44 protein-coding genes are annotated in these 42,583 nt (G+C 73.7%); 11 read left to right on the top strand and 33 right to left on the bottom strand.

The genetic code is table 11. The features are described 5' to 3' along the window. From DLJ47_RS10270 to DLJ47_RS10235, 8 genes are all read right to left on the bottom strand, one after another. Positions 1 to 1,077, bottom strand: a 1,077-nt coding sequence (locus DLJ47_RS10270) for an acyltransferase family protein (protein WP_109899811.1), incomplete at its 3' end; no start/stop codon positions are given. Positions 1,078 to 1,283: 206 nt separating this feature from the next. After that, positions 1,284 to 2,180, bottom strand: coding sequence for a GTPase Era (gene era / locus DLJ47_RS10265; protein ID WP_109899810.1), 897 nt, complete (start codon positions 2,178 to 2,180; stop codon positions 1,284 to 1,286). A 127-nt stretch (positions 2,181 to 2,307) separates the two neighbouring features. Beyond that, positions 2,308 to 2,694, bottom strand: coding sequence for a cytidine deaminase (locus DLJ47_RS10260; protein ID WP_109899809.1), 387 nt, complete (start codon positions 2,692 to 2,694; stop codon positions 2,308 to 2,310). Beyond that, positions 2,687 to 4,102, bottom strand: coding sequence for a hemolysin family protein (locus DLJ47_RS10255; RefSeq protein WP_109899808.1), 1,416 nt, complete (start codon positions 4,100 to 4,102; stop codon positions 2,687 to 2,689). The genes DLJ47_RS10260 and DLJ47_RS10255 overlap by 8 nt, the downstream gene beginning before the upstream one ends. Next, entirely contained in the window at positions 4,078 to 4,551 is a 474-nt protein-coding gene (ybeY, locus tag DLJ47_RS10250) for an rRNA maturation RNase YbeY (protein ID WP_088992429.1), read from the bottom strand. The genes DLJ47_RS10255 and ybeY overlap by 25 nt, the downstream gene beginning before the upstream one ends. A gap of 14 nt (positions 4,552 to 4,565) precedes the next feature. After that, on the bottom strand, positions 4,566 to 5,624 hold the full coding sequence (locus DLJ47_RS10245) for a PhoH family protein (RefSeq protein WP_109899807.1): 1,059 nt from the start codon (positions 5,622 to 5,624) through the stop codon (positions 4,566 to 4,568). 130 nt (positions 5,625 to 5,754) lie between these two features. Then, positions 5,755 to 7,131 carry a serine hydrolase domain-containing protein gene (locus tag DLJ47_RS10240; RefSeq protein WP_109899806.1) on the bottom strand — a complete coding sequence of 459 codons (1,377 nt, stop codon included), beginning with the start codon at positions 7,129 to 7,131 and terminating at the stop codon, positions 5,755 to 5,757. A gap of 45 nt (positions 7,132 to 7,176) precedes the next feature. Continuing rightward, positions 7,177 to 7,527 carry a histidine triad nucleotide-binding protein gene (locus tag DLJ47_RS10235; protein ID WP_088992426.1) on the bottom strand — a complete coding sequence of 117 codons (351 nt, stop codon included), beginning with the start codon at positions 7,525 to 7,527 and terminating at the stop codon, positions 7,177 to 7,179. A 68-nt stretch (positions 7,528 to 7,595) separates the two neighbouring features. Between DLJ47_RS10235 and DLJ47_RS10230 the strand changes: the two genes are divergently transcribed. Then, positions 7,596 to 8,357: an SDR family NAD(P)-dependent oxidoreductase gene (locus DLJ47_RS10230; RefSeq protein ID WP_109899814.1), complete on the top strand. Its 762-nt coding sequence runs from the start codon at positions 7,596 to 7,598 to the stop codon at positions 8,355 to 8,357. A gap of 21 nt (positions 8,358 to 8,378) precedes the next feature. On the opposite strand, the gene DLJ47_RS10225 is transcribed toward DLJ47_RS10230, so the two are convergent. The 3 genes from DLJ47_RS10225 to hrcA form a co-directional block, all read right to left on the bottom strand. Further along, a complete protein-coding gene (locus tag DLJ47_RS10225; protein ID WP_109899805.1) occupies positions 8,379 to 9,113 on the bottom strand; it encodes a 16S rRNA (uracil(1498)-N(3))-methyltransferase in 735 nt (244 codons plus the stop codon). Positions 9,114 to 9,253: 140 nt separating this feature from the next. After that, a complete protein-coding gene (gene dnaJ / locus DLJ47_RS10220) occupies positions 9,254 to 10,396 on the bottom strand; it encodes a molecular chaperone DnaJ (protein WP_172899279.1) in 1,143 nt (380 codons plus the stop codon). Positions 10,397 to 10,469: 73 nt separating this feature from the next. Next, positions 10,470 to 11,492: a heat-inducible transcriptional repressor HrcA gene (gene hrcA, locus DLJ47_RS10215; RefSeq protein ID WP_088992423.1), complete on the bottom strand. Its 1,023-nt coding sequence runs from the start codon at positions 11,490 to 11,492 to the stop codon at positions 10,470 to 10,472. Between the two features lie 216 nt (positions 11,493 to 11,708). Here hrcA and DLJ47_RS37625 point away from each other — a divergent pair, with 216 nt between their 5' ends. Next, entirely contained in the window at positions 11,709 to 12,368 is a 660-nt protein-coding gene (locus DLJ47_RS37625) for a DUF4870 domain-containing protein (RefSeq protein ID WP_109899804.1), read from the top strand. A gap of 43 nt (positions 12,369 to 12,411) precedes the next feature. Here DLJ47_RS37625 and hemW read toward each other — a convergent pair whose 3' ends face one another. Further along, complete coding sequence (gene hemW / locus DLJ47_RS10205; RefSeq protein WP_109899803.1) at positions 12,412 to 13,635, bottom strand: radical SAM family heme chaperone HemW; 1,224 nt, start codon at positions 13,633 to 13,635, stop codon at positions 12,412 to 12,414. Positions 13,636 to 13,653: 18 nt separating this feature from the next. Between hemW and DLJ47_RS10200 the strand changes: the two genes are divergently transcribed. From DLJ47_RS10200 to DLJ47_RS10190, 3 genes are all read left to right on the top strand, one after another. Then, the gene (locus DLJ47_RS10200; protein ID WP_109899802.1) at positions 13,654 to 14,460 is read left to right on the top strand and encodes an enoyl-CoA hydratase family protein; all 807 of its coding nucleotides are present in this window, start codon (positions 13,654 to 13,656) and stop codon (positions 14,458 to 14,460) included. 168 nt (positions 14,461 to 14,628) lie between these two features. After that, positions 14,629 to 15,492, top strand: coding sequence for a hypothetical protein (locus DLJ47_RS10195; protein ID WP_109899801.1), 864 nt, complete (start codon positions 14,629 to 14,631; stop codon positions 15,490 to 15,492). 218 nt (positions 15,493 to 15,710) lie between these two features. Then, a complete protein-coding gene (locus tag DLJ47_RS10190; RefSeq protein WP_233257757.1) occupies positions 15,711 to 16,616 on the top strand; it encodes a phytanoyl-CoA dioxygenase family protein in 906 nt (301 codons plus the stop codon). Between the two features lie 83 nt (positions 16,617 to 16,699). Here DLJ47_RS10190 and DLJ47_RS10185 read toward each other — a convergent pair whose 3' ends face one another. The 9 genes from DLJ47_RS10185 to DLJ47_RS10145 all read right to left on the bottom strand — a co-directional run bounded on the left by DLJ47_RS10185 (position 16,700) and on the right by DLJ47_RS10145 (position 25,414). Further along, positions 16,700 to 17,347 carry an MOSC domain-containing protein gene (locus tag DLJ47_RS10185; protein WP_109899799.1) on the bottom strand — a complete coding sequence of 216 codons (648 nt, stop codon included), beginning with the start codon at positions 17,345 to 17,347 and terminating at the stop codon, positions 16,700 to 16,702. Between the two features lie 28 nt (positions 17,348 to 17,375). After that, positions 17,376 to 18,206, bottom strand: a complete 831-nt coding sequence (locus DLJ47_RS10180; RefSeq protein ID WP_088992417.1) for a carbohydrate ABC transporter permease — start codon at positions 18,204 to 18,206, stop codon at positions 17,376 to 17,378. A gap of 23 nt (positions 18,207 to 18,229) precedes the next feature. Next, on the bottom strand, positions 18,230 to 19,216 hold the full coding sequence (locus tag DLJ47_RS10175) for a carbohydrate ABC transporter permease (RefSeq protein WP_109899798.1): 987 nt from the start codon (positions 19,214 to 19,216) through the stop codon (positions 18,230 to 18,232). Next, positions 19,213 to 20,502, bottom strand: a complete 1,290-nt coding sequence (locus DLJ47_RS10170; protein ID WP_109899797.1) for a sugar ABC transporter substrate-binding protein — start codon at positions 20,500 to 20,502, stop codon at positions 19,213 to 19,215. The genes DLJ47_RS10175 and DLJ47_RS10170 overlap by 4 nt, the downstream gene beginning before the upstream one ends. Positions 20,503 to 20,719: 217 nt before the next feature. Beyond that, positions 20,720 to 21,004: a GlsB/YeaQ/YmgE family stress response membrane protein gene (locus DLJ47_RS10165; protein ID WP_109899796.1), complete on the bottom strand. Its 285-nt coding sequence runs from the start codon at positions 21,002 to 21,004 to the stop codon at positions 20,720 to 20,722. A 539-nt stretch (positions 21,005 to 21,543) separates the two neighbouring features. Further along, entirely contained in the window at positions 21,544 to 21,831 is a 288-nt protein-coding gene (locus DLJ47_RS10160) for a GlsB/YeaQ/YmgE family stress response membrane protein (RefSeq protein WP_088992413.1), read from the bottom strand. A 402-nt stretch (positions 21,832 to 22,233) separates the two neighbouring features. Next, positions 22,234 to 24,111 (bottom strand): translation elongation factor 4, encoded by a 1,878-nt coding sequence (gene lepA / locus DLJ47_RS10155; protein ID WP_109899795.1) that lies wholly within the window; start codon positions 24,109 to 24,111, stop codon positions 22,234 to 22,236. Between the two features lie 155 nt (positions 24,112 to 24,266). Continuing rightward, positions 24,267 to 24,803 (bottom strand): DUF4240 domain-containing protein, encoded by a 537-nt coding sequence (locus DLJ47_RS10150; RefSeq protein ID WP_088992411.1) that lies wholly within the window; start codon positions 24,801 to 24,803, stop codon positions 24,267 to 24,269. Further along, the gene (locus tag DLJ47_RS10145; protein ID WP_158289804.1) at positions 24,800 to 25,414 is read right to left on the bottom strand and encodes a DUF4240 domain-containing protein; all 615 of its coding nucleotides are present in this window, start codon (positions 25,412 to 25,414) and stop codon (positions 24,800 to 24,802) included. Before DLJ47_RS10145 ends, DLJ47_RS10150 begins: the two co-directional genes overlap by 4 nt. Positions 25,415 to 25,459: 45 nt before the next feature. On the opposite strand from DLJ47_RS10145, the gene DLJ47_RS10140 reads away from it, so the two are divergent. Together DLJ47_RS10140 and rpsT are read left to right on the top strand one after the other, a co-directional pair. Then, complete coding sequence (locus DLJ47_RS10140; protein WP_109899793.1) at positions 25,460 to 26,446, top strand: phosphotransferase family protein; 987 nt, start codon at positions 25,460 to 25,462, stop codon at positions 26,444 to 26,446. Between the two features lie 259 nt (positions 26,447 to 26,705). After that, complete coding sequence (rpsT, locus tag DLJ47_RS10135; protein ID WP_088992408.1) at positions 26,706 to 26,972, top strand: 30S ribosomal protein S20; 267 nt, start codon at positions 26,706 to 26,708, stop codon at positions 26,970 to 26,972. A 163-nt stretch (positions 26,973 to 27,135) separates the two neighbouring features. Here the strand turns inward: rpsT and DLJ47_RS10130 are convergent, their stop codons facing one another. The 5 genes from DLJ47_RS10130 to DLJ47_RS10110 all read right to left on the bottom strand — a co-directional run bounded on the left by DLJ47_RS10130 (position 27,136) and on the right by DLJ47_RS10110 (position 32,581). Then, positions 27,136 to 27,711, bottom strand: a complete 576-nt coding sequence (locus tag DLJ47_RS10130) for a hypothetical protein (RefSeq protein WP_233257756.1) — start codon at positions 27,709 to 27,711, stop codon at positions 27,136 to 27,138. After that, positions 27,708 to 28,685, bottom strand: coding sequence for a DNA polymerase III subunit delta (gene holA, locus DLJ47_RS10125; RefSeq protein WP_109899792.1), 978 nt, complete (start codon positions 28,683 to 28,685; stop codon positions 27,708 to 27,710). The genes DLJ47_RS10130 and holA overlap by 4 nt, the downstream gene beginning before the upstream one ends. Before the next feature lie 124 nt (positions 28,686 to 28,809). Next, on the bottom strand, positions 28,810 to 31,281 hold the full coding sequence (locus DLJ47_RS10120; protein WP_446723548.1) for a ComEC/Rec2 family competence protein: 2,472 nt from the start codon (positions 31,279 to 31,281) through the stop codon (positions 28,810 to 28,812). Then, positions 31,278 to 32,264, bottom strand: a complete 987-nt coding sequence (locus DLJ47_RS10115) for a ComEA family DNA-binding protein (protein WP_109899791.1) — start codon at positions 32,262 to 32,264, stop codon at positions 31,278 to 31,280. Before DLJ47_RS10115 ends, DLJ47_RS10120 begins: the two co-directional genes overlap by 4 nt. 131 nt (positions 32,265 to 32,395) lie before the next feature. Beyond that, on the bottom strand, positions 32,396 to 32,581 hold the full coding sequence (locus tag DLJ47_RS10110; protein WP_109899790.1) for a hypothetical protein: 186 nt from the start codon (positions 32,579 to 32,581) through the stop codon (positions 32,396 to 32,398). A 448-nt stretch (positions 32,582 to 33,029) separates the two neighbouring features. Here DLJ47_RS10110 and DLJ47_RS10105 point away from each other — a divergent pair, with 448 nt between their 5' ends. Continuing rightward, positions 33,030 to 33,254 (top strand): GntR family transcriptional regulator, encoded by a 225-nt coding sequence (locus DLJ47_RS10105; protein ID WP_109899789.1) that lies wholly within the window; start codon positions 33,030 to 33,032, stop codon positions 33,252 to 33,254. A 7-nt stretch (positions 33,255 to 33,261) separates the two neighbouring features. On the opposite strand, the gene DLJ47_RS10100 is transcribed toward DLJ47_RS10105, so the two are convergent. The 5 genes from DLJ47_RS10100 to nadD all read right to left on the bottom strand — a co-directional run bounded on the left by DLJ47_RS10100 (position 33,262) and on the right by nadD (position 36,923). Further along, positions 33,262 to 34,029 carry an SDR family NAD(P)-dependent oxidoreductase gene (locus tag DLJ47_RS10100; RefSeq protein ID WP_109899788.1) on the bottom strand — a complete coding sequence of 256 codons (768 nt, stop codon included), beginning with the start codon at positions 34,027 to 34,029 and terminating at the stop codon, positions 33,262 to 33,264. Between the two features lie 243 nt (positions 34,030 to 34,272). Then, the gene (locus tag DLJ47_RS10095; protein WP_109899787.1) at positions 34,273 to 35,136 is read right to left on the bottom strand and encodes a DegV family protein; all 864 of its coding nucleotides are present in this window, start codon (positions 35,134 to 35,136) and stop codon (positions 34,273 to 34,275) included. 49 nt (positions 35,137 to 35,185) lie between these two features. After that, entirely contained in the window at positions 35,186 to 35,815 is a 630-nt protein-coding gene (locus DLJ47_RS10090; RefSeq protein ID WP_109899786.1) for a histidine phosphatase family protein, read from the bottom strand. Next, a complete protein-coding gene (gene rsfS, locus DLJ47_RS10085) occupies positions 35,812 to 36,216 on the bottom strand; it encodes a ribosome silencing factor (protein WP_109899785.1) in 405 nt (134 codons plus the stop codon). The genes DLJ47_RS10090 and rsfS overlap by 4 nt, the downstream gene beginning before the upstream one ends. A gap of 110 nt (positions 36,217 to 36,326) precedes the next feature. Next, complete coding sequence (nadD, locus tag DLJ47_RS10080) at positions 36,327 to 36,923, bottom strand: nicotinate-nucleotide adenylyltransferase (protein ID WP_109899784.1); 597 nt, start codon at positions 36,921 to 36,923, stop codon at positions 36,327 to 36,329. A 99-nt stretch (positions 36,924 to 37,022) separates the two neighbouring features. Between nadD and DLJ47_RS10075 the strand changes: the two genes are divergently transcribed. Together DLJ47_RS10075 and DLJ47_RS10070 are read left to right on the top strand one after the other, a co-directional pair. Next, positions 37,023 to 37,670, top strand: a complete 648-nt coding sequence (locus DLJ47_RS10075; protein ID WP_109899812.1) for a PadR family transcriptional regulator — start codon at positions 37,023 to 37,025, stop codon at positions 37,668 to 37,670. Between the two features lie 151 nt (positions 37,671 to 37,821). Then, complete coding sequence (locus DLJ47_RS10070) at positions 37,822 to 39,027, top strand: FAD-dependent monooxygenase (RefSeq protein ID WP_109899783.1); 1,206 nt, start codon at positions 37,822 to 37,824, stop codon at positions 39,025 to 39,027. A gap of 87 nt (positions 39,028 to 39,114) precedes the next feature. Here the strand turns inward: DLJ47_RS10070 and pepN are convergent, their stop codons facing one another. Then, positions 39,115 to 41,631, bottom strand: coding sequence for an aminopeptidase N (pepN, locus tag DLJ47_RS10065; RefSeq protein ID WP_109899782.1), 2,517 nt, complete (start codon positions 41,629 to 41,631; stop codon positions 39,115 to 39,117). 69 nt (positions 41,632 to 41,700) lie between these two features. Between pepN and DLJ47_RS10060 the strand changes: the two genes are divergently transcribed. After that, complete coding sequence (locus DLJ47_RS10060) at positions 41,701 to 41,919, top strand: DUF397 domain-containing protein (RefSeq protein ID WP_109899781.1); 219 nt, start codon at positions 41,701 to 41,703, stop codon at positions 41,917 to 41,919. 13 nt (positions 41,920 to 41,932) lie between these two features. On the opposite strand, the gene DLJ47_RS10055 is transcribed toward DLJ47_RS10060, so the two are convergent. After that, on the bottom strand, positions 41,933 to 42,322 hold the full coding sequence (locus DLJ47_RS10055; RefSeq protein ID WP_109899780.1) for a hypothetical protein: 390 nt from the start codon (positions 42,320 to 42,322) through the stop codon (positions 41,933 to 41,935). Positions 42,323 to 42,583 lie beyond the last annotated feature (261 nt).

The following is a 42,583-nucleotide window of genomic DNA, read 5'->3' as shown; positions in this document are numbered from 1 at the left end:
GCCCCGGTCCGCTCCGATGGCCGCCAGCCCGCGGCGGCCATCGGAGCGGACCGGGGCGGGCCGGGCCGGGATCGGCCGCCGGCCGCCGGGGACCAGTTCCGGCGGGCGGTTGGCCGCCACGTCCTCGACCCAGCCGACCAGCGCGGTCACCACCGCGACCAGCGCGAAGACCAGGGTGACCCGGATGGCCAGGCCGACCGGGTCCTGGTGCGACCAGCCGACCACGTCGACCAGCGGGGTGAGCGCGACCACGAACGGCATGTGCCAGAGGTACACGGTCAGCGCCCGCCGGTTGAACACGGTCACCAGCCGGTCGAACCGGGGGAACCGGCCCAGCCAAGCCGCGCCGGACGGCCCCCGGCCCAGCAGGACGAGCACGAAGGCGGCCGACCAGAGGGCGTTGCCGAGGTGGTTGTCGTTGAGGTCGAAGCCGCGCGGGCCCGGGTGGGTGACGATCCACGCGCCGCCAGCCGTGGCGAGGACCAGGGCGACCGGCAGCAGCACCCGGTTGGCCAGCCGGCGCAACATCCCGGCCTGGTGGGCGAAGCCGAGCAGCCAGGCGCCGAAGTAGAGGCCGAACTCGCGCAGCACCACCGGCGCCGCCGGGTAGAGGCCGAACTCCACCGCGGCGAGCAGGGCGTACGGGGCGAGCAGGGTGGGCACCGGGGCGCGCCGGAACAGCCAGAGCGCGACCGGCGAGGCGAGCACGAACCAGAGGTAGTCGCGCAGGTACCAGATCACGCTCAGCGCCAGGGCGCCCCAGTCGTTGGCCGGCGGGTCGGCGATCGGGAAGAGCCAGAGCAGCACCTTGGGGCTCAGCGGCATCCCGGTGAGCAGCATCGCCGGTACGAAGACGGCGGCGACCACCCAGAGCGACGGCAGCAGGCGACGCAGCCGCCGGACGACGGCGGTCGGACCCCAGCGGTGCAGCGAGGCGGCCATCAGCGAGCCGGCGAGCGCGAACATCACCGACATCGCCGGGAAGACCAGGGTCAGGGTGGCCCACCCGGTGACGTGGTAGACGACGACTCGAACGATGGCCAGGAAGCGGAGCAGGTCCAGGTATCGGTTTCGCATCAGCCTGCAGGGGTCCGGGGGCACGGGGATCTTCCTCCCCTACCCTGCGCCGCCGGCCCGCCAAACGACAGAGGCCCCGATCGAACGTGAACATCCCCATATGCCCGACCGATACCGATCATTCCGCCGCGGGGCATCCGGGGGGTCGCCACCGTGCCCGCCCCGGCGGAGGTCCGCGGTGACCGCCGCCGTCCGGGGCGGGCCGGTCAGAAGCCGAGCTTGCGCAGCTGCTTCGGGTCCCGCTGCCAGTCCTTGGCCACCCGTACGTGCAGGTCGAGGTAGACCCGGGTGCCGAGCAGCTCCTCGATCTGGCGGCGGGCGGTGGTGCCGACCTCCTTGAGCCGGCTGGCCCGGTGGCCGATCACAATCGCCTTCTGGCTGGGCCGCTCCACGTAGACGTCGGCGTAGATCCTGGTCAGCTGCCCCTCGGGGATCATCTCCTCGACCACCACCGCGATGGAGTGCGGCAGCTCGTCGCGGACGCCCTCCAGGGCGGCCTCCCGGATCAGCTCGGCGACCATCACCTGCTCCGGGTCGTCGGTGAGCATGTCGTCCGGGTAGAGCTGGGGCGACTCGGGCAGGTAGCGGGTCATCACGTCGACCAGCGTGTCCAGCTGGTGCCCGGAGACCGCGCTGACCGGCACCACCTCGGCGAACTCGCCCAGCTCGCTGACCGCGAGCAGTTGCTCGGCGAGCCGCTTGCGGTCCACCAGGTCGGTCTTGGTCACCACGGCCAGCACTGTCGCCTTCAGCCCGGCCAGCTCGCCGGTGATGAACCGGTCGCCCCGGCCGATCGGCTCGTCGGCCGGGATGCACAGCCCGATCACGTCGACCTCGCTCCAGGTCTGCCGGACCAGGTCGTTGAGGCGCTCGCCGAGCAGCGTACGGGGGCGGTGCAGGCCGGGGGTGTCGACCAGGACGAGCTGCGAGTCGGGTCGGTGCAGCACGGCTCGGATCACGTGCCGGGTGGTCTGCGGCTTGTTCGAGGTGATCGCGATCTTCTGCCCGACGATCGCGTTGGTCAGCGTCGACTTGCCGGCATTCGGCCGGCCGACGAAGCAGGCGAACCCGGCCCGGTACGGCCGCTGTGCCAGGTCGCTCACGCCGCCGCCCCACTCGACGTGGCAGCGGCCCGCGGCGCCCCGCTCGACGTGGCAGCGGCCCGCGGCGTCCCGCTCGACGGGGCAGCGGCCCGCGGCGTCCCGCCGTCGGGCTGGACGATCCGCCGGGTCACGCGGTCACCGTGCCGAGGACGGTGCCGTCCGGGGCGGCCACGTGGACCGGCGCGTCGGCGGAGAGGTCCCGCACCGCTGCGTGCCCGGCGCCGTCCAGCGTCGACGCCTCGGTGACCACCACGGCCGCCTCCAGTCGGGTGGCGCCGGCCGCGGCCGCCGAGGCGACCGCCAGCTGGAGCGCGGTGATCGTCAGCGAGGGCAGCGAGACGCTGGCCGCCGCGTACGTCCGGCCGTCCTGGTCGCGGACCGCCGCGCCCTCCACGGCGCCCACCCGGCCCCGCGCGCCCCGGGCCAGCACGACCAGCTTGGCGTCCTCGGCGCTCAGCTCGACCGGCTCGGACGGGGTGGGCCGGGCGGCCGGCGCGGCGGATGACTCAGGCATCGGCGGGTTGCCTCTCCTCGGATCGGTTGTGGTTGCCCCGGGACTCGGGGTGTTCGCCCCGGCCGGAGCCGTCCGGTTCGCCGGTCGACTCCATGCGGCGCACCAGCACCGTGTCGATCCGGTTGCGCCGGCCGGTGGTGCCCTCGGCGACCAGCCGGAGGCCGGCCACCTCGGCCTGCGCCCCGGGGATCGGGACCCGGCCGAGTGACTGGGCGAGCAGGCCGCCGACCGTCTCCACCTCGTCGGTGGGCAGTTCGGTGTCGAACAGCTCGCCCAGGTCCTCCACCGGGAGCCGGGCGGTGACCCGCACCGCCCCGTCCTCCAGGCGTTCGACCGGCGGGCGCTCGACATCGTACTCGTCGGTGATCTCGCCGACGATCTCCTCCAGGATGTCCTCGATGGTGACCAGCCCGCCGGTGCCGCCGTACTCGTCGACGACGATCACCAGGTGGTTACGGGCGGCCTGCATCTCGGAGAGCAGGTCGTCGACCGGCTTGGACTCGGGCACGAAGGTGGCCGGGCGCATCAGCTCGGCCACCGGCAGCCGCCGGTCCTCCGGCGCGCCGCCCTGGGTGCGCCGGATCAGGTCCTTGAGGTAGAGCAGGCCGAGCACGTCGTCGACGCTCTCGCCGATGACCGGGATCCGGGAGAACCCGGAGCGCAGGAAGAGCGCCAGCGCCTGGGAGAGGGTCTTGGTCCCCTCGATCCAAACCATCTCCGTACGCGGCACCATCACCTCGCGGGCGATGGTGTCACCGAGCGCGAAGACCGAGTGGATCATCTGGCGTTCGCCGTGCTCCACCACGCCGCGCTGCTCGGCCAGGTCGACCAGCTCGCGCAGCTCCACCTGGGTGGCGAACGGCCCCTCCCGGAAGCCGCGCCCCGGAGTCACCGCGTTGCCGATCAGGATCAGCAGCGAGGCGAGCGGGTTGAGCGCCCGGCCGAGCCAGCGCACCAGCGGCGCGACCGCCCGGCCCACCGCGTACGCGTGCTGCCGGCCGAGGGTGCGCGGACCGACGCCGACCACCACGAAGCTGACCACGGTCATCGCCCCGGCGGTGATCAGCGCGGCCCGCCAGCCTGCCCCGAAGGTGTCCACCGCGACCAGGGCCACCAGGGTGGTGGCGGTCAGCTCGGCGAGCAGCCGCAGCAGCAGGAGCAGGTTGAGGTGGCGGACCACGTCGCCGGCGACGGCCTGGAGGGTACGCGCGCCGCGCGCGCCGTCCCGGGCCAGTTCGGCGGCCCGGGCCGGGGAGACCGCGGCCAGCGCGGCCTCGGTCATCGCGATCAGGCCGGCGAGCACCACCAGCCCGGCAGCGAAGACGAGCAGTTGCGCGTCGGGCAGGCCGGCGGTCGCGCCCGCCGCCAGTAGCGGTGTGGACATCACCGGGACCGGGTCGACCGCCAGCTCGCCAGCAGACGGGCCTGGAGCGCGAACATCTCCCGCTCCTCCTCCGGCTCGGCGTGGTCGTAGCCGAGCAGGTGCAGCACGCCGTGCACGGTGAGCAGGTGCAGCTCGTCGGCGGCGGAGTGCCCGGCGGTGGCCGCCTGCTTGGCCGCCACCTCGGGGCAGAGCACGATGTCACCGAGCAGGGCCGGCTCGCCGCCCGCGGCGGTGGCCTCCCCCGGCCCGTGGTCGACGCTGCCCTCGTCCATGGGGAAGGCGAGCACGTCGGTCGGCCCGTCGCCACCCATCCAGCGGTGGTTGAGCTCGGTCATGTAGTCGACGTCGACCAGCAGCACGGAGAGCTCGGCGAGGGGGTTGACCCCCATCTCGTCGAGGGCGTGCCGGGCGACGGCGAGCACGGCGTCGGTGTCGACGTCGACACCGGACTCGTTGGCGATCTCGATGGACAACTGTCTTCCTCTGTCTAGCGGCGCCGGCCGGCGCGGCCGCCCTGGGCGGCCCGCCCCGGCACGGCGCGCACGCTCTGCGCCTGCTGGTTCTCCCGCTCGGCGTCCCAGCGGGCGTACGCGTCGACGATCTCCCCGACCAGCCGGTGCCGGACCACGTCCGAGCTGGAGAGCTGGGCGAAGTGCACGTCCTCGACGTTCGCCAGGATCTCCCGGACCACCCGCAGGCCGCTGGTCGTGCCGCCGGGGAGGTCCACCTGGGTCACGTCGCCGGTGACGACGATCTTGGAATTGAAGCCCAGCCGGGTGAGGAACATCTTCATCTGCTCGGGCGTGGTGTTCTGCGCCTCGTCGAGGATGATGAACGCGTCGTTGAGCGTCCGGCCGCGCATGTACGCCAGCGGCGCGACCTCGATCGTGCCCGCCGCCATCAGCTTCGGGATCGAGTCCGGGTCGAGCATGTCGTGCAGCGCGTCGTAGAGCGGGCGCAGGTAGGGGTCGATCTTCTCGTTCAGCGTGCCGGGCAGGAAGCCGAGCCGCTCCCCCGCCTCGACCGCCGGCCGGGTGAGGATGATCCGGTTGACCTGCTTGGCCTGGAGCGCCTGGACGGCCTTCGCCATGGCCAGGTAGGTCTTGCCGGTACCGGCCGGGCCGATGCCGAACACGATGGTGTGCGCGTCGATCGCGTCGACGTAGCGCTTCTGCCCCAGCGTCTTGGGACGGATGGTGCGGCCGCGCCGGGAGAGGATGTTGAGCGTCAGGACCTCGGCGGGCCGCTCGACGCTGCCCTGCTCGAGCATGCCGACGGTACGCCGGACGGCGTCTGTGGTCAGGGTCTCGCCTTTCTCGATGAGTTCGAGCAGCTCGCTGAAGAGCCGCTCGGCGAGGGCATTGTCCGCCGGGGCGCCACTGATCGTGATCTCGTTACCTCGGACGTGCACGTCGCTGTTCACCGAGCGCTCGACCAGTCGCAGGATCTCGTCACCCGCGCCGAGCAGGTTGACCATGATCTTGGAATCGGGGACCGTGATCCTGGTCTGCACCCGAGGCGGGCCGGGAGGTGGGGTGCCGGTCATAGGTCGGGCCGAGGGGCCCTGCGCACCTGCTCTCGAATCAGCGCCGGCCCTGCTGGCGCGGCGTGCGGACGTTACACCCATCGTATCGGTTCAACACGGGTGGCACCTCGCCCATTTCCGCCGCCCCGGGTCAGCTTCCCGCGCGGAAGTCGTACCGCTCGAAGGTCTCCTGGGTACGGGTGAACCGGTACGTCGCCCAGTGCATCCGGACCACCGTGCCGCGCTCGTCCCGGGTCAGCCGGAGCAACTCGCCGACCTCCCGGCCGGACACCGTGCGGTAGACGTCCGGCTGGTCCGGCAGCGGCGCGAAGACCGCCGGCGGCTTCCCGGCCGGGTCGTCCGCGCCCCGCGCCCGCAGCGCCCCGTCGTGCCAGGAGAAGACGTACTCGAAGCCCTCGCCCCACCAGCGGCCGAGCAGCCCGCGGACCGCCTCCGGGGCCGGCGGGCCCGGCCGCCACGGCTCGATCTCGGCGGGGTCGTGCTCCACCGCCGCGTTGAGCAGCCGGTGGGTCAGCTCGAACAGCTCCGCCGCGGTGCCGGAGGAACCGAGCACCGCCGCGCCCATCGCACCGGCGGTGCCCTCGCCGCCCCGCCGGCCGTAGACGGCGGCCAGGAAGCCGGGCATCGCGCCGTCATGCCCGACGTGCATGATCCGCCGGCCCTGCGGGACCAGGATCAGCCCGAGCCCGAAGCCGCCGGTCCAGAGCGTCTCGTCGGTCACCGTCACCGGCCAGCGCATCTCGTCCAGGGTCGCCGGGGCGAGCACCCGGCCGGCGGCGTCGAGCGCCGCGGGGTCGGCCAGGAAGGCCGCCCAGCGCGCCATGTCACCGGCGGTGCTCCAGAGTTGCGCGGCCGGACCGACCGCACCGAAATCGGTCGGCGGCTCCGGGTGCGCCTCGTCGGAGTACGCGTCGACCAGGAAGCCGGTCGCGGCCCGCCGGCCCGGCGTCACCGTGGTGTGGGTCAGCCCCAGCGGGGTCAGCACCCGCTCGGTCAGCAACTCGGCCCAGGTGCCGCCGCGCAGCTCGCCGACCATCCGGCCGAGCAGCGCCATGCCGAGGTTGGAGTAGTGGTAGCGACGGCCCGGCGGCAGCACCCGCTCGGCGCGGGCCAGGTCGGCGAGGAGCGCGTCGGCGTCCGGGGCGCGCAGGGTGTCCCAGACGTCGCCGTACGGCTCCCGTTGCAGGCCGGCGGTGTGCGACAGCAGCCGGCGCACGGTCAGCTCGCCGTGCGCCGGCAGGTCCAGGTGCCGGCCGATCGGGTCGTCGAGGTCGAGCAGGCCGTCGTCGCGGCACTGCAGGGTCAGCACGGCGGTGAAGGTCTTGGTGACCGAGCCGATCCGGAACCGGGTCTCCGGGTCGAGCGCGGTGTCGTTGCCGGTCCAGCCGACCGTGCACTGCCACAGCGGCCGGTCGGCCCGGTGCAGCGCCGCCGACACCGCCGGCACCCGCGCCTGCGCCTGCACCCGCCGCACCATCCGCCCGAGGCGGTCCCCCACATCCGTCACCCGGGCAGTGTAAGGAGGAGCGGCGGGTCGGCGGGCGACGACGGGTCAGCGGCAGAGCATCGGGCCGAGCGGCGCGCCGCCGAGCAGGTGCGCGTGCGCGTGGAAGACCTCCTGGCCGCCGTACGTGCCGGTGTTGAACATCAGCCGGAACCCGTCGCCGAGCAGCCCCTCGTCCTCGGCCACCGCGGCGGCCGTGGCGAGCACCGCACCGGCCAGCGCGGGGTCGCCCTGGCCGAGGGTGGCCACGTCGGCGTAGTGCTCCTTGGGGATCACCAGCACGTGCACCGGCGCCTTCGGGTCGATGTCGCGGAAGGCGAGGGTGGTGTCCGTTTCCCGGACGATGGTGGCCGGGATCTCCCCGGCGACGATGCGGCAGAACAGGCAGTCGGCTCCCATCCGGGCATGTTATGCGCTGCGCCGGGGGCCGGTGAGCAGGGCCGGACCGCTCCGGCATGATGGCCGGCGTGACTTCACGGGCGGTACTGGTGACGGGGGGCTCGCGCGGCATCGGGCGGGCGGTGGTCAGGGCCTTCGCGGCCGGCGGCGACCGGGTGGCGATCCACCATCGGGACTCGGCGGAACTGGCCGAGGAGCTGCGCGCGCAACTGCCCGGCGACGGGCACGTCGTGGTCCGCGCCGACCTCGCCGACCCGGACGCGGTCCGGGCGATGGTGGACGAGGCCGCCGAGCGGCTCGGCGGGCTGGACGTGCTGGTGAACAACGCTGGCGTGTTCGGGCCCGCCGACCCGCCGCACCCGGTCTTCGAGAGCAGCTACGAGCAGTGGCGGCAGCGCTGGCGCGAGGTGCTGGACACCAACCTGTTCGGCGCGGCCAACGCCACCTGGTGCGCCGCCCAGCACATGCGCGGGCGCGGCGGGCGGATCGTCAACGTCTCCTCGCGCGGCGCGTTCCGCGGCGAGCCGGGCAACCCGGCGTACGGGGCGAGCAAGGCGGGGTTGAACGCGATGGGGCAGTCGCTCGCGGTGGCGCTGGCCCCGTACGGGATCGCGGTGGCCACGATCGCGCCCGGTTTCGTGGCCACCGACATGACCAACGAGCACCTGAAGGCCGAGCGCGGCGCGGCGGTCCGGGCGCAGAGCCCGTTCAACCGGGTCGCCCGCCCGGAGGAGATCGCCGCCGCGGTGCACTGGCTCGCCTCCCCCGAGGCCGAGTGGGCCTCCGGCACAATCGTCGACCTCAACGGCGCCTCCTACCTGCGCAGCTGACCGCGGTCCCGGGCCGGGCCGCTACCAGCGGTGCAGGCGGGCCGACAGCACGGCGAGCGCGGCCACTCCCGCCGTCGAGGTGCGCAGCACGGCGGAGCCGAGGCGGACCGGGCGGGCACCGGCCGCGGTGAACGCGTCCAGCTCGGCCGGGGCGATGCCGCCCTCCGGGCCGACCACCAGCACGATCTCGCCGGAATCGGGCAGCTCGGCGGTGGTCAGCCGGTCGTCGGCCTCCTCGTGCAGCACGAAGGCGGCGGCCGCGCCGGCGATCCGGCGGGCCACCCGGCCGGTGGACTCGTCCGGCGCCCCGGCGACCACCGGCAGCCAGGCCCGGCGGGCCTGCTTGGCGGCCTCCCGGGCGGTCGCCGCCCACTTCTCCCGGGCCCGTACGCCCCGGTCGCCGCGCCACTGGGTGACCGAGCGGGCCGCCGCCCAGGGCACGATCTCGTCCACCCCGACCTCGGTCATCGCCTGCACGGCCAGTTCGCCCCGGTCGCCCTTGGCGATGCCCTGCACCACCACCAGCCGCGGCACGGACGCGTCGACGTACCCCCGGGAGCGGATGTCCAGTTCCAGGCTGCCCCGGCCGACGGCGGTGACCACGGCGGTGGCCGTGCCCCCGTGCCCGTCGGCGAGCAGCAGTTCCTCGCCGACCCGCAGGCGCTGCACCGTGGCGGCGTGGTGGCCCTCCGGGCCGTCGAGGGTCAGCGAGTCGGCGGTCGGCAACGATTCGACCAGGAACAGCGGCGCGGACACCGGCTCAGGCTATCGGCCGCGCCGGTGGCCGGGGCGGTGAGGCGGGTGACCGGGCGACGGCCGGTCACCCGCGCCGCGCCGCCGCCCGCTGGCGGCCGCGGCCGCGCCGTACCCGGGGTGCGGCGCGGCGTGCGGGCGGGTCAGGCGTGGCCGTTGAAGGCGTCGCGCATCCGGGAGAAGAAGCCGCCCTGCTTGGTCAGCTCGGCCACCTCCTCGCCCCGGGTCTTGGCGAACTCGCGCAGCATCCGCTCCTGCTCGGCGTCGAGCTTGGTGGGGGTGCGCACGTCGAGGTGGACGTAGAGGTCGCCGCGGCCGGTGCCGCGCAGGTGCGGCACGCCCCGGGCGCGCAGCCGCAGCGTGCTGCCCGGCTGGGTGCCCGGCTTGACGTCGACGGTCTCCTCGCTGTCCAGCGTCTTGATGGTCAGCCGGGTGCCGAGCGCGGCGGCGGTCATCGGCACGGTGACCCGGCAGTGCAGGTCGTCGCCCTTGCGGGAGTAGACGTCGTGCGGACGCTCGTGGATCTCCACGTAGAGGTCGCCGGCGGTGCCGCCGCCGGGGCCGACCTCGCCCTGCTGGGCCAGCCGGATCCGCATGCCGTCCTCGACGCCGGCCGGGATCTTCACGGTCAGCGACCGCCGGGTGCGGACCCGGCCGTCACCGGCGCAGGTCGGGCAGGGGTGCGGGATGGTGGTGCCGTAGCCCTGGCAGACCGTGCACGGGCGGGCCGAGACCACCTGGCCGAGGAAGGTGCGCTGCACCGACTGCACCTCGCCCCGGCCGCCGCACGCCTCGCAGGTGGCCAGGTGGGTGCCGGCGGCCGTGCCGGCGCCGGAGCAGGTGGTGCAGAGCACGGCGGTGTCGACGGTGATCGGGGCCTCCACGCCGAACGCGGTCTCGTGCAGGTCCAGCTCCAGCCGCAGGATCGCGTCCGCGCCCGGACGGGTACGCGGCCGCGGTCCGCGGGAGCCACCCGCGCCGCCGAAGAACGCGTCCATGATGTCCTGGAAGCCGACGAACGGGCCGGCGCCGCCGGGGCCCCCGGGGCCGCCCGCGCCCCCGCCGCCCGGGGCGAGCGGGTCGCCGCCCAGGTCGACGATCTGCCGTTTCCGGTCGTCCGAGAGGACCTCGTACGCGGCGTTGATGTCCTTGAACTTCTCCTGTGCCTCCGGATCCGGATTGACATCCGGGTGGTACTGCCGCGCCAGCTTGCGGTAGGCGCGCTTGATCTCGTCGTCGGAGGCGTCCCGGCTCACGCCGAGAATGCCGTAGTAGTCCCTGGCCACTGCGTTCCGTGTCCTCATGTTCGTCTCGCGTTGCGCCGGTCGCCGGCCGGAACCGGCCGTCGGTACTGCCTGGTCAGTTCTGGGCCAGCAGGTCGCCCACGTAGCGTGCCACGGCCCTCACCGTGGCGATGGTGCCGGGGTAGTCCATCCGGGTCGGCCCCAGCACGCCGAGACCACCCACGATGGTCGAACCGGGGCCGTAGCCGGTGCTGACCACCGAGGCGGCACGCAGGTTGTCGATCTCGTTCTCGTCGCCGATCCGGACCCGCAGCGTGCTCGGCTCGACCTCGCCGATCAGCTTGAGCAGCACGACCTCCTCCTCGAGCGCCTCGAGGATGGGTCGCAGCGAGCCCTGGAAGTCGAGCAGCCCGCCGCGGGTCAGGTTGGCCGTGCCGGCCAGCGCGATCCGCTCCTCGTGCCGCTCGACCAGCGTCTCCAGCAGCACGGTGGAGAGAGTGGCCATCGCCGGCCGCAGGTCGGGCGTGGCCTCGTCGACCAGCGCCTGCACCAGCGGCGGGGTCTCCGACAGCCGGGTGCCGACCAGCTTCTCGTTGACCAGCCGGCGCAGGTCGAGGACGTCGTCGGCCGGGATCGGCCCGGGCATCTCGACCAGTCGCTGCTCGACCCGGCCGGTGTCGGCGATCATCACGAGCATCAGCCGGGTGGTGGAGATCGGCACCAGCTCCAGGTGGCGCACCGAGGAGCGGGCCAGGCTCGGGTACTGCACGACGGCGACCTGCCGGGTCAGCTGCGCCAGCAGCCGCACCGTGCGGTGCACCACGTCGTCGAGGTCGACCGCGCCGACCAGGAAACGCTCGATCGCCCGGCGCTCGGCCGGGCTGAGCGGCTTGACCCGGGACAGCCGGTCCACGAAGAGCCGGTAGCCGCGGTCGGTGGGCACCCGGCCGGCACTGGTGTGCGGCTGCCGGATGTAGCCCTCCTCCTCCAGCACGGCCATGTCGTTGCGCACCGTGGCCGGGGAGACCCCGAGCTGGTGCCGCTCGACCAGCGCCTTGCTGCCGACCGGCTCCTGCGTGGCGACGTAGTCCTCGACGATCGCGCGCAGCACCGCGAGCTTGCGGTCGTCGAGACCCATCTCCCCCACCTCCTGTCGCACGTCGGCCGGCGGCGCACTGCCGGCCGCGCGGCGCATCCTGGCACTCGACTGTAGCGAGTGCCAGTCTACGTCGGCGGGCCCGCCGACGCGATGATCAAGACGGACCACCGGTGCGCCCGCGCCGGCCGATCATCCGGACAAGCCGGTCGATGTCGCTCTGGTGCGTCCTTGCCGGCTGCCCCTACCGTGACGTGCATGACTGAACCGCCTCGCCCCCCGGGAGCCGACGGCCCCGGCGCACCGCCGCCGGACCCGACCGCTCCGTCGGCCGTCCCCGGCCAGCCGGCCGGTGACGAACCCACCGCACCACTGTCCGGGGCGTCGGCCCCGGGCGGCTATCCCCCGCCCGGTGGCTATCCGCCGCCCACCGGTGACCAACCGCCGTCGGGTGGCTACCCTCCGCCAGCCGGCGCTCCCCCGTCCGGCGGCTACCCGCCGCCCGGTGGCTACCCCCCGGGGGCCGGCTACCCGACCGGTGGCGGCTACGGCCCACCCGCCGGCTTCGCCAATAACGAGGACAAGACCTGGGCCCTGATCGCCCACTTCGGCGGCGCGGCCGGCGTGATCATCGGTGGTGGCCTGCTCGGCTGGCTGGCGCCGCTCATCGCGATGATGGTGCGCGGGCAGCAGTCGCCGACCGTCCGGGCGCACGCCGTCGCGGCGCTGAACTTCCAACTCACCTGGACGATCGTCGGCGTGCTGGGCTGGGTGGTCACGCTGGTCACCTGCGGGATCCTGTTCTTCGTCCCGATGCTCGTCTGGCTGGTGCCGCTGATCTTCGGGATCATCGGCGGGTTCAAGGCCAACGAGGGCGTGCTCTACCGCTACCCGATGACCTACAGCTTCACCAGGTGACCCGGGGCCGGCCGCTCCCCCGGCCGGCTCCGGGCGGCCCCGGTCAGGGCAGCAGGTCGCGCACCACGGCGTCGGCGAGCAGCCGCCCGCGCAGGGTGAGCACCGCCCGGCCGGCCGCGTACTCGGGCGCCGCGAGCAGCCCGTCGGCCAACGCCCGCTCGGCGCCGGCCCGGCCGGCCGCGTCCAGGCCGGCCAGCGGCAGCCCGTCGGCGAGCCGCAGCCGGAGCATGACGTCCTCGGTGTGCGCCTCGTCGGGGGTGAGCACCTCCCGGGCCAGGCCGGGCGATCGTCCGGCGGCGAGCCGCTGGGCGTACGCCGTGGGGTGCTTGACGTTCCACCAGCGCACCCCGCCGACGTGGCTGTGCGCCCCCGGGCCGAGGCCCCACCAGTCGGCGCCGGTCCAGTAGAGCAGGTTGTGCCGGCACCGGCCGGCCGGTGTGCGGGCCCAGTTGGAGACCTCGTACCAGGAGAAGCCGGCGGCGGAGAGCGCGGCCTCCGCGGCCAGGTAGCGGTCCGCCGCGACGTCGTCACTGGGGTACGGCAGCTCGCCCCGGCGCATCCGGGCGGCCAGCCGGGTGCCGTCCTCCACGATCAGGGCGTACGCGCTGACGTGGTCGACCCCGGCCGCCACCACCTGCGCCAGCGAGGCGGCGAAGTCCTCGGCGCTCTCCCCCGGCGTGCCGTAGATGAGGTCCAGGTTGACGTGGTCGAACCCGGCGTCGCGCGCCTCGGCGGCGGCTGCGGTGGCCCGGCCGGCGCTGTGCGTCCGGTCCAGGATCGCCAGTACCCCCGGCGACGCGGACTGCATGCCCAGCGAGATCCGGGTGTAGCCGGCCGCGCGCAGCGTCTTGAGCGACTCCGGGGTGACCGACTCGGGGTTGGCCTCGGTGGTCACCTCGGCGTCGGCGGCCAGCCCCCAGGTGCGGTCGATGCCGTCCAGGATCCGGGCCAGGTCGTCGGCGGGGAGCAGGGTCGGGGTGCCGCCGCCGACGAAGACGGTGTCCACCCGCGGCGGCGGGGCGTCGCCGAGCACCCGGGCGGCGAGGGCCAGCTCGGCCAGCACGGTGTCGGCGTAGCTCTCCCGGCTCGCCCCGCCCCCCAGCTCCGCCGCCGTGTACGTGTTGAAGTCGCAGTAGCCGCAGCGGCTGGCGCAGAACGGCACGTGCACGTACACGCCGAAGCCGCGCGCGCCGACCGCGCGGGTGGCGGTGGCGGGCAGCGAACCGTCGGCCGGGACGGGTTCGCCTTCTGGAAGGACGCCGGGCATGGCCACTAGTGTGCCCGCATGACCTCTCCCGACGCGCTGGTGCGGGTCGCCACGGCCCGCGGGGTGACCACCCTCACCCTGGACAGCCCGCACAACCGCAACGCGCTCTCCACCCCGCTGATGACCGAGCTGCTCGCCGGCCTGGCCGCCGCGGTCGCCGACGACACGGTCCGGGTGATCGTGCTCGACCACACCGGCCCGGTCTTCTGCTCCGGCGCCGACCTGAAGGAGACCGCCGCCGCGTACGCCAGCGGAACGGTGCCCGCGGGCATGCTCGGCGACGTGCTGACCGCCGTCTGGGAGTGCCCGAAGCCGGTGCTGGCCCGGGTCGCCGGGCCGGCCCGGGCGGGCGGCCTCGGCCTGATCGCGGCGGCCGACCTGGCCGTCTGCGCCGAGGAGGCCACCTTCGCCTTCACCGAGGTGCGGATCGGGGTGATCCCGGCGGTGATCTCGGCGACCGTGCTGCCCCGGCTGCACCCGCGGGCGGCGGCGGAGCTGTACCTGACCGGGGACACCTTCGACGGCCGCCGGGCCGCCGAGATCGGCCTGGTCACCGCCGCGGTGCCGGCCGACGGGCTGGACGCGGCGGTGACCCGGTACTGCGACTCGCTGGTCCGTGGCGCGCCGGCCGCGCTCGCCGGGGCGAAGCGGCTGCTGCGCCGGCCGCCCGCCACCGACCTGCGCACCGAGATCGCCGACCTGGCCGAACTCTCCACCGGCTTCTTCCTCTCCGACGACGGTCGGGAGGGCGTGCTGGCGTTCCGGGAGAAGCGCCCGCCGCGCTGGGTGGCCGAGCTGGACGAGGCGGCGGAGGTCTCGGGCTGACGCCGCCCGGGCGGGCGGGCCGGGTGTCCAGGTGAGGAACCTGCCGGAACGGGAACCTTCCGGTCACTCAGCGGCCGGTGCACGCAACCCCGGGGCCAGGCCCGATCCGGTCGGACGACCCGGACGGGCCGTCCGGGGACGTACGCTTGTCGGGCTGTCGAACAGGGGGTGTGGGTGCGAACTCGGGCAGTCGTGGCGGGTGGAGTCGTCCTCGTGCTCGTCGCCGTGATCGGGGTCCTGTACGTCGTCCGCCAGTTCGGCGAGGGGCTGCGGCTGCCGCTGGCCAGCCGCACCTGCACCGTGCAGGCCGACGGCGAGGTGGCGCTGGACGGCGACCAGATGGCCAACGCGGCGACGATCGCGGCGATCGGGATCCAGCGGAAGATGCCGGAGCGGGCGGTGGTGGTGGCGCTGGCCACCGCGTACCAGGAGTCCGGCCTGCGCAACCTCGACGGCGGCGACCGCGACTCGATCGGGCTGTTCCAGCAGCGGCCGAGCCAGGGCTGGGGCACTCCGGCGCAGATCCGCGACCCCCGGTACGCGGCCAACCGGTTCTACGCGGCCCTGAAGAAGGTGCGCGGCTGGGAGCGGATGCGGGTCACCGACGCGGCGCAGAAGGTGCAGCGGTCGGCCTTCCCGGAGGCGTACCAGAAGTGGGCGGACGAGTCCCAGGTGCTCACCCGGGCGCTGCTCGGGCACGCCACCGGCGCGGTCGCCTGCACGGTGGGCCGGGATCCGGTGCTGCGCGGCACCGCCGCGACGGCAGCGTTGACCCGCGGGCTGGCCCTCGACTGGGGGCTGGCCGCGTCGGTCGCCGCCACCGACCTGACCGGCCTCAGCGTGCCCGCCGCGGACCAGCGCGGCGGCTGGCGGTACGCGCACTGGCTGGTCTCCCACGCCAGCGACCACGGATTGAAGCGGGTGCGCTTCGGCGACCTGGAGTGGACCGCCCGGGGTGGCACCTGGAACCGGGTGACCGACGGCTCCGCGGAGGATTCCCGGGTGGTGGCGGAGGTCTTCGCCGACGGGTGACGGACCCCGATCTCCTTACCCGCAGTCACCGCACAAACCGGCATTTCCGGCGATAGCCCCGCCGTGGCCGTTCGAGGTATACCCAACGCATTCGTACCACTGCCCATGGTCCGACCGCCGCCTCCGCGGCGGGTCGGGCATTCCCGCCCGCCCTTGCAGCGCGTTACGATCGGCGGCCTGTGCCAGCAATGGTTTCGCCTCATGGGGAGGGGTACGACGTGGCGTTCGACTACGGCGACCGGACCGGTTACGAGCCGATCAGCGACACTGACCGTAAGGAGTTCCACGAGCAGGGCTTCCTGCTGCTGCGGAACGTCCTGACGGAGGACCACCGGGCGGCGCTGGAGGCGGCGGTCGACCGCGTCTACGCCGAGGAGAAGGCCAAGGGCAACACCACCAAGGACGGCACCCTGCACCTGCTGGGCTTCCTGAACCGGGACGAGCTCTTCGGCGACCTGCTCACCCACCCGATCGCCTTCCCGTACATGTGGGGGCTGGCCGGGTGGAACATCTACAGCCACCACAACCACCTGGACGTGACCCCGCCGGCGCTGGAGCCGGAGAAGCCGTACTGGGGCTGGCACCAGGACGGGTACCGGCAGAACTCCGACCCGGAGACGATGGACCCGAACCTCCCCCGGCCGATGTTCTCGCTGAAGGTCGCCTACGTGCTCTCCGACCTGTCGGAGACCGGGCGCGGCGCCACCAAGGTCATCCCGGGCAGCCACCTGTGGAACTCGCTGCCCCGCCCGGCGGATACCACTGTGCACAACCCGGACCCGGAGGGCACGGTGGAGATCACCGCCAACCCGGGTGACGCGTTCATCTTCGACCGCCGCCAGTGGCACTCCCGGTCGACCAACCTGTCGACCATCACCCGCAAGATGCTCTTCGTCGGCTACACCTACCGGTGGATCCGTCCGCTGGACGAGCTGCACATCGACAAGGACGGCGAGTGGTGGGCCAACCGCACCCCGGTGCAGCGCCAGCTCTGCGGTGAGGGCACGCACACCGCGAACTACTGGGGCATCAACTGGGACGGCTACATCGACGACGAGATCCCGCTGCGCAAGGAGCTCAAGGAGCGCGGTCTGCTCGACCGCAGCATCCCCTGGCTGCGCTGACCCGACGCCGGACGGGCCCCTCCCCTCGCGGGACGGGGCCCGTTCCGCTTTTCCGGACTTCCTTCACACCGACGTGAGGCCGGTCAGCGGGGCGCGCGGCCGGCGAGCCGGCGGCGCGCCTTCTCCCGGATCGACTCGGGCAGGTCCGGGGCGTCCAGCAGCCGGGGCAGCAGCTCCGGCTCCAGGTTCAGCGCCCGGAACACCTCGCCGATGGTCACCCCGTGCGCCGGACGCTCGACCACCTCGACCGGGTCGCCCGCGCCGACCTCGCCGTCCCGCAGCACCCGCAGGTACGCCCCGGGCAGCGCGCGCACGGTGAACCGCTTGATCAGATCGGGTACGCCCCAGAAGCCGGCGAAGGTGGTGCACGGGGTGCGCGGTTTGGTCACCTGGAGCAGCACCGACCCGATCGCCCACTGCTCGCCGATCACCGCCCCGGTCACGTCGACAGCGGCGGTGGTCAGGTTCTCGCCGAAGCCGCCCGGGCGGATCGCCCGGCCCAGTTCGCCGGCCCACCAGGCGGCGTCCTCCTCGGCGTAGGCGTAGACGGCCTGGTCCGGCCCGCCGTGGTGGGCCCGCTCGCCGATGAAGTCGCCGGCCACGCCCTCGGTACGGATCTGCACCGGGCCGTCCACCGGCCGCTTGTCGATGCCGCTGCGGCCGCTCGGATCGCCCGCCCACTCCGCCTCGGTGACGATCCCGAGGTTCACCGCCGCCAGCCTGCCCGTCATGGTGATCAGCCTAGTCAGGCCCCGGCGCTCAGCCCTTCACCGCACCGGCGACCAGGCCGGAGACCATCCGGCGCTGCACCAGCAGGAAGAAGATGATCACGGGCAGGGTGAACAGCGTGGAGGCGGCCATCACCGGACCCCAGGCGGTGTCGTCGCGGCCGAAGAAGAAGGTCATCGCCACCGGCAGGGTGTAGCGGTCCTGGTCGTTGATGAAGGTCAACGCGAAGATCAGCTCGTTCCAGGCGGTGATGAAGGAGAAGATGCTGGTCGCCACCAGGCCGGGCGCCACCAGCGGGAAGAGGATCCGGCGGAAGATCTGGGCCCGGCTGGCCCCGTCGATCGCGGCCGCCTCCTCCAGTTCCTTGGGCACCGCGGCGACGAACCCGCGCAGCATCCAGACCGCGAACGGCAGCGAGAAGCCGAGGTAGGTGAGGATCAGGCTGGGCAGGGTGTTGTAGAGCCCGAGCCGCTGGATCATCAGGAACAGCGGGATGACCAGCGCCTCCAGCGGGATCATCTGCACCACCAGCAGCATGATCAGGAAGCTGGTCCGCAGCTTGAACCGGAACCGGGCCACCGCGGTGGCGGCGAGCAGCGCGACCAGGCCGCTGAGCAGCACGGTGGAGACCGCGACCAGCGCGCTGTTGAGGAAGAAGTCGGCGAAGGTCACGCCGGGGATCAGGTTGCCGGTGAGGATCTCCCGGTAGTGCGCCAGGGTCGGTTCGCTCGGCACCGGCCGGGGCGTGCTGGCGAAGATCTCCGAACTCGGCTTCAGCGAGGTGGCGATCATCCAGTAGACCGGGAAGGCCGCGAAGAGCGCCACCAGCAGACCCGCGCCGTTGAGGGCGATCCGCTTCACGCCTACGCTGCCCGCGCGTCGCGTCACGCGTCCTCCTCCTGCTTGAGCACCATGCGGACGTAGAAGCCGGTCACCACGAGCAGGATCAGGGTGAGGATCACCGCGATCGCCGCGCCCAGGCCGTACTTCGGCGGCGGCGAGAACGCCTCGGCGTACGAGTAGATGGCGAGCATGAACGTCGGCCGGTCCTGGGTGCCGCCGGCGAGCACGAACTGCTGGGTGAAGACCTTGAAGTCCCAGATCGTCGAGAGCACGATCAGGATCCCGAAGACCGGCCGCAGCAGCGGGAAGGTGATCCGCCAGAACACCTTCCACGGGCCGGCCCCGTCCACCCGGGCCGCCTCGTGCAGCTCACTCGGTACGCTCTTCAGCCCGGCCAGCACGCTCACCGCGATGAACGGGAACGAGTGCCAGACCACCACCAGGGTCAGGATCGAGAAGAACAGCAGGGGCGAGTTGAACCAGCCGTAGCCGGTCCAGTCGCTGCGGCCGAACAGGCTGCTGGAGAGGCCGTCGGGCAGGGCGTTGAAGAGCCAGGTGACCAGGCCGCTGGTGTCGTCGAAGATCCACTTCCAGACGATGGTGCCGGTCAGTGCCGGGGTGGCCCAGGCCAGCATCACGCAGCTGGCCACGAAGGCGGCCATCTTCCGGCCCAGCCGGTTGAGCAGCAGCCCGACCAGGGTGCCGAGGATCATCGTCAGCACCACATTGGCCACCGCGAAGAGCACCGTGTTGCGCAGCACGGTGAGGAAGAACGGATCGCCGAGGATCTCGGCGTAGTTCTCGAAGCCCACCCACGGCCACTCCCGGTCGCCGCGCAGCTGGCGGACGTTGTTGAGCCGGAAGAAGGACATCGCGATGACCTGGCCGAGCGGCCAGAGCAGCAGCACGGCGATGATCACCAGGCAGGGCAGGAGCAGCAGGTACGGGAGGCGGTCCAGCCGGCGACGCCGCCGCGCGGGGGTCTCCCGCGCGGCGGACGTCTCCGGCGCCTCGGTCAGCGTGGTCACTTGGCGTTGAGGATGCTTTCCATCTCCGCGGCCGCGTCGGCGGTGGCCTTCTCGACCGTCTTCTGACCCTTGATGACCGAGCTGTTCATCGCCTGGGTCACCGTCTTGGTCCGGCTGACCTCCACCCACTTCGGGGTGAGCGGCGTGAGCTTGGTGTTCTGCATGGCGGTGGCGAACGGCGCCATGATCTTGTCGCTGGCGTACTTGTCCCCACCGACCAGGTCCTTGTAGACCGGGAAGAAGCCCAGGCTCTCGGCGAACGCCGCGTCGTTCTTCTTGCTCAGCAGCACGGTCAGGTAGTCCCAGGCCAGATCCTGCCGCTCGCTGTCCTGCCAGACGGCGATGTCCGAGCCACCGGCGAAGGCGGGCGCGGGCTGGCCGTCGGGGCCGGGAATCGGGAACGTGCCCCAGACCTTCTCGATCTCCGGGTTGTCCTTCTTGATGGCGCCCTGCTGCCAGCTGCCGCCGAACGCCATGGCGGCCTTGCCGGTGGCGAACTGGGTCCGCGCGTCGATCTCGTTCCAGCCGGCGGCGGCCGGCGGGGCGACCTTGTGCACGGTCACCAGGTCGGTCCAGAACTTGACCGCCTTCTGCGCCTCCGGCGTGTTGTAGCCGGACTTCCAGGAGTCACCCTGCTTGGTGGCGATCTCCGCGCCGGCGCCCCACAGGAACGAGTAGAACGGCAGCTCGGAGTTGCCGGGCAGGGCGATGCCGTAGGTGCCCGGCTTCTTCGCCTGCACGGCCTTGGCCGCGGCGACCAGGTCGTCCCAGGTCTTCGGCACCTGCACGCCGGCCTCGGCGAACCAGTCGGTGCGGTAGTAGATGCCGCGCACGCCCGCGTACCACGGCACGCCGTACTGCTTGCCGTCGAGCTGCGCGTTCTGCACCAGGTCGGGGAGGATGTCCTTGCCCTCGGCCCAGCCGCCGAACTTGCCCGTCAGGTCGGCCAGCGCCTCCTGCGCGGCCCAGCCCTGGGTCTCGGTGTTGCCCAGCTCGGTGACGTCCGGGCCCTCACCGCCGGCGAGCGCCGCCTGGAACTTCTTCGGCGCTTCCAGCCAGGGGATGTACTGGACCACCACGTCGGTGTCCGGGTGCTTCTGCCGGAACTCGGTCTCGACGCCGTCGAGGAACTTGGTCTGCGCCTCGCTGCCCTCGCCCATCATCCAGACCGTCAGCTTGCTGTTGTCGGCCGCCGCGTCGTCGTCCGAGCCGCCGCAGCCGGACAGCACCATCGCGGCCGAGGCCACGACGGCGGTGACCGGAGCCAGCCGCTTCCACCTGTTCACGCCATATCTCCCTCGCGCCGTCTGGCATTAACCTTCTCCGCCGCACCTTAGTAGGAAAAAATCCTTTACGACAGTGGGCGCTCCGGCGGAAGCGAGGCGACCGTATCGCAGCCCTGCCCCGAGGGACAGCCGGGCAACGGGGCGAATCAGGTCGTACGCAGACGAACGGGCGCCCGACCTGCCGGTCGGGCGCCCGTGGTGTTCAGGTTGTGCGGATTTACCGGTGGGTGACGCCCCGGCGACGGCCCGCCCCGGCCACCAGGGCCACGGCGACCGCGGCCAGCAGGACCTGCAGCAGCAGCTCACGCCAGTCGATCCCGGCGGTGTTGGCGAAGCCCGAGGCGCGGGCGATCACCGTACCGAGCAGTGCGGCGCCGACGCCGATCAGCATGTGCAGCCAGATCGGCATGTTCTGCCGGCCCGGCACGACCAGCCGGCCCAGAGCGCCGACGATCAGACCAACGATGAGCGCAGTGATGATGCCCCAGACGGTCAGCTCCACGGTCGCCCTCCTTCAATGAATGTCTGTGACGATGGGTGGTGTTCGTGTGCGCCCCCTGATTGCCCGATGCCTCGGAAACCCAAACCGACTTTCGGGGGCAGGCCGCCGCGAGCAGCACCAGAACGGGACGTACCACCGAACCGGTGGCGGCCGACGGCGCCGACGCGCCGGCTGGTCGTCCGCGCTCGGCGTCGGTCTGCGCCAGGCCCGGCGCCGCGCTGCGGGGGCACCTCGCGCCACCGGTCAGGAATGGGCTGCCACGTCGGGTGGGCGTGTCCCGACGGGCGTCCGCCTTGCTCCAACAGCGTGATACCGGAGAGTCATCTTGATGACTCTCCGGTATCACGACCTGTGGGGGTGCATGCCCGCCTCATGCGTGCCCGCGCTGCCGCGGATGTCCGGTCGATGGCCAGCCGGACGTCCGGGTCGATGGTGCCGGACGTCCGGGTTGATGGCGCGCGGTCCGGACGGGCGGCGGGGACGCGGACGGGCGCCCGACCGTGGTGGTCGGGCGCCCGTCGCGTTCAGGCTGTGCGGGGTTACCGGTGGGTGACGCTGCGGCGTCGGCCCACCCCGGCCACCAGGGCCACGGCGATGGCGGCCAGTACGACCTGGACGAGCAGCTCGCCCCAGTCGATGCCGGCGGTCTCGGTGGCGATGCCCATGGCCCGGGCGAGCACCGTGCCGAGCAGCGCGGCGCCCACGCCGATCAGCATGTGCAGCCACATCGGCATGTTCTGGCGGCCCGGCACGGCCAGGCGGCCCAGAGCGCCGACGATGAGACCGACAACGAGCGCGGTGATGATGCCCCAAACGGTGAGCTCCACGGTCGCCCTCCTTCAGCAGAATGTCTGTCACACGGTGTGTGCTTCCTGTCGTGACCGCTAAGTTCCCGACCGGCCGGAAAGCCAAACCGGTCCGGCCGCCGGCGATCTCGTCCACGGTCGATGCCCGGGCCGGCGCCGATTCCGCGCCGGATGGCGTTTGCGCAGGTCGAGGCGACCCTCCGGACGGTGATCGCGGCCGATGCCGGGCACCGGAAAATTCCTTCGCCGGCCGTCGCCGGACCGGCAAGGGCCCTCGTCGGCCGCCCGCTGAGGCACCCACGGCGGCGGCGACCCGCCGACACGACGACGGCCGGCGCCCCGGATGGCGCCGGACCGTGGGGTCCGGGCCCGACCGGGGCGCCGGCCGTCGTACGTCTGCCGCCGGTCGGACCGGCGGCGGCCTCACTTCTTGCCGGGAGCCTTGCCGTCCCCGGAGTCGGAGGAGAGCGCGGCGATGAAGGCCTCCTGGGGGACCTCCACCCGGCCCACCATCTTCATCCGCTTCTTGCCCTCCTTCTGCTTCTCCAGCAGCTTGCGCTTACGGCTGATGTCACCGCCGTAGCACTTGGCGAGCACGTCCTTGCGGATCGCCCGGATGGTCTCCCGGGCGATGACCCGGCTGCCGATCGCCGCCTGGATCGGCACCTCGAACTGCTGGCGTGGGATCAGGTTGCGCAGCTTCGCCGCGATCGAGGTGCCGTAGTTGTACGCCTTGTCCTTGTGCACGATCGCGCTGAACGCGTCGACCGGCTCGCCGTGCAGCAGGATGTCCACCTTCACCAGGTCGGAGGACTGCTCGCCGGAGGGCTCGTAGTCCAGCGAGGCGTACCCCTTGGTGCGGCTCTTCAGCTGGTCGAAGAAGTCGAAGATGATCTCGGCCAGCGGCAGCGTGTAGCGCAGCTCCACCCGGTCGGCGGAGAGGTAGTCCATGCCGAGCAGGCTGCCCCGGCGGCCCTGGCAGAGCTCCATCACGGCGCCGACGTAGTCGTTCGGGGTGAGCACGGTGGCCCGCACCGTGGGCTCGTACACCTCGGCGATCTTGCCGGTCGGGTACTCGCTCGGGTTGGTGACCACGACCTCCTCGCCGTCCTCCTGGACGGCCCGGTAGACCACGTTCGGCGCGGTGGAGATCAGGTCGAGGTTGAACTCGCGCTCCAGCCGCTCCCGGATGATCTCCAGGTGCAGCAGGCCGAGGAAGCCGCAGCGGAAGCCGAAGCCGAGCGCCCCGGAGGTCTCCGGCTCGTAGGTGAGCGCGGCGTCGTTCAGCTTGAGCTTGTCGAGCGCGTCCCGCAGGTTGGGGTAGTCGGAGCCGTCGATCGGGTAGAGGCCGGAGTAGACCATCGGCTTCGGGTCCTTGTAGCCGCCGAGCGCCTCGGTGGCCGGCCGGGAGTTGATGGTGACGGTGTCACCGACCCGGGACTGGCGGACGTCCTTCACCCCGGTGATCAGGTAGCCCACCTCGCCGACGCCGAGCGCGTCGGCCTTCTGCATCTCTGGTGAGATGACCCCGATCTCCAGCAGCTCGTGCGCCGCGCCGGTGGACATCATCTTGATCCGGTCCCGGGCGTTGATGTGCCCGTCGATCACCCGGACGTAGGTGACCACGCCCCGGTACACGTCGTACACCGAGTCGAAGATCATCGCGCGGGCCGGGGCGTCGGCGTCGCCGACCGGCGGCTGGAACTGCCGGACGATCTCGTCGAGCAGGTGCGGCACGCCCTCGCCGGTCTTGCCGGAGACCTTGATGCAGTCGGCCGGGTCGCCACCGATCAGGTGGGCCAGCTCCTCGGCGTACTTCTCCGGCTGGGCGGCCGGCAGGTCGATCTTGTTGAGCACCGGGATGATGTGCAGGTCGTTCTCGAGCGCCAGGTAGAGGTTGGCCAGCGTCTGCGCCTCGATGCCCTGCGCGGCGTCGACCAGCAGGATGGCGCCCTCGCAGGCGGCCAGCGAGCGGGACACCTCGTAGGTGAAGTCGACGTGGCCCGGGGTGTCGATCATGTTGAGCACAGCCTGCTCGCCGGCCCGCTCGCCGTCCCGGATGGTCCACGGCATCCGGACGGCCTGGCTCTTGATGGTGATGCCGCGCTCGCGCTCGATGTCCATCCGGTCGAGGTACTGGGCACGCATCTGCCGGGGGTCGACCACGCCGGTGAGCTGCAACATCCGGTCGGCCAGGGTCGACTTCCCGTGGTCGATGTGGGCGATGATGCAGAAGTTCCTGATGCGCGCCGGGTCGGTGGCACCAGGAGCGTTCGCGCCGGAATCGAGCGTCGGAGGCACAGCTGTCCGTTCTGGTCGGCTGACGTTGAGCAGGCCGGCGCGACGCCGGCCCCCTCTATGCTCCCACGTCGCCGACGCGCTCCCGCTGCGCGGGCGATCCCCGGCTCCGACCCCGTGCCGTCAGCCGACGAGCGGGAGGCGTCGGCGTACCCGCCTCACTCCGCGGGCGGCTCGACGAAGAGCGCGGCGAGCTTCGGCAGCCGGCGGCGGGCCTCCTCCTCGTCGTCGAAGTCCCAGAAGTCGTTGAGGTCCGGCACCGGGACCGGGTCGCGGTCGGCCGGCAGGTCGGTCGCGGTCGCCTTGCGGTACGCGTCCCAGGGCACCGAGAGCATCTCCTCGCACTCGAACTCCTCGCCGCTGAGCGAGGCGGCCCGCACCTGCGGCAGCTCGGCCAGCGAATCCGGCTCGGCCACCGCCCGGGCGAAGACCTCCCGGCCCTGGGTCATCAGCCAGCCCCGGAAGTACTCGAAGCCGTCGTCCGAGGCGCCCCCGTTGATCAGGTAGGCCGCACCCCAGAGGTCCACCCGGTAGGACGCGGCGAGCACCCGCTGCTGGTGCCGGGCGTAGCCGACGATGTCGGCCGGCTCGCGCTCGGCGAGCAGCGCCACCGCCCGCGCGGCCACCGCGCCCGGCTCGCCGCCGCCGCCGGCCCGGGCCCGGTCGATCAACTGCCAGAAGTCGTCGGTCCTCATGGCCTGGCAGTCTCCCAGACCGACCACGGCTGCCGGTCGGGCAGCGGAAAGAGCTCGGCGAGCCGGGGAAAGCGCCGGGCGAACTCCGCCCGATCCTCCAGCGCCCATTCCTCGTCCTGCGGGTCGGGCGACATGCTCACGTCCCGCCCGTGTGCCGCCAACGCCCGCTCCAGGCCGTCCTCGTCACCGGTGATCCGCTCGTACGCCCGCTCGGCGACGTAGTCGAGCGCCTCCCAGTCGGGCCACTCGTCCTCGGCCCAGTCCCGGTTCGACCGGCCGGCCAGCCGGCGGACCTGCGGCACGTCGGCGAGCGCGTCCGGATCGGCCGCCACCCGCTCGAACGTCTCCCGGCCCAGCCCCACCAGCCAGGCCTGGAAGTAGTGGAAGCCGTCGTCGGAGCAGAGCCCGCCGCAGACGCGCAGCGCGGCACCCCACAGCGACCAGGTGTCGACCCGGGCCCGGGCCTCGTCGAGCCGGAGCGCGAAGTCGACCACGTCGTCGGTGGGTCGCTCGGCCAGCCGGTCGGTGAGCCAGGCCAGCCGGGCGTCGGGGCCGTCGGTGGCGGCGGCGGACGCCTCGATCAGCGCCCAGAAGTCGTCGGTGGCGATCACCGGCGCAGTATCGCGGGGCGGTACGACAACCGGCAGCATGGAGGCGTGCCCCCGCCGTCGCTGCCCCCGGTGCCGTACGACGCGACGGCCCGGCGGCCGGAGTGGGCCGACCTGCCGGCCGGGCTGCGGGCGGCGCTGGCCGACCGGCTCGGTGCCCCGGTGGTCGCGGTCCGGGTCGCCGGCGCCGGCTTCACCAGCGGCTTCGCCGGGGTGCTCCGCACCGCCGACGGCGGCCGGGCGTTCGTCAAGGCCGCGCCCGCCGCCGGGCAACCGCACCTGGTCGACTGGTACGCCCGGGAGGCGGCGATCCTCGACCGGCTGCCCGCCGGCCTGCCGGCGCCCCGCCCGCGCTGGACGGTGCGCGCGGACGGCTGGTTCGCGGTCGGCCAGGAGGCGATCGACGGCCGTACGCCCGGGCTGCCCTGGCGACCGGCCGAGCTGGCCGCCACCCTGGCCGGGTACGCCCAGCTCGCCGCCGCGCTGGCCGACCCGCCGGCCGAGCTGGTCGCCCTCGGGCTGCCCCAACTCGCCGACCTGGCCCGGGAGGACATCCTCTGGTGGGGCGAGGTGGCCGCCGGCCGCGAGCCATCGCCGTCGCTGCCCGGCCCGGTCCGGGACCGGCTGCCCGAGCTGGTGACCCTGGAGTCCCGCCTGCCCGGCTACGCCGCCGGCGCGCCCGGGTTGATCCACGGCGATGTGCGGCTGGACAACGTGCTCGTCGACCCCGCCGGCCGGGCCTGGTTCTGCGACTGGACCTGGCTCTGCCACGGGCCGGCCTGGTTCGACCTGGTCACCCTGCTGATCACCGGGTACGCCAGCGGGCTGGACGCGGACGCCCTCTTCGCCGGTCACCCGGCCGCCGCCGGCGCTCCGCCGGACGTGCTGGACGTCACCCTGGCCGCGCTGGCCGGCTACTTCCTCACCTCCGCGGCCGCGGCCCCGCCGACCGCCTCGGCCCACCTGCGGGCCCACCAGCGGTGGAGCGGAGAGCAGGCGCTCGACTGGCTCGCCCACCGCCAGGGCTGGACGTGACCCGACCGCCCACGCCCGTCCGCCACGGGCTGACGTTCGGCCCGTCCGCCACGGGCTGGCATTCGCCCGTCCGGCACGGCGATGGCGTGGGCATGATGGGTCGGTCGCTCGCCGCCCGGCCCCCCGTTCCGGGCACCGCGGACCCGGCCGTTTTGGCTCGTCCCGGGCGACCTGGTAACCTGGCTCTTCGCGCAGCGATGACGCATGCTCGTCGCGCGCACAAGCAGACCAACCCGAGCTATCAAGACGAGGCTGTCGCGTGGCGAACATCAAGTCCCAGATCAAGCGCAACCGGCAGAACGAGAAGCGCCGGCTGCGTAACAAGTCGGTCAAGTCGTCGCTGAAGACCGCCATCCGCAAGTTCCACGAGGCCGCCGAGGCCGGCGACGTGGAGAAGGCCACCGTCCTCATGCGCGACGCTGCTCGCAAGCTGGACAAGGCCGCCAGCAAGGGCGTGATCCACACCAACCAGGCCGCGAACCGCAAGTCCGCGATCGCCAAGCGCGTGGTGTCGCTCTCCGCCTGATCCGGCGGACCCAGACCTGACCGGAAGCCCCGGGCATCGCCCGGGGCTTCCGGCTGTCCGTTTCCGGCACCGGTCCGCACCGGCGATGACGTGCGCCTGCACCCGCCCCCGCGACCACGGACGCACCCAGACCCCGGCAGGTGCCGGCCGCGGCCACCGGCGTTCAGGTCAGCGGAGTCGGGCGGCCGGTGGACGAGCCGGGGCCGCTCTCGGGTGGGCTCGACGGCCGGTGCGCCGGGCCGGGACCGTCCGGCGGATCCGACCCGCCCGCCCCCGTCGCCGGGGCGACGCCGGTCGACCGGTCCGGGCTGCCCGACCCGTTTCGGGCGGGCTCGGCGGGCGGGGTGTGCAGCGGCTCGGACGTGATGACCACGCCCGGCACGCTGTGCGTGATCCACTCCACCTGGGCCCGGCCGACGACCGGCTCCATCTGCCGCCGGAACCGCTCCCGCTCCTGCTCGGGCACCGCCGCCGCGGACCGGACGACCAGCGCGGCCACCATGTCGTTGAGCTTCACCATCACCGCCACCGCGGCCGGCAGGACCAGCACCGCCCACCAGGTCACCAGCTCGGCGAGGGCGAGCAGCGCGGCGAGCGCGACAACGCCCTCGAAGAAGAGGAAGCAGAGCACTCCGCCGGGATTGACGAAGCGCAGGCCGAGGATCCGGGCGTAGAGCGGCCGATACCGCTCCTCGTCGGCCGGGATCGTCGCCCACGAGCCGTGGCTCGCTCCGCTCACCGGGCGCCACCCTGCCGGGCGGCCGCGACCGAGAAGACCGCCCGCTCCAGGGCATACGCCCGGTCGTCCGCGCCACCCTTGACGGCGGCGTTGCACTCGGCGGCGGCCTGCATGGCCTGCACCAGCCCCTCGGGCGTCCAACCGCGGGCCCGCTGCTGGGCGCCGCGGATCTTCCAGGCCGGCATGCCGAGGGTGCTCGCCAACTGGTACGGGTCACCCCGCCCGGCCGCCGCGACCCGGGCCACGGTACGCACGCCGTCGGCGATCGCGTCGGCGATCGGCACCGGGTCGACCCCCACGTGCAGCGCCCAGCGCAACGCCTCCAGCGCCCCCGGCAGGTCGCCCACCATCGCGGCGTCGGCCACGGTGAAGCCGGTCACCTCGACCCGGCCCCGGTAGTAGCGCGCCACGGTGTCGGCGCCGATCCGGCCGTCGGTGTCGGCCATCAGCTGGGAGCAGGCGGCGGCCAACTCGCGCAGGTCGTTGCCGACCGCCGCGATGAGCGCCTCGGCGGCGTCCTCGGTGCACTTGCCGCCGGCTCGGCGGATCTCGTCGCGGACGAAGGCCACCCGGTCCCGGTGGCCCTTGAGCTTGGCCGCCGGCACGACCGTGGCGCCGGCCGCCTTGAGCCCGTCGGCGAACGCCTTGCCCTTGGCGCCGCCAAGGTGCAGCACGACGAGCTGGACCTCCGGGTCGGGGTTCTTCGCGTACGCCAGCAGGGCGGTGACCAGGTCCTTGCGGGCGTCCTGACCGGACCGGAGGATCAGCACCCGCCGGCCGCCGAACAGGGACGGGCTGAGCATCTCGGCGATCTCGCCGACGGTCAGCGAGCCGGCCTGGTACTCCCGGACGTCCACGTCGGGGTCCACACTGCGGGCCCGGGCGATGGCTTCGGACACCGCCCGCGTGGCGAGCAGCTCTTCGTCGCCGAGGACGAGCAGAATGGGCGGGAGGCTGGCGGTCACGCCGCCCATATTCGCACGCCGCGCTGCCGGAACCAGCCTGGTCATCGGTACTCCGCTCGCGGAGCCCGCACTCAGCGCAAATCCAGACATCTACGTTGAATCAGGCCTTATCGCTGGAATCACCGTCGATCCGTCAGCGCTGCCGGCCCGGGTCGACGCCCCGACTCACTACCGCCAGGCCGGACCGCCCGACCACCGCCGCCACGTCGCCGTCGGTGTCGGTGCGCAGCACCCGCGCCCCGCCCCGGGCCAGCCGGGCCAACAGCGCCGGGTGCGGGTGCCCGTAGGTGTTGCCGGCACCGACCGGCACCAGGGCGACCGCCGGGCGGACCGCGTCGAGAAACGCCGGGTCCTGATAGGCCGAACCGTGGTGCGGCACCTTCAACACCTCCGCCCGCAGCTCACCCGCCGGTACGCCGGCCAGCAGCGCCTGCTGCTGCTCGGTCTCCGCGTCGCCGGTGAGCAGGATCCGCACCCCGGACACCACGGCACGCAGCACGATCGAGTTGTTGTTCGGGTCGGACCGGGTGCCGCGCAACGGGGCCGCCGAGCCGAGGGCGGCCAACTCGACCCCACCCGCCCGCCAGCGCCAGCCGGGCGGCGCGGTCAGCAGCTCGACGGCCCGCGCCGCCGCCTCGCCCCGGACCAGGTCGCGCCCGTGCTCCGGTTCCGGCCACGGTGGAGCGAGCACGGCGGTGACCCGGCGTCCCCGGAACACCCCGGCGACGCCACCGGCGTGGTCGACGTGGAAGTGGCTGATCACCAGCAGCGGCACCTCCCGTACGCCGAGCCGGCGCAGGCAGGCGTCCACCGCCGCCGGCTCCGGGCCGGCGTCGACCACCACGGCCCGCCCGGCGCTCACCGGCAGCACGATCGCGTCGCCCTGGCCGACGGCGCAGGCGGCCACCACCCAGCCCGCCGGCGGCCAGCCGTCGGCCACCAGCCGGACCGGCAGCGTGCCGAGCATCACGGCGACTGCCACCACCGCGACCAGGCGGCGTACCAGCGGCCGTCGGGTGGCCACCAGCAGCGCCCCGGTCAGGCCGGCCAGCAGCAGCGCTCCCGGTACGCCGCCCGGCCACGGCAGGGTGCCGGCGGGGAGTTGCGCCCCGTACCGGGCGACGGTGACCAGCCACCACGCCGGCCAGCTCGCCAGCCAGGCGGCGAACTCGGCCCCGGCCGGCCAGACCGGTGACACCGCCGCCGCGAGCACGCCGAGCACGGTGGCCGGCGCGATCGCCGGTACCGCCAGCAGGTTGGCCGGCACCGCGACCAGGCTGACCGTGCCGGAGATCCCGGCGACCACCGGAGCGCAGGCGAGCTGCGCGGCGGCCGGCACCGCCAGGGCCTCGGCCAGGCCGGCCGGCACGCCGCGGCGACGCAGCCCGTCCCGCCACCGTGGCGCGAGCAGCAACAGGCCACCGGTGGCCAGGACGGAGAGCGCGAAGCCGGGGTCGCCGGCCAGCTCCGGGTCGACCAGCACCAGCACCGCGACCGCCGCGGCCAGGGCCGGCAGCGCGGCTCGGGGCCGGCCGGTGGCCAGCGCGACCAGCCCGATCGCACCCATGGTGGCGGCCCGCACCACGCTCGGCGACGGGCGGACCAGGATGACGAAGCCCACCAGCGCCACGGCGCACAGCCCCGCCGCCAGCCACGGGCCGGCCCGCGCCCAGCGGGCCAGCAGCAGCACCGCGCCGACGACGATCGCCACGTTGGAACCGGAGACGGCATTCAGGTGGGTCATGCCGGTGGCCAGGAAGTCCTCCTCCACCGTGGCCGGCAACCGGCTGGTGTCCCCGACCACCAGGCCGGGAAGCAGTCCGCCCTGCTCGTCCGGCAGCGGCTCGCAGGCGCGTTGCAGGCCGGCCCGGAGCTGGCCGGCGGCCCGCTGGGACGTCGGCGCGGGCCCGTGCGGCTCGGGCGGACCGGTGGCGCGCAGCACGGCGGCGGTGAGGTCACCGCCACGTGGGGCGGCCAACCGCCCCTCGGCGGTCAACCGCTGCCCGGGCAGCAGTCCCCGCCAACCCGGGTCGGTGGCCAGCACGAGCACGCGCACCGGCGCGGCCACCCGCCGGCCGTCCGGGCCGGTGACGCCGACCAGCTCGGCCGCCACCAGCAGCATCGCCGGACGGCCGGTGGCACCACCGCGGACCGGCCGGGGATCGTCGCGCACGACCAGCTCGGCGGTGACGCTGGCCCGCTCGTCGACCAGGGCGCGGACCGGCCCGGCGTCCCGGACGGCCAGCCGGGCGGCGGTCGCGCTGGCGCCGCAGACCACCCCGATCAGCACCGCGACGGCGATCCAGCCGTACCGTCGCAGGCGCGCCGACGGTCGGCCGAGAAGGCCCAGCAGACGCAGCGCGCCGAGGACCGCCAGCGCGGCCGCCCCCGCCGCGAGCAGCAGCGTGCCGGCGGCGGTGAGGTGCAGCCCGGCCAGCGCGGCGAGCCAGGCCGCCACGGCCAGCCCGGCCAGCCGCAGGTCCGGCCCCGCTGCCCGGTCCCCGCCGGTCACCCCGTCCGGATCCGTCGCCCGGCTCAGCCGGGGTACGGCAGCCGGGGTGCCGGCTCGTCCGGTGGCGGCACCGGGCGGTTGGCGGCCGCTCACACCGTCACCAGGTCCTTGAGCTGCTCGTACCGGGCGTCGCCGATGCCGTCCACCTGGCGCAGGTCGCCGACGGACCGGAACCCGCCGTGCTGCTCGCGGTGGTCGAGGATGCGTTGGGCGAGCACCGGCCCGACCCCGGGCAGCGAGTCGAGCTGTGCCAGCGTCGCGGTGTTCAGGTTGACCCGACCGCCGGGTGCCGCGCCGGGCTCCCCCGCGCCCGGCGCCGCAGGTGCGCCGGCCAGGTTCGGCGGCGCCGGTACGCCGACCAGGATCAGCTCGCCGTCGGTGACCTTGCGGGCCGGGTTGAGCAGGGCCACGTCCACGCCGGGCAACGCCCCACCGGCCGCCTCGACGGCGTCGGCGACCCGGGCACCGGCCGGCACCCGGACCAGCCCCGGTCGGCGTACCTTGCCGGCCACGGCCACCACCAGCTCGCCGGCCGGCGACGCCACCGGATCGGCGAACGACGAGCTGAGCGGCCCGGCCGACACCGCGGTGGCCAGCGGGGCGACCGGCTCGGCGCGAGGGCGGGACCGCCAGGCCCAGAATCCGGCACCGAGCACCACCAGCACGGCGACCACAGCCAGCGCCCGCACGCCCCGCCGCCCCGGGTCGAAGACCCCCGGCCCGGGCAGGCGGGACGTCGGCGCATCCTCCCCCGCGCCGCCCACCAGCACCGGCTCGGGATCGGGCACCGACGAGGCTGAGCGCGACGGCAGCGCGGCCCGGATCGGCACGTGGCCGAGCCCGGACAGCGGACCGTCGTCGACAGCGGGAGGACGTCCGCCCGCCCGATCCGGTCCCACTCCCGGCGACGCGCCGGCGAACGGCCACGGCGCGGCGAGGGTGTGCGACCGGCCGGGCGGGTCGGCCGCGACCCCGGCCGCGGCCCGCCCGGCAGGGGCCGCAGCCGTCTCGGCAGCCGTGGCGGGCAGCAGGCGCCGAAGGCGCTGCCGCACCACCGCCTCCTCGTCATTCGACACGGCGCGAGGCTAGGTCGTCTCCGGCGCCCCGGCCGCTACCGTGGGTCCGGCTGTGGACAGGAACGTCTCCTGTGGACAGGCGCCTGATCATGCGGAGGTGTGCTAGCGGGCAGTCGCTCGGTGGCGGCGAGTCATCCAAGCAGCTGGTTGCGTACATCGGCCAGGACGGTCTGGGCCCATTCGAGCTGTGGGCACCCGTCCTCGGTGCACTGCCAGCAGCCCCCGGGTTGCCAGGGATTCGGCGATCGGGTCCAGTGCATGTCCATTGTCCGGTTGGCGGCCCAGATCAGCTCGGCCAGCGTCACCGGCTCATCCATCGGCACGGTCTCGCCCCAATCGCTGGAACCGATCGAAGGCGGTCGAGTAGTAGATGCCCGGGGTTCGTTCGTTCCGGGAGGATCGCGTGACCGAGATCGGATGCAGATTCGGGCAGGACGAGAAGTACGGCCATCCGCACGAACACCTGGGTTCGCTCCAGGGTCTCCAGAATCTCCGCTTCGGCAGATGTCGCCGATGGTTGCTCATCGTCGGGCCTTCCGCGAAATCGGCAGTTGGCCCGCTGTGGAGCGGCGACGGGACACCGCTCCACAGCGGATGACGGAACACGCGGATTGCTGAAGCCCAGGTGTCCGTTCACTGTCTCACTGTAGTCACTGTCTCAGTGTAGTCAACTCTTCACCGTGTTCACTTGCTCGGCCTGCTGGCTTGTCCGCTCACGCCCGGACCTGGAAGCATGATCTCCGCTGAAGTCCAGGAGAGCCGAGCATGCCAACCAGACCACCGCACTATCGGCGGGTAGCCGACGACATCGAGCAGAAGATCCGGTCTGGCGAGTACTCGCCGGGCCAGCAACTGCCGTCGGTGACAGAGATCGGCGAGCTCTACAACGTCGCACGCTCCACCGCCTACCGGGCGGTCAAGGAACTCCACGCCCGAAACCTCATCTACGGCCAGCAGGGACAGGGCGTGTTCGTCGCCGAGACCGAATGAGCAGGGTTCACCGCGCCTCGGGGTCGAGGCCGAGCACCGAGCGGCCGCCGTCGACCGGCAGGGTCACCCCGTTGACGAAGCCCGCCGCCGGCGACAGCAGGTAGGCGACCGCTTCCGCCACCTCCTCGACCCGGCCGATCCGCCCCACCGGGTGCAGCCGGGCCAGCTCCGCGTCGATCCACTCCGCCTCGGCCGGTTCCCGCTCGGCGAGGAACGCGGCGTGCCGCTCGGTGGCGATCGAGCCGAGCGCCACCGCGTTGGTCCGGATTCCACGCGGGCCGTACTCGACGGCCAGCGCCCGGGTCAGCCCCTCGACCGCCGCCTTCGCGGTCGCGTACGGCAGGCAACCGCGCACCGGCCGGCGGGCCTGGTGGGACGAGACGTTGACGATGGCGCCGGCGGTGCCGGCGGCGAGGTACCGGCGGACCGCCGTGGTCGCGCCGACCACCGTTGGCCGCAGGTTGAGCCCGATCAGGTCGAGGACCTCGGCCGCGGGCGTGGAATGCACCGAGGCGTCCCGGAACACCGCCGCGTTGTTCACCCACCCGGTCAGCGGCCCGGCGCGTTCGGCCAGGTCGGCGGCGCGCGTGACGACCTCCTCGTCACCGGCGTCCCCCACCACCGCGACCAGCCGGTCCGGGGTCGCCACCTGGCGCAACCAGTCGAGCGCGTCCCGGTCGTACTCGATCACCACCACCGTGTCACCGGAGGCCGCGAGCCGTTCCGCCACGGCCCGGCCCACGCCCCGACCGCCGCCGGTCACCACGATGGACATCGCCGCTCCTCTCCCCGCCATCACCCCGGGCCAGCACACCCACCGGCGGTCGGCACTCCTGACCAGCGTGCCCGGCGGCGCCGCTGCCCCATCCATGAGGGCAGCTCGACAGGGCGTTCACACCGACCTGCCCGGCCACCCACCCAGGCGCGCACACAGCCACGCCAGACCAACCCTGCCAGCTCGACCGGACCGGCACCGTCCGAACAGGTCACCCGGGCGGGACCGGCGCGGACCGGCTGGTCAGCCGCCGTTGGAGGTCGGCCGGCGATGCACCACCACGCACGCCAGGCCCGGGCCGGCGTGCGCGGCCACCACCGCGCCGGCCTCCGAGACGTACGCGTCGTGCAGCCGGTCGCCGAGCCGCTCGCGCAACGCCGTCAGCAGCGCCTCGGCCCGCTGCGGGGCGGCGAGGTGGTGCACGGCGAGGTCCACCTCGGCGTCACCGGCCGCCTCGACGGCCAGGTCGACCAGGCGGGCCACGCCCCGGCTCGCGGTGCGCACCTTGTCCTTGAGCACGATCGCGCCGTCCGGCATGTGCATGATCGGCTTGACCGACAGCGCGGTGCCGAAGAGCGCCTCGGCGGCGCCGATCCGGCCGCCCCGGCGGAGGAACTCCAGCGTGTCGACGTAGAACCAGATGGTGGTACGGGCGACGGTGGCCAGCGCGGCGTCGCGTACCGCCGCCAGGTCGGCGCCCCGGTCGGCGGCCGCGGCGGCCGCGACGACCGGAAAACCCAGGCCCATGCCGCAGGAGCGGCTGTCCACCACGGCGACCCGGTCGCCGAACTCGGCGGCGGCCAGCCGGGCCGCCTCGACGGTGCCGGAGAGTTCGGCGGAGATGTGCACCGAGACGATGCCGTCCGCGCCGTCGTCCAGCAGCCGGCGGTACGTCCGCGCGAACTGCTCCGGGGCGGGCCGGGAGGTGCTCACCGAGACCCGCCGGCCGCCCAGGGCCCGGGTCGCGTCGGCCGGGAACGTCTCGACGCCCTCCAGCCCTTCGGCGCCGTTGAGCACGACGGTGAGCGGCACCACGGTCAGCCGGTGGGCGGCGAGCAGTTCGGGGGGCAGGTAGGCGGTGGAGTCGGTGACGACCGCGACGGGCATGCCCGGCACGCTAGCCGATGCCGCCCCGCTACGCCGAGGGCCGTGCGGCTCAGACCGACTCGGCCGGGGCCGCCGCGCTGATCAGCCCGACGTTGTGGGCGCGCAGGTGCCAGCCCCGCACCTCGTCGTGGCGCAGCTCGGTCCAGTGGCAGTTCTGCAGCGACCCGATGGTGCGCAGCACCTGGTGGTCCCAGCCGAGCAGCTGGCCGCAGCCCTGCCGGGCCCCGCCGCCGTGGGTGGCGACCACGACGGTCCCGCCGGCCACCGCGTCGGCGGCGTCCTGCAGGGCCGCGCCGACCCGCTTGCCGAGGTCGTCGAGGGTCTCGATGCCGGCACCCGGATCGGGGTCGCCGGCCCGCCAGCGGGCGTACTCGCTCGGGTAGCGACGGGCCGCTTCGGCCAGTTCGAGGCCCTGCCACTGCCCGAAGTGCCGCTCGCGCAGCCGGGCGTCGGTGCGTACCGGCAGCCCGGTGACCGCGGCCAGCGCGGCGGCGGTGTCCGCGGCGCGGCGCAGGTCGCTGGAGACGATGGCGTCCGGGCGCAGCCCGGCGAGCAGCGGGGCGGCGGCCCGGGCCTGCTCGCGGCCGAGGTCGTTGAGGGGTACGTCGGTCTGCCCCTGGACCCGGCCGGCGGCGTTCCAGTCGGTGTTGCCGTGCCGCCAGATGATCAGGCGGGTCATTCCGCGGCGGCGCTGCCGGACTCGGCGTCGACCAGGTCCCGGTCGACGAACGGGATGGTCGGGCAGTCCTTCCAGAGCCGGTCGAGGGCGTAGAACTCACGCTCCTCGGTGTGCTGGACGTGCACCACGATGTCGACGTAGTCGAGCAGCACCCAGCGACCGCCGCGCTCGCCCTCGCGGCGCACCGGCTTGGCCTTCTCGGGCAGCTGGAGCAGTCGCTCCTCGATGGCGTCGACGATGGCCAGCACCTGGCGCTCGTTGGGCGCCGCGGCGAGCAGGAACGCGTCGGTGATGGCGAGCTGGTCGCCCACGTCGATGATGACGATGTCCTGCGCCTTCTTGTCGGCGGCGGCCTGTGCGGCGGCGATCGCCAGCTCGTGAGCGCGTTCGGAAACTGTCACCGTTCTCCTTCGATCAACCGTGCGATCCTCCAAGCGTCTCACACGCGACCGAATCACGACTTGTCAGTTCTGGTCGATTACCCGCCTGATCTGGTCGGTACCGGGCGAAATCACTGCTGATAGAGGCGCCGTTTGGCGATGTACTGCACCACACCGTCCGGTACCAGGTACCAGACCGGCTCGCCGCGGGCGACCCGCGCCCGGCAGTCGGTCGACGAGATGGCCATCGCGGGCACCTGGATCAGGCTGACCGTGTCGGCCGGCAGGTGCTCGTCGGAGAGTTCGAAGCCGGGCCGGGTCACCCCGATGAAGTGGGCCAGCTCGAAGATCTCGTCGAGATCCTTCCAGCTGAGGATCTTCGCCAGCGCGTCGGCGCCGGTGATGAAGTAGAGCTGCACCTTCGGGCCGTACTCGGCGTGCAGGTCGCGCAGCGTGTCGACGGTGTAGGTGGGGCCACCGCGGTCGATGTCGACCCGGCTGACCTGGAAGCGGGGGTTGGAGGCGGTGGCGATCACCGTCATCAGGTAGCGGTCCTCGGCCGGGCTGACCGGCTCGTCCGCCTTCTGCCAGGGCTGGCCGGTGGGTACGAAGACCACCTCGTCCAGCCCGAACCGGTCGGCCACCTCGCTGGCCGCCACGAGGTGCCCGTGGTGGATGGGGTCGAAGGTGCCACCCATGATCCCGATCCGACGGATGTCTTCCTCCACCCCGTGATCCTATGCCGGCCGAGGGGTCGCGCCGCCGACCCGGCCACGCTTATACTCGTCTGCGAGTAATCGTGGACGAGCAAGGGCGAGGAGGTGGCCGTGCCCAAGCGACGCAAGGTCGGCAACCTGCTGGCGTTGGCCGTGCTCTCCGCCCTCGTCCAGCGACCCATGCACCCGTACGAGATCGCCACCGCGCTGCGGGCCTGGGGCAAGGACCAGGACATGGAGATCAAGTGGGGGTCGTTCTACACGGTCATCCGCAACCTCGACCGGCACGGGCTCATCGCCGAGGTGGAGAGCGTGCGGGCCGGCCGGCGCCCCGAGCGCACGGTCTACCGGATCACCGACGCCGGCCGGGCCGAGCTGGTCGACTGGGCGCGGGAGCTGGTCTCCACGCCGGAGCCGGAGCAGTCCCGGTTCCGCGCCGGCCTCTCCGTGCTCGCCGCGCTGCACCCCGACGAGGCGACGGCGCTGCTGCGGCGGCGGCTGGAACTGCTCGACGAGCTGATCCGGGCCAACCGCGCCGCGCTCGCGGAGCACCTGCGGCAGGTGCCCCGACTGTTCCTGGTCGAGTCCGAGTACGACCTGGCGGTCCAGGAGGCGGAGGCGGCCTGGGTCCGCGACCTGCTGGCCGCCTTCGCCTCGGGTGACTTCCCGGGGCTCGACCAGTGGCGGGCCTTCCACGAGACCGGTGAGCTGCCGGCCGAGCTGACCGACGTCGCGGAGAGGAGCCGCCGCACCGAGTGACCGGCGGCCCCGGCGCGGTGCGCCAACACCGCACCGGGGCCCTTACCTCGAACCACACCTGGGAAGGTGCCCGGCCCGAAGCGGCAACCAGAGGATAACCGGGCTCCCACCCAGGCGGTTTCGCACGCCATCGAACCCCTGGAGAGGACCCATGACCCGAGTGAGGACAGCCCTCGTCATCGGCGGCGGCATCGCCGGCCCGGTGACCGCGCTGGCGCTGCGCCGCGCCGGCATCGCCGCCACCGTCCACGAGGCGTACCCGAGCACCGCCGACGGCATCGGCGGCACCCTGGCGCTCGCCCCGAACGGTGTCGCCGCCCTGCGTACCGTCGACGCGGCCGACGCGGTGACCGCCATCGCCACGCCGATCCACCGGACGGTGATGGCCGTCGGCCGCAAGCGCATCGACCTGCCCGGCCTGGCCGACGTACCGCCGCTGCGGGTGGTGCACCGCAACGAACTGCACCGGGTGCTGCACGAGCGGGCCCGCGCCGAGGGCGTACCGATCGAGCACGGAAAGCGCCTGGTCGAGGCCCGGGAGACCGCTGCCGGGGTCACCGCGACCTTCGACGACGGCAGCACCGCCACCGCCGACGTGCTGGTCGGCGCCGACGGCGTCCGGTCGACCGTGCGCACCCTCATCGACCCGGCGGCGCCCGGCCCGCGGTTCACCGGGCTGCTCGGCTTCGAGGCGGTCGCCCGGCACGAGGTGGACGTCGAACCCGGCACGATGACCTTCACCTTCGGCCGGCGCGGCTACTACCTTTACTGGCCGGAACCGGGCGGCGGCACCCGGTGGGGGGTCAACCTGCCGGGGCAGCGGCCGATGAGCCTGGTCGAGGCGCGCGCGGTCGCACCGCAGGAGTGGCTGCGCACGCTGCGGGCCGCGTACGCCGACGACGACCCGGGCCGCGACCTGCTGCGCACCAGCGACCCGGCCGGCCTGCAGGTGGTGGGCGCGCTGCACATCATGCCGCCGGTGCCGCACTGGCACCGGGGCCGGATGGTGCTGGTCGGCGACTCGGCGCACGCGCCCTCGAACAGTTCGGGGCAGGGTGCGTCGCTGGCCATCGAGAGCGCCGTGCAACTCGCCCGCTGCCTGCGCGACCTGCCCGACGTCGGGTCGGCGTTCGCCACCTTCGAGCGGCTGCGACGGGCCCGGGTGGAACGGATCGCCGCCCGGGCGGCCCGGATCAACCAGGCCAAGGCGCCGGGACCGGTGGCCCGCGCGCTGATGCCGCTGCTGATGCCGTTGCTGGTGAAGACCGCGATGAACCCGGAGAAGACGGTCGGCCCCGAACAGCGCTACGTCATCGACTGGGACGCCCCGGTGGCGCCGGAGCCGGCGCGGCGCTGACCGGCCACCGTGGGTGGCACACCGACCGGCGTGCCACCCACGCGGCTCCCGCCGCACCTCAGCCCTGCCCTGGAACGATGCCCCGGGTCAGGCGCTGGCGGCGGCGACGGCGGTGCGGGCGATCAGGGCCCGGCGCAGGTCGTCGTCGGCGTCGGTGACCACCCGGCGCAGGCCCGGGGTGAGGTCGTCGCGGGCCAGCAGCGCCGCGGCCGCCTCCCGGGTCGGCTGCGCCACGGCGTAGCGGGGGAAGGCCAGGCCGGCCACCCGGTCCGCCGTCCAGGGCGTACGCAGCCGCGCCGCGGCCGGCATGTCGGCGAAGTACCGCTCGACGTACCCGGCCGTCAACTCGGCCTGCTCGGGCTGCCAGAAGCCCTCCGCGGTCGCCTCGACCAGCCGGTTCGACAGCTCGGCGTTGGACACCACGATCTCCCACGCGGCCCGCTTCGCCGCCGGGTCGGGCAGCGCACCCCGGCACCGGGCGGCCCGCTCGGCGCCGGCGGCGCTCGGGTCGGTGGCCGCCTCGGCGGCGATCTCCGGCTCGCCGGCCGCGCCGAGCACCACCAGCCGGTAGAGCACCGCCCAGCGCAGTTCCGCGTCGACGGCCAGCCCGGCCGGTACGTCGCGGCCGGCCAGCCAGCCGGTGAGCAGGTCGGCGTCGGTGGTGGCGGCGATCCAGGCGCGGGCCGCGGCCAGCTGCAACGACTGCCCGGCGGGGGCACCGTCGAGCAGTTGCCGGCAGGCGCCGGCGACCCGGGCCAGCGCGGCCGTGCGGGCCGCCGGCTCCAGGTAGCGGTCGATCAGCGAGCGGCTCAGCGTGAGCACGTCCTCGGCGACGATCACCTCGGTCTCGGCGGGCAGCGCGGCGGCGATCAGCTCGACCAGCCCGGCGACCGGCCGCTCCCCGTCGATCGCGGCGTCCAGCGCCTCGCGCCAGAGCAGCGCCCGGGCCAGCGGGTCGGCCAGGCCGGGCAGCACCAGCGGCACGGCGTCGGCCGAGGCCGGATCGAGGCGGACCTTCGCGAAGGTCAGGTCGCCGTCGTTGGGCAGCAGCAGCCGCGCCGCCGGCTGGCCGGTCAGCTCGGCGAGCACCGTCCGGCCGCCGTCGGCGTCCGGGTCGAGATCCACCTCGGCACGGTCGACCGTGCCGTCGGCGGAGTAGCGGCCCACGCCGATCCGGTGCGGGCGCAGCACCGGGTGCGTCTGCGGGGCGGTCTGCACCACGGCCACCTCGCGGTAGCGGCCGTCGGCGTCCACGGCGACCTCGGCGCGCAGCGTGTTGACCTGGGCCCGGCGCAGCCAGCGTTCGGCCCAGTCGGCGAGGTCGCGCCCGCTCGCGGCGGAGAGGCTGCCGAGCAGGTCGGCCAGGGTGGCGTTGCCGAACCGGTGCTTCGCGAAGTGCGCGTTCAGGCCGGCGAGGAAGGCGTCGTCACCGAGCCAGGCCACCAGTTGCCGCAGCACGCTGGCGCCCTTGGCGTACGAGATGCCGTCGAAGTTGAGCAGCCCCTGCGCCGCGTCGGTCACCTCCTCCGGCGCCACCGGGTGGGTGGAGGGGCGCTGGTCGGCGGCGTAGCCCCAGGCCTTGCGGCGCATCGCGAAGGTGGTCCACGCCTGGTCGAAGCGGGTCGCCTCGGCGGTGACCCGGGTGCCCAGGTACTCCGCGAAGGACTCGTTCAGCCACAGGTCGTCCCACCAGCGCATGGTGACCAGGTCGCCGAACCACATGTGCGCCATCTCGTGCGCGATGGTGGTGGCGCGCAGCTCGCGCTGGCTGTCGGTGACCGCGGACCGGAAGACGTAGTCGTCGCGGAAGGTGACCAGGCCCGGGTTCTCCATCGCGCCGGCGTTGAACTCCGGCACGAACGCCTGGTCGTACTTGCCGAACGGGTAGCGCTCGTCGAAGAGCTGGTGGAACCGGTCCAGGCACTGCTTGGTGACGGTGAAGATCTCGTCCGCGTCGGCGTCCAGGTGCGCGGCGAGCGAGCGGCGGCAGTAGAGGCCGAGCGGGATGCCGTCGTGCTCGTCGCGGCGCACGTGCCACGGCCCGGCGACGAGCGAGACGAAGTACGTGGCCAGCGGGGCGGTCGGGGCGAACTCCCAGCGGCCGGGACGCGGGGTGGCGGCGAGCGCGCCGTTGGCCGCGACCGTCCAGTGCTCCGGGGCGGTCACCGCGAGGGTGACCGGGGCCTTCAGGTCGGGCTGGTCGAAGGCGGCGAAGATGCGCTGCACGTCGTCCAGGAAGGACATCGCGTAGAGGTAGGTCTCGCCGTCGGCCGGGTCGACGAACCGGTGGATCCCCTCGCCGGTGTTGGTGTAGGCCATCTCGGCCTCCACGGTCAGCGTGTTGGCCTCGGCCAGCCCGGTCAGCGGCAGCCGGTTGTCGTCCAGCGTGGCCGGGTCCAGGTCCCGGTCGTTGAGGCGTACCGCCAGCAGTTTCGCGGGCTTGACCTCGGCGAACGTGGCGGCGCCGGTGGTCACCCGGAAGCGGATGGTGACGTGTGAGCGGAACCGCTCCGCACCGCCGGTGAAGTCGAGGTCCACCTGGTAGGACTCGACGGTGATCGCCGCGCCACGCGCGGTCGCCTTTACACGGGTCAGGCTGGGCATCCGCTTATCCTGCCGGATGGGGAACCGCACGTGTCTCCCCCGTGACCCGTGGCACTGGAGGACTGAACCATGGCTTCGCACCCCAAGGGTGACTTCGACCTGTCCCGGGCGGTCTGGCAGCGGGCCGAGGGCGACACCTCCGACAGCGCCGTCGAGGTCGCCTTCGTCGACGACCTGATCGGCATGCGCAACTCGGCCGAGCCGGACGGACCGGTGCTGGTCTTCACCCAGGCCGAGTGGGACGCGTTCGTGGCCGGCGCCCAGGACGGCGAGTTCGACCTGGACTGACCGGACCGGGGGCTCACCCGTCGCCCCAGCCGAGCCCGCCCGGGCCCGGCGCGTGGTGGAAGCCGGGATGCCCGGCCACGTCGGCGCAGCGCTCGCCGTCCGGGCCGACCGCCCCGCAGAACAGCCGCTCGGCGCGGTGCCAGGCGTCGGCAGGCGACAGCGCGGCCGCGCCGAGCGCCAGCTCGGGCCGGAGCAGGCTCAACGCCTCGGCGTAGCCGACCGCCAGCTCGGATGCCTCGGCCGGGCCGGCTGCCGTGAAGCCGAGGTGCACGGTGTAGAACCGGACCGGCCGGGCGGCCCGCCGGGGCGGCGCGAGCAGCGCGGCCGCACCGGCGTCCGGTCCCCCGTCGAGCCGCTCGACCGTACGCCGCTGCCGCCAGTACGGCGACGTGTTGTCCCGCATGGGCCCTCCCCGTGGTCGACGATCCGCGCCGGCCCACCCGGCGCGGTGTCGCCGGGCGTGCCGGCCGGCCGCCCGTACCGGTGGCCCGCCGGTCTCCCGGCGACGTGCCGCGCTGCCGGACGGCCCGCGCCGCGGCGGCCCGGCGCCGCTGAACTGAGCCAACCAGATCCGGGCGCTCCTGGGAGGGGCCAGCCGCCCGGCGATTGGCTGGCCCCTCCCCCGCGTCGCCGCGTCGCCGGCCCGGCCGGCCCCGCCGTCCAC

The sequence above is a fragment of the Micromonospora sp. S4605 genome, from assembly GCF_003176715.1.
In the GTDB taxonomy this organism is placed as follows: Bacteria; Actinomycetota; Actinomycetes; order Mycobacteriales; family Micromonosporaceae; genus Micromonospora; species Micromonospora echinaurantiaca.
The sequence above is the reverse complement of the archived record's forward strand: the minus strand, read 5'-3'. Positions and strand labels throughout refer to the sequence as shown.

What these genes read in the sequence shown, in the direction of transcription:
- DLJ47_RS10260 (WP_109899809.1), bottom strand. Translation starts at nt 2,694, where the DNA reads ATGCCTGAGTCATCCGCCGCGCCGGCCGCCCGGCCCACCCCGTCCGAG.
- DLJ47_RS10245 (WP_109899807.1), bottom strand. Translation starts at nt 5,624, where the DNA reads ATGACCGGCACCCCACCTCCCGGCCCGCCTCGGGTGCAGACCAGGATC.
- DLJ47_RS10235 (WP_088992426.1), bottom strand. Translation starts at nt 7,527, where the DNA reads ATGGGAGCCGACTGCCTGTTCTGCCGCATCGTCGCCGGGGAGATCCCG.
- hrcA (WP_088992423.1), bottom strand. Translation starts at nt 11,492, where the DNA reads ATGGGTCTCGACGACCGCAAGCTCGCGGTGCTGCGCGCGATCGTCGAG.
- DLJ47_RS37625 (WP_109899804.1), top strand. Translation starts at nt 11,709, where the DNA reads ATGACTGAACCGCCTCGCCCCCCGGGAGCCGACGGCCCCGGCGCACCG.
- hemW (WP_109899803.1), bottom strand. Translation starts at nt 13,635, where the DNA reads ATGCCCGGCGTCCTTCCAGAAGGCGAACCCGTCCCGGCCGACGGTTCG.
- DLJ47_RS10200 (WP_109899802.1), top strand. Translation starts at nt 13,654, where the DNA reads ATGACCTCTCCCGACGCGCTGGTGCGGGTCGCCACGGCCCGCGGGGTG.
- DLJ47_RS10185 (WP_109899799.1), bottom strand. Translation starts at nt 17,347, where the DNA reads ATGACGGGCAGGCTGGCGGCGGTGAACCTCGGGATCGTCACCGAGGCG.
- DLJ47_RS10150 (WP_088992411.1), bottom strand. Translation starts at nt 24,803, where the DNA reads ATGAGGACCGACGACTTCTGGCAGTTGATCGACCGGGCCCGGGCCGGC.
- holA (WP_109899792.1), bottom strand. Translation starts at nt 28,685, where the DNA reads ATGGGCGGCGTGACCGCCAGCCTCCCGCCCATTCTGCTCGTCCTCGGC.
- DLJ47_RS10110 (WP_109899790.1), bottom strand. Translation starts at nt 32,581, where the DNA reads ATGGATGAGCCGGTGACGCTGGCCGAGCTGATCTGGGCCGCCAACCGG.
- DLJ47_RS10105 (WP_109899789.1), top strand. Translation starts at nt 33,030, where the DNA reads ATGCCAACCAGACCACCGCACTATCGGCGGGTAGCCGACGACATCGAG.
- DLJ47_RS10100 (WP_109899788.1), bottom strand. Translation starts at nt 34,029, where the DNA reads ATGTCCATCGTGGTGACCGGCGGCGGTCGGGGCGTGGGCCGGGCCGTG.
- DLJ47_RS10095 (WP_109899787.1), bottom strand. Translation starts at nt 35,136, where the DNA reads ATGCCCGTCGCGGTCGTCACCGACTCCACCGCCTACCTGCCCCCCGAA.
- DLJ47_RS10090 (WP_109899786.1), bottom strand. Translation starts at nt 35,815, where the DNA reads ATGACCCGCCTGATCATCTGGCGGCACGGCAACACCGACTGGAACGCC.
- DLJ47_RS10070 (WP_109899783.1), top strand. Translation starts at nt 37,822, where the DNA reads ATGACCCGAGTGAGGACAGCCCTCGTCATCGGCGGCGGCATCGCCGGC.
- pepN (WP_109899782.1), bottom strand. Translation starts at nt 41,631, where the DNA reads ATGCCCAGCCTGACCCGTGTAAAGGCGACCGCGCGTGGCGCGGCGATC.
- DLJ47_RS10060 (WP_109899781.1), top strand. Translation starts at nt 41,701, where the DNA reads ATGGCTTCGCACCCCAAGGGTGACTTCGACCTGTCCCGGGCGGTCTGG.
- DLJ47_RS10055 (WP_109899780.1), bottom strand. Translation starts at nt 42,322, where the DNA reads ATGCGGGACAACACGTCGCCGTACTGGCGGCAGCGGCGTACGGTCGAG.